The 57,671-nt window shown below is 72.5% G+C and carries 46 protein-coding genes and 1 tRNA gene (1 of these 47 only partly in view); 8 read left to right on the forward strand and 39 right to left on the reverse strand.

Translation table 11 applies throughout. The annotated features are described in order from the left end of the window. Positions 1-112 precede the first annotated feature (112 nt). The 11 genes from ACZ6TV_RS15340 to ACZ6TV_RS15390 all read right to left on the reverse strand — a co-directional run bounded on the left by ACZ6TV_RS15340 (position 113) and on the right by ACZ6TV_RS15390 (position 11,094). Positions 113-796 carry a sporulation protein gene (locus ACZ6TV_RS15340; RefSeq protein ID WP_465297790.1) on the reverse strand — a complete coding sequence of 228 codons (684 nt, stop codon included), beginning with the start codon at positions 794-796 and terminating at the stop codon, positions 113-115. A 332-nt stretch (positions 797-1,128) separates the two neighbouring features. Then, positions 1,129-1,860, reverse strand: coding sequence for a TSUP family transporter (locus tag ACZ6TV_RS15345; protein ID WP_465297791.1), 732 nt, complete (start codon positions 1,858-1,860; stop codon positions 1,129-1,131). An 11-nt stretch (positions 1,861-1,871) separates the two neighbouring features. After that, a complete protein-coding gene (gene tmk, locus ACZ6TV_RS15350) occupies positions 1,872-2,552 on the reverse strand; it encodes a dTMP kinase (RefSeq protein ID WP_465297792.1) in 681 nt (226 codons plus the stop codon). After that, complete coding sequence (locus tag ACZ6TV_RS15355; RefSeq protein ID WP_465297793.1) at positions 2,549-3,784, reverse strand: ATP-grasp domain-containing protein; 1,236 nt, start codon at positions 3,782-3,784, stop codon at positions 2,549-2,551. Before ACZ6TV_RS15355 ends, tmk begins: the two co-directional genes overlap by 4 nt. Before the next feature lie 55 nt (positions 3,785-3,839). Beyond that, positions 3,840-5,663 (reverse strand): sulfotransferase, encoded by a 1,824-nt coding sequence (locus ACZ6TV_RS15360; RefSeq protein ID WP_465297794.1) that lies wholly within the window; start codon positions 5,661-5,663, stop codon positions 3,840-3,842. Positions 5,664-5,733: 70 nt separating this feature from the next. Beyond that, the gene (locus ACZ6TV_RS15365) at positions 5,734-6,906 is read right to left on the reverse strand and encodes a phosphotransferase family protein (protein ID WP_465297795.1); all 1,173 of its coding nucleotides are present in this window, start codon (positions 6,904-6,906) and stop codon (positions 5,734-5,736) included. Positions 6,907-6,920: 14 nt separating this feature from the next. Continuing rightward, positions 6,921-7,940 carry an Ldh family oxidoreductase gene (locus tag ACZ6TV_RS15370; protein WP_465297796.1) on the reverse strand — a complete coding sequence of 340 codons (1,020 nt, stop codon included), beginning with the start codon at positions 7,938-7,940 and terminating at the stop codon, positions 6,921-6,923. Between the two features lie 253 nt (positions 7,941-8,193). Beyond that, positions 8,194-9,684, reverse strand: a complete 1,491-nt coding sequence (locus ACZ6TV_RS15375; protein WP_465297797.1) for an amino acid adenylation domain-containing protein — start codon at positions 9,682-9,684, stop codon at positions 8,194-8,196. Then, entirely contained in the window at positions 9,671-9,967 is a 297-nt protein-coding gene (locus ACZ6TV_RS15380; RefSeq protein ID WP_465297798.1) for a phosphopantetheine-binding protein, read from the reverse strand. The genes ACZ6TV_RS15375 and ACZ6TV_RS15380 overlap by 14 nt, the downstream gene beginning before the upstream one ends. Before the next feature lie 33 nt (positions 9,968-10,000). Further along, on the reverse strand, positions 10,001-10,783 hold the full coding sequence (locus ACZ6TV_RS15385; protein ID WP_465297799.1) for an FkbM family methyltransferase: 783 nt from the start codon (positions 10,781-10,783) through the stop codon (positions 10,001-10,003). Next, the gene (locus ACZ6TV_RS15390) at positions 10,780-11,094 is read right to left on the reverse strand and encodes a PqqD family protein (protein WP_465297800.1); all 315 of its coding nucleotides are present in this window, start codon (positions 11,092-11,094) and stop codon (positions 10,780-10,782) included. The genes ACZ6TV_RS15385 and ACZ6TV_RS15390 overlap by 4 nt, the downstream gene beginning before the upstream one ends. 244 nt (positions 11,095-11,338) lie before the next feature. Here ACZ6TV_RS15390 and ACZ6TV_RS15395 point away from each other — a divergent pair, with 244 nt between their 5' ends. The 4 genes from ACZ6TV_RS15395 (at position 11,339) to ACZ6TV_RS15410 (ending at position 15,938) form a co-directional block, all read left to right on the forward strand. Continuing rightward, positions 11,339-12,178, forward strand: coding sequence for a hypothetical protein (locus ACZ6TV_RS15395; protein WP_465297801.1), 840 nt, complete (start codon positions 11,339-11,341; stop codon positions 12,176-12,178). Positions 12,179-12,317: 139 nt separating this feature from the next. Beyond that, the gene (locus ACZ6TV_RS15400) at positions 12,318-14,717 is read left to right on the forward strand and encodes a beta-ketoacyl synthase N-terminal-like domain-containing protein (protein WP_465297802.1); all 2,400 of its coding nucleotides are present in this window, start codon (positions 12,318-12,320) and stop codon (positions 14,715-14,717) included. After that, complete coding sequence (locus ACZ6TV_RS15405; RefSeq protein ID WP_465297803.1) at positions 14,717-15,688, forward strand: TIGR03560 family F420-dependent LLM class oxidoreductase; 972 nt, start codon at positions 14,717-14,719, stop codon at positions 15,686-15,688. The genes ACZ6TV_RS15400 and ACZ6TV_RS15405 overlap by 1 nt, the downstream gene beginning before the upstream one ends. 37 nt (positions 15,689-15,725) lie before the next feature. Then, positions 15,726-15,938, forward strand: coding sequence for a phosphopantetheine-binding protein (locus ACZ6TV_RS15410; RefSeq protein WP_465297804.1), 213 nt, complete (start codon positions 15,726-15,728; stop codon positions 15,936-15,938). Here ACZ6TV_RS15410 and ACZ6TV_RS15415 read toward each other — a convergent pair. Further along, positions 15,927-16,661, reverse strand: coding sequence for a thioesterase II family protein (locus ACZ6TV_RS15415; protein ID WP_465297805.1), 735 nt, complete (start codon positions 16,659-16,661; stop codon positions 15,927-15,929). The two genes, ACZ6TV_RS15410 and ACZ6TV_RS15415, sit on opposite strands and share 12 nt — an antisense overlap. 97 nt (positions 16,662-16,758) lie before the next feature. On the opposite strand from ACZ6TV_RS15415, the gene ACZ6TV_RS15420 reads away from it, so the two are divergent. Beyond that, positions 16,759-18,060 (forward strand): ATP-binding protein, encoded by a 1,302-nt coding sequence (locus ACZ6TV_RS15420; protein ID WP_465297806.1) that lies wholly within the window; start codon positions 16,759-16,761, stop codon positions 18,058-18,060. Positions 18,061-18,132: 72 nt separating this feature from the next. On the opposite strand, the gene ACZ6TV_RS15425 is transcribed toward ACZ6TV_RS15420, so the two are convergent. The 19 genes from ACZ6TV_RS15425 to ACZ6TV_RS15515 form a co-directional block, all read right to left on the reverse strand. Then, positions 18,133-19,392: an MFS transporter gene (locus tag ACZ6TV_RS15425; RefSeq protein ID WP_465297807.1), complete on the reverse strand. Its 1,260-nt coding sequence runs from the start codon at positions 19,390-19,392 to the stop codon at positions 18,133-18,135. Positions 19,393-19,561: 169 nt separating this feature from the next. Further along, positions 19,562-20,497: a DMT family transporter gene (locus ACZ6TV_RS15430; RefSeq protein ID WP_465297808.1), complete on the reverse strand. Its 936-nt coding sequence runs from the start codon at positions 20,495-20,497 to the stop codon at positions 19,562-19,564. Positions 20,498-20,556: 59 nt separating this feature from the next. Further along, entirely contained in the window at positions 20,557-21,699 is a 1,143-nt protein-coding gene (locus ACZ6TV_RS15435; RefSeq protein ID WP_465297809.1) for a class I SAM-dependent methyltransferase, read from the reverse strand. After that, complete coding sequence (locus ACZ6TV_RS15440) at positions 21,696-22,295, reverse strand: cysteine dioxygenase (RefSeq protein WP_465297810.1); 600 nt, start codon at positions 22,293-22,295, stop codon at positions 21,696-21,698. The genes ACZ6TV_RS15435 and ACZ6TV_RS15440 overlap by 4 nt, the downstream gene beginning before the upstream one ends. A 246-nt stretch (positions 22,296-22,541) precedes the next feature. Next, positions 22,542-23,888 carry a phenylacetate--CoA ligase family protein gene (locus ACZ6TV_RS15445; protein ID WP_465297811.1) on the reverse strand — a complete coding sequence of 449 codons (1,347 nt, stop codon included), beginning with the start codon at positions 23,886-23,888 and terminating at the stop codon, positions 22,542-22,544. Next, a complete protein-coding gene (locus ACZ6TV_RS15450; RefSeq protein ID WP_465297812.1) occupies positions 23,885-25,024 on the reverse strand; it encodes a GNAT family N-acetyltransferase in 1,140 nt (379 codons plus the stop codon). The genes ACZ6TV_RS15445 and ACZ6TV_RS15450 overlap by 4 nt, the downstream gene beginning before the upstream one ends. Before the next feature lie 168 nt (positions 25,025-25,192). Beyond that, positions 25,193-25,921: a TauD/TfdA family dioxygenase gene (locus tag ACZ6TV_RS15455; protein WP_465297813.1), complete on the reverse strand. Its 729-nt coding sequence runs from the start codon at positions 25,919-25,921 to the stop codon at positions 25,193-25,195. 21 nt (positions 25,922-25,942) lie between these two features. Continuing rightward, entirely contained in the window at positions 25,943-26,869 is a 927-nt protein-coding gene (locus ACZ6TV_RS15460) for a DMT family transporter (RefSeq protein ID WP_465297814.1), read from the reverse strand. Further along, positions 26,866-27,843: a PLP-dependent cysteine synthase family protein gene (locus tag ACZ6TV_RS15465; protein ID WP_465297815.1), complete on the reverse strand. Its 978-nt coding sequence runs from the start codon at positions 27,841-27,843 to the stop codon at positions 26,866-26,868. The genes ACZ6TV_RS15460 and ACZ6TV_RS15465 overlap by 4 nt, the downstream gene beginning before the upstream one ends. Before the next feature lie 38 nt (positions 27,844-27,881). Continuing rightward, positions 27,882-29,216, reverse strand: coding sequence for an L-lysine 6-transaminase (lat, locus tag ACZ6TV_RS15470; protein WP_465297816.1), 1,335 nt, complete (start codon positions 29,214-29,216; stop codon positions 27,882-27,884). Positions 29,217-29,509: 293 nt separating this feature from the next. Continuing rightward, on the reverse strand, positions 29,510-30,796 hold the full coding sequence (locus tag ACZ6TV_RS15475; RefSeq protein ID WP_465297817.1) for a YncE family protein: 1,287 nt from the start codon (positions 30,794-30,796) through the stop codon (positions 29,510-29,512). Further along, the gene (locus ACZ6TV_RS15480; protein ID WP_465297818.1) at positions 30,793-32,592 is read right to left on the reverse strand and encodes an anthranilate synthase family protein; all 1,800 of its coding nucleotides are present in this window, start codon (positions 32,590-32,592) and stop codon (positions 30,793-30,795) included. Before ACZ6TV_RS15480 ends, ACZ6TV_RS15475 begins: the two co-directional genes overlap by 4 nt. Continuing rightward, positions 32,589-34,394: a carbamoyltransferase family protein gene (locus ACZ6TV_RS15485; RefSeq protein WP_465297819.1), complete on the reverse strand. Its 1,806-nt coding sequence runs from the start codon at positions 34,392-34,394 to the stop codon at positions 32,589-32,591. Before ACZ6TV_RS15485 ends, ACZ6TV_RS15480 begins: the two co-directional genes overlap by 4 nt. 9 nt (positions 34,395-34,403) lie before the next feature. Then, entirely contained in the window at positions 34,404-35,735 is a 1,332-nt protein-coding gene (locus tag ACZ6TV_RS15490; RefSeq protein ID WP_465297820.1) for a chorismate-binding protein, read from the reverse strand. Next, on the reverse strand, positions 35,732-37,138 hold the full coding sequence (locus ACZ6TV_RS15495; protein ID WP_465297821.1) for a coproporphyrinogen-III oxidase family protein: 1,407 nt from the start codon (positions 37,136-37,138) through the stop codon (positions 35,732-35,734). Before ACZ6TV_RS15495 ends, ACZ6TV_RS15490 begins: the two co-directional genes overlap by 4 nt. After that, positions 37,131-37,739, reverse strand: coding sequence for an anthranilate synthase component II (locus ACZ6TV_RS15500; RefSeq protein WP_465297822.1), 609 nt, complete (start codon positions 37,737-37,739; stop codon positions 37,131-37,133). Before ACZ6TV_RS15500 ends, ACZ6TV_RS15495 begins: the two co-directional genes overlap by 8 nt. Positions 37,740-37,745: 6 nt before the next feature. Further along, entirely contained in the window at positions 37,746-38,864 is a 1,119-nt protein-coding gene (locus ACZ6TV_RS15505) for a hypothetical protein (protein WP_465297823.1), read from the reverse strand. Then, positions 38,861-40,303, reverse strand: coding sequence for an amino acid permease (locus tag ACZ6TV_RS15510; protein ID WP_465297824.1), 1,443 nt, complete (start codon positions 40,301-40,303; stop codon positions 38,861-38,863). The genes ACZ6TV_RS15505 and ACZ6TV_RS15510 overlap by 4 nt, the downstream gene beginning before the upstream one ends. Next, complete coding sequence (locus tag ACZ6TV_RS15515; RefSeq protein ID WP_465297825.1) at positions 40,300-41,820, reverse strand: coproporphyrinogen-III oxidase family protein; 1,521 nt, start codon at positions 41,818-41,820, stop codon at positions 40,300-40,302. Before ACZ6TV_RS15515 ends, ACZ6TV_RS15510 begins: the two co-directional genes overlap by 4 nt. A gap of 449 nt (positions 41,821-42,269) precedes the next feature. Between ACZ6TV_RS15515 and ACZ6TV_RS15520 the strand changes: the two genes are divergently transcribed. Then, complete coding sequence (locus tag ACZ6TV_RS15520; protein ID WP_465297826.1) at positions 42,270-42,758, forward strand: YbaK/EbsC family protein; 489 nt, start codon at positions 42,270-42,272, stop codon at positions 42,756-42,758. On the opposite strand, the gene ACZ6TV_RS15525 is transcribed toward ACZ6TV_RS15520, so the two are convergent. From ACZ6TV_RS15525 to ACZ6TV_RS15550, 6 genes are read right to left on the reverse strand one after another with little or no spacing between them, the layout of a single operon-like run. Further along, complete coding sequence (locus tag ACZ6TV_RS15525) at positions 42,727-43,965, reverse strand: MFS transporter (RefSeq protein ID WP_465297827.1); 1,239 nt, start codon at positions 43,963-43,965, stop codon at positions 42,727-42,729. The two genes, ACZ6TV_RS15520 and ACZ6TV_RS15525, sit on opposite strands and share 32 nt — an antisense overlap. Next, a complete protein-coding gene (locus ACZ6TV_RS15530; RefSeq protein WP_465297828.1) occupies positions 43,962-44,972 on the reverse strand; it encodes a GNAT family N-acetyltransferase in 1,011 nt (336 codons plus the stop codon). Before ACZ6TV_RS15530 ends, ACZ6TV_RS15525 begins: the two co-directional genes overlap by 4 nt. Before the next feature lie 19 nt (positions 44,973-44,991). Continuing rightward, positions 44,992-46,605 (reverse strand): amino acid adenylation domain-containing protein, encoded by a 1,614-nt coding sequence (locus ACZ6TV_RS15535; protein WP_465297829.1) that lies wholly within the window; start codon positions 46,603-46,605, stop codon positions 44,992-44,994. Next, a complete protein-coding gene (locus tag ACZ6TV_RS15540; RefSeq protein WP_465297830.1) occupies positions 46,602-47,378 on the reverse strand; it encodes a hypothetical protein in 777 nt (258 codons plus the stop codon). Before ACZ6TV_RS15540 ends, ACZ6TV_RS15535 begins: the two co-directional genes overlap by 4 nt. Positions 47,379-47,410: 32 nt before the next feature. Further along, positions 47,411-50,413 (reverse strand): type I polyketide synthase, encoded by a 3,003-nt coding sequence (locus ACZ6TV_RS15545; RefSeq protein WP_465297831.1) that lies wholly within the window; start codon positions 50,411-50,413, stop codon positions 47,411-47,413. Beyond that, entirely contained in the window at positions 50,410-54,153 is a 3,744-nt protein-coding gene (locus ACZ6TV_RS15550; protein ID WP_465297832.1) for an amino acid adenylation domain-containing protein, read from the reverse strand. Before ACZ6TV_RS15550 ends, ACZ6TV_RS15545 begins: the two co-directional genes overlap by 4 nt. Positions 54,154-54,246: 93 nt before the next feature. Here ACZ6TV_RS15550 and ACZ6TV_RS15555 point away from each other — a divergent pair, with 93 nt between their 5' ends. Both ACZ6TV_RS15555 and ACZ6TV_RS15560 read left to right on the forward strand, forming a co-directional pair. Then, on the forward strand, positions 54,247-55,530 hold the full coding sequence (locus ACZ6TV_RS15555) for an MFS transporter (protein WP_465297833.1): 1,284 nt from the start codon (positions 54,247-54,249) through the stop codon (positions 55,528-55,530). A gap of 174 nt (positions 55,531-55,704) precedes the next feature. After that, positions 55,705-56,754 carry an alpha/beta fold hydrolase gene (locus ACZ6TV_RS15560; protein WP_465297834.1) on the forward strand — a complete coding sequence of 350 codons (1,050 nt, stop codon included), beginning with the start codon at positions 55,705-55,707 and terminating at the stop codon, positions 56,752-56,754. Between the two features lie 200 nt (positions 56,755-56,954). On the opposite strand, the gene ACZ6TV_RS15565 is transcribed toward ACZ6TV_RS15560, so the two are convergent. Next, positions 56,955-57,028 (reverse strand) — tRNA-Met (locus ACZ6TV_RS15565). 112 nt (positions 57,029-57,140) lie between these two features. Next, on the reverse strand, positions 57,141-57,671 hold the end of the coding sequence (locus ACZ6TV_RS15570; RefSeq protein WP_465297835.1) for a UPF0182 family membrane protein. Its footprint extends 2,460 nt past the window's final position; only the last 531 of its 2,991 coding nucleotides appear in the window; its start codon lies off the right edge, out of view — the gene reads right to left on this strand; its stop codon occupies positions 57,141-57,143.

Here is a 57,671-nt window from a genome sequence, read left to right on the forward strand (position 1 = left end):
CGCGGCCGACAGGCGCGGCCGACAGGCGCGGCCGACAGGCGCGGCCGACAGGCGCGGCCGACAGGCGCGGCCGACAGGCGCGGCCGACAGGCGCGGCCGACAGGCGCGGGCCTCAGCGGGTGGCGGGCAGCGGGCGGAGGAGGTCTTCGAGCAGCGCGGGGACGTCGAGCGTGTCGTCGTCGTGGCGCACCGCGAACCTGTACCGCCCGCCCGGGTCGTCGTCGCCCCCGGCGGCGTCGATCAGGACGTCGGCACCGACCGGGTTGGCGACGAACGTCAGCCGCAGCCGGCCGGCCCCGTGCGGCCCGGCACCGTCGAACCACTGCAGGAACGGGTCGCTCTGGCGGACGCCCGGCACCGTGCCCTGACGCACCTCGCAGCGCGGGAACGTCCAGCCCAGCTGCCGCAGCCCGGCCAGCACCCGCCACTGCCCCGCCGTCGGGTGCACCGTCACCGGGGTCACCCCGACGTCGAGGGGCTCGCCCGCGACGGTGACCGTGGTCCGCAGCCGCACCGCCACGTCGGGCAGCGGCTCGCCCGCGAAGTGCGTGAACGGCGTCTCCCACGGCAGCGGTTGCTCGAACGGGATCGCCCGGCTCCGGCCCGCCGCGAGGGTGAACCCGGCGGACACCTGGCAGCGCAGGAAGTCGACCTCGACGCCGCTGACCACGGTCATGAGCGTCACCGTGACCGCGTCGACGGTGACGGCGTCCCGGGCGCCGCTCAGGTGGACCTGGCCCGCGGCCATCGTCCCCGGCCGCACCCCGCGCTCGTCGAGCATCGCCGATCCGAACATCTGACGCTCCTCGCACGTACCCCGTACCAGGAGCCGACACTAACACGTGACACTGTACGGTCGCCTGTCGTCGCAGCTCACGCCACCCGCACGGCACGGCACGGCCGCCGCCCGCGTCAGGCAGTCGTAACCGGAGTCGCCACCGCACCACTCCCCCAGCACCTGCGACCGCTCGGTCGGCTGAAACCCCGACGGGCCGAAACCACACGCGGCCAGCGCCACGACCACCCACGGCGGCACCCACCGCCGGACGCGCGTCCCCAAGGAACGGACTTCTCCCCGCCGTCGGCCTCCGGAGCCGGATCGAGGGACATGATTTCACGGGCGACCCCTCATCTGGCCGCCTGCCAGATGAGGGAGCCGGCGCAGCAGAACATGTAGGCGGAGAAGTAGAGCTGGTACCGGTTGTCCGACACCCACCGGTAGACCCGCCGGCCGAGCAGCAGGTACGGGACCGCGGCGCCGGCGATGGAGACCAACAGCAGCGGCCAGCTCGGCGGAGGTCCTTCGACGAGGTACAGGACGACGAGCTGCGAGCCGGCGAAGAGCAGGTAGACCGTGGCGACGATGCGATGGATCTCCCGCTTCTCGTCGCTTCGCGTGCCGGCGTACACCGCGAGCAGGCCACCGCCCATGTTGGTGGCCCCGTGCACGACGGCGATCGCGCTGAGCACGGGCCGCCCGCCGGCCTCGCACGCCGAACGCGCCCAGGCCCGCGCCCGCTTGTTGAGCCGGAGCACGCCGCCGACCACGAGCAGCGCCGCCACGGGAAGCCTGATGTTGACGTCGTCGATGAACAGCAGTGACGTCACCGCGCCGGCGGCGATCGCCGGCACCACCCACACGATGTACCCGCCGAACTCATGGCGGCCGGCCCGGTGGTCCAGCAGCAGCTGCAGCAGGCTCAGGGTGATCGACGCGGGAAGCAGCGCGTAGAGCAGGTCCACGTACCCGTGGCCCATCAGCAGCAGCAAAGGGGTGCCGAACAGCAGCAGGCCGACGCCGAAGACGGACTGGACCACCGCCAGGAGACTGATGACGGCCAGCAGAGGGACAAGGTCCATGAGAAGTCCGATCAGGTGAGTGGGGGTGCCGGCTGGACCCGGCGCGGGTCGTACCGGTCGACCAGGGCGGCCACCTGCTCCGTCACCGCTTCCAGCGGCTGCTCACCGTCGACGACCCGGAAGTTCACGCCGTCGTCCCAGAACTGGTCCAGGTAGGTCTGGCGCACCTTGTTCATCCGCTTGAGGTCCAGCTCCTCGCGCTTGTTCGAGCACCTGTCCCGGGCGATGATCCGCCGGATCGCGAGCGCCGGATCGACATCCAGGTAGATGGCGAGGTCGGGCAGCAGGATGTCGCGGTACAGCGTCTGCAGCCAGGGACCGTCCAGGCCGCGCGCCACCATGTAGGCGTAGCCGCTGTAGATGTACCGGTCGGTGACCACCGCCGTGCCCTCGCGCAGCGCCGGCCGGACGACCTCCCGGATGTGGCGGTGGCGGTCGAAGGCCGCCAGCAGTGCCACCTCGGGGAGCATCATCGGGTCGTCGTCGGCCATGTCCTGCACGCACCGCACCACCGGGTCCCGGCGGTAGGCGTCGCTCGGCATGCGGGTGGTGAGCACGGCCCCCCGGGTGGCGAGGTGACTGCCGAGCGCGGCCACCTGCGTGCTCTTGCCGCTGCCGTCGATCCCGCAGATCGCGACGAAGTAGCCCGGTCCGCGGTCGCCGGGTGAAGCCGTGGCACGATCAGCCGTCATGTCCCGGCCCCCTCCTGCTCGTCGGTGGTCTCGATGGTGATCAGCTCGGCGGCCGCGAACGCCGCCTGCTGCGCCTCGGCGACGGTGTCGCCGAAGGAGAGGACGAACCCGGCGCGCTCCCGCGAGCTCTTCATCGCGGCGACCCGGTCGCCCGGCCGGAAGAACACGGTCGCCCGGTCGACGCCGGCGACGGCCCCGGCCTCCTGCACCCCCTTGACTGCGGTGACGACACCGGGGTCGGCCCGGAGGAAGCGGAGGATCACCGCGCTGTGCTTCCCGGACTCGTACAGCGCGGGGAGGTCGACAGGCAGGCCGAGCGAGAGCAGGGCCGCGGCCTTGGACAGGTGGAAGCCGGTGGCGAGCCGCACCAGGCGGGCGTCCTCGCCGCCGCCGAGTCGCGGCATGACCTCGATCACCCGGAACTGCGAGCCGGTGCTCATCACCTGCGCGTAGATCGGCGCGTGCGTGATCCGCAGCGCCTCGCAGGCCTGCTGGAGCACCCGTTGCAGGGAGTCGAGCTCGGCGCGTCCGGTGATCGCCGGGAAGATCTTCTCCATCGCCACCCCGAACGCGCCGCCCCGTTCGCGTTGGGAGTTGCGGTACGAGGTGGTCAGCAGGTGGAACCGCCCGTCGACGACGATGCCGTTGACGCCCAGCTCGGAGCCCTTGACGAACTCCTGCAGCACGACCCTGCCGTTCTTGGTCGCGGCGAACGCGCGGCGGATGCTGTCGAATGCCTCCTCCCGCGAGTTCGCCTTGTCCACGGCGGTCTGCCCGATGCCCTCGTCGGGCTTGACGACCACGGGGAAGCTGAACGTGTCCCAGTCGAGCGTCTCGAAATGCTCCGGCGAGTCGCCGATGGTCGTTCTGGGCACCGGGACCCCCGCCGCGCTCAGCAGATCCCGGACCTCGCCCTTCCGCATCGGCAGCGCCGCGGTCCCGGGCGTGACGTAGAAGGGCAGGCCCAGGCTGACGGCCAGCTGGGAGGCGATGAGCACCGCCTCGTCGCTCCCCCCGGACGCGACGGACCCCGGGCGCCGGTCCAGCGCGAACCGGGTGATGGCCTCGGCGTCGTACCGGTGGATCGGCACCACTTCGACCGGTAGGTCCAGCGCCGGGATGCCCGGCCGGTCGTCGATGACGACCAATGGGCGGTGCAGCTCCAGCAATGCCTCGACGAGGCACAGCTGCGCGTGCCCGCCGCCGATCACCACCACTTCGTCCAGCGACATCGTCGTCCTTCTCCTTGTCATGTGTCGATCGGTGTGGCCGGTAAGGCCCGGGGCGTCATGCCCGGGCGGGCACGGTTTCGTTCAGCGTCCAGGCGCCGCCGTTGCGCGAGCGGCCGGGGTCCCACGGGCACACCAGCCGCTCCCAGACGGGGGCCGGTCGCAGGTCGGAGGAGACGGGGTCGCGACGGGAGATGTGGCACACCACCCCGTTGCCCATGTCGAACTCGCCGGCCCGCAACAGGACGGTGAACTCGTCCGGCGTCAGCCCACGAAGCGCCACCGCGATGCTGATCAGCACCTCACCGTGGAGGGAGACGAAGGCGGCCCGTTTCGGCGGGTCGCTCTCGAGGAGCCCGAGGAACTGCTTCGCCCGTTCGACCAGCTCGGCCATGCTGTTGCCGCCGCCGGGCGGGATCCAGGTGTACGGATCCTCGGCGTCCTTCTGGAGCTGCCGGAGCTGCCGCCGGGTGATGGACGAGCCCAGGGTGCCCCAGAGGCGGTCGTGCAGGAGCTCCGTCTTCTGCCAGAGCGCTCCGGGAACGTCCAGGCCGAACGCCGTCTCATGGGTCCGGGTGTTGCCCGGGATGTCGTCGCACATCCAGAAGGAGCAATCGCTGAAATCGCCGTGCTGCGCGCCGAGGACGCCGGGACATTCCCCGTCCAGCCAGCCGTTGATGGCGAGCACCTGGCTCCTGCCCTGCCCGGTCAGGCCGCGGTCCTCCGGGACGCCGGCGAACAGGGGGAAGTTCTCGACGTGTTCCCCGGCGCGGACCCGGGCCAGCCGTTCGGTGTCCTCGGCCGAGATGATCTCGCCGTGCCGGATCAGGAACAGGTCGAACGGCAGCTGCGCCGCAGCGGCCGCCGCGGGCCGCCGGTGGTCTCGCTGCCGGATGGACTCGATCAGGGTCCGCTGCCGCCCGGTCCGCTCCCAGCGGTCGGACGGAAGTACCGCGAGCGCCGCCTCCTTGCGGTCCCGGTTCTCGGCGGCGAAGGCGGCGATCTGCTCCTCGCTGAACACGATCCGGCTGCCCGTCATCAGGACGTCGCGACGGTAGCCGAGACGGTCCATGGCCGGACCGGCCAGGGACTCGATGATCGCGATGTCGTGACTGCTGAGATTGCCGCTGTACTTCGCCACCGCAGCGGCGGTGATCGGCCGGTCGAGGTTGTTCCAGTGCGTGCCGACCTTGGCGATGTGCTGCGCCTCGGCACTCTTGTGCTGCTCCAGCATCTGCCCGTCGAACGGGAGGTCCAGGAACCGGCAGAGGTCGCGCACCACTCGTTCGGGGTCCGTGACGAGGTCCTCGTAGCGCACGAAGTGGACGGGATCCGGGATGCGGTCGATGCCGGCGAGACAGGCCTGCTGCGTCTGGACCCATTGCAGGGCCTGGAAGTACGGATGCTTCTCGCCGTGGGCGATGTTCGAGAACGAGTAGCAGACGTCCCGCGGGTCCCGGTACAGGTAGACGAAGCGGACGTCCGGCAGCTCGTCCTTCAGCTCCTCGAACCACCTGAGCGCGTCCGCCTCCTTGTTGACCCAGATCCGCGCGCCGTCCGCCTCGGCGCACAGTTCCATCACGGCCGACAGGATCGAGATGAACGAGGTGCCCCGGCAGCGCCGCTCCAGCGCGTCGACCTCGAGCGCGGGGCCGGTCCAGGCGACCGGGCCGGAGGCGATGAGGTCGCACGTGTCGGCGATCATCTGCCGGAAGGCCGGGCGTCCGGCCGGGTCGCCGTAGGCGCCGGCCAGCGGCATCATCCGCCGCAGCACGCCGATCATGTGCGGTGCGCTGATGCCGGGATGCCGCCCGAGCATCAGGCGCAGCAGGTTCGTCCCGCTCCGCCGCTCACCGATGATGAATACCTGTGATGTGGTCATCGAACGTGTCTCCCCCAATGGGCTTCAAGAGTCGACCGGCCGCCGCCGCACCCGGGTCCGGAAACGGCGCTCACCGCGCGGTTCCGGCCCGTTGCGCGCGACCCGCGGTCGCCGTGAGCATCGAGCAGGCCTCGTGGACGTCCAGCGCGGTCCGGCGCGCCGTGAGGGTGGTCAGGAGAGTGGTCAGCAACGCCGCGAACCGTTCGCCGGCGCCCCGGCAGTCCGGCCAGCCGGCGACGGTGACCCGCTGCGTCTCCAGCACGGTCCGCGTGCTGAGGATGTTCAGCACGTCCATGACCATCAACGAGGCCAGCACCTCGTCGCTCCGGGCGGCCGCGGTCAGCAGGCCGGCGGCACCGGCCGCGACGCGGTGCACCTCCGGCCCGCCCGCGGCGATCATGGCCAGGCGCGCGAGGCACCTCGCCAGGTCCGCCGCGGGGTCACCGAGGTGGACGGCCGGGTCGATCAGGACCACCCCGCGGTCCGGCGAGAAGAGGATGTGATCCGGCTTCAGGTCGCCGAACACGACCGCCGGACCCGTCGCCGCGGGCTCCGAGGCACGAAGCAGCCGGGGGGCGAGCCGCAGCATCGCCTTCGCGGCCTCGTCGGGCAGGCCGAGGTAGGCCAGGTAGTCACCGGAGTCCGCACCGGCGAACTTCCGGGCGAAGGTGGGTCGCAGACCACCGGCGGCCATCGCCGGCAGCGCGTCCGGAAACGCCCGGCGCAGCTGCTCCGGCGGGGTCCGCCAGATGTCGCCGAGCACGGCGGCGACCTCGTCGAAGCGCCCCGGCCAGGCAGGATCGCCGCTCCTGACGAGGCCGGCGAGCGACTCCGCCTCCCCCTCGAAGACCGTCACCAGCACGCCGTCCGCGTGCAGCAGGATCCGGGGGACGCCGGACCCGATGCGCCGGCCGAGGAACCGGATGACGGCCGCCTCACGGTCGATCACCGACCCGCCGGCCGCCAGATGGGCGCGTTGTGCCCGTTCGAGCCATGCCGACGGGTCGGCCGTCGCCGCGGCTCTGCGCATCAGCGTCGCCTTCGACAGGCCGAGCAGGCTGAACTTCGCGACGACGAGCTGCCCGTTCAGTGCGCCGCAGTAGACGAAGTTGGTGGGACTGTCGATCGCGCGCAGGTCGGTGACCGGCATCCCGCCGCCGGCGAGGCACGCCTCGACGGCCCGCCGGGCGAACCGCTCGAGCGTGTCCGCGCGCTCCGCGACCGCCGGGTCGGTGGTCCTCATGCCATCAAGCGCCATCAAGATTCGGCCAGCTCCCGGATCTCTGTCCACACGGTGCCCGGCAGCAGCACCACGGAACGGAGGCGGTCGCGCCGGGAGCGCCCCGGCATACGGACCGGCTCGGTGCCTGCCGGCGGGCACGAGAGGACATAGGCCTCCAGGTCGCTGATGGCGCTGAAGATGCCCTGCTCCGAGTCCCCCAGCACGCCCAGCTCGAACGAGATGAACAGGCCGGAGTTGCCCCGGCCCGAGTTCTCGGCGACGACGTGGGCGCCGCCGCCGCCGATGACGCCGGCGAGGATCTCGACGGCGATCGACAGGGCATAGCCCTTGTGCGCGGCCAGACCGCCCAGCGGCGCGAGGAACGCGGTCCTGGGCACCGAGTTCAGCCGCGCGGGGTCGTCGACCGGGCGGCCGGCCGCGTCCACCAGCAGGCCGGCCGGCACGGTCTGCCCGGCGGCCTCCGCCATCCGGATGGAGCCGTCCGAGGCCGCGGTCGTCGCCAGGTCGACGACGATGGGATCCCCCGAGGCCGTGGGGCAGGCGAAGACGATGGGGTTCGTGCCCAGGCGGGCCTCGGCACCACCGAAGGGCACCGCCTTCTGGGCACCCCCGCTGAGGTTCACGAACCCGACGATGGCCCGGCCGCCGGCGGCCACGCGCTGCGCCAGATGGGCCAGCCGCCCCAGATGACCGCTGCGGCGGACGCCCACCAGCACCGGGCCGGCGCCGTCCGGCGCGCTCTGCAGGACCCGGACCACCTCGTCGGCGACGAGCGTGCCGAACGCCAGCCTGCCGTCCACCAGGTGCACCAGGTCGGAGACGCGCTCGGTGCTCGGCGTGGCCGTGGGCGCGAGCTTCCCGAGGCGGATGGCCTTGCGGTACTCCGGGAGACGCATGATGCCGTGCGACGGGTAGCCGGCCAGGTCCGCGGCCACCAGCTCCGCGGCGACCAGCTCCGCGGTCGGCCCGGACGCACCGAGGTTGCGCAGCGCCCGCACCGCCGTTGCGGTGGCCAGCTCCGCCGGAATCTCCATCTGCCTGACCGTCGTGTCCGTGCTCGATCCAAGATCAGCCATATCTCACGACTTCCTTTCGGATTGGCATACTCTTTTCCGACCGCTCGGCACGGGCACGCCGGCGCGAGCTTCGGTCAGCCCCGGTGGTGTCGCGTCAGGCTCGTCGAGGGACGAGCCGGTCCGGAGGCTGAGGCGGCGGCCCGGTCCTGGACGCCGGCATTGCGGCGCCGAGGCCCGATCGCCACGGGTTGCGTCTGCGCGGAGCCGCGGATCACGCGCCCTGAAGGTGCGCGCGATCCACCTTTCCCGTCACGGTGAGCGGGAGCGCCTCACGCAGTCGCAGGATCGTCGGCACCTCGTGCCGTGGCAGCTGCTCCCGCAGGTGCGACAGCACGGACGCGCGCAACCGGGCCTCGGGCACCCCGCGATGCGCGGCGGCCGCGACGACGTAGGCGACCAGCAGGTCGTTCGCGGCCGGTCCGCGTTCCACCCCGCAGGCGGCGTCGGCGATCCACGGATGCCGGCGCAGTGCCGCCTCCACCTCGCCGAGCTCGATCCGGTGCCCGCGCACCTTCACCTGGTCGTCGTTGCGGCCCACGTAGTACAGGTACCCGGCCGGATCCGCGTACGCCTTGTCGCCGGAGCGGTACCAGCGGACCCCGTCCCGTTCGATGAACCGCGTCGCGGTCAGCTCCGGGCGGCGCCAGTACCCGAACGCGAGCGACTCGCCCGAGACCAGGATCTCCCCGACCGAGCACGGCGCCACCGGCCGCAGCTCCTCGTCGACCAGGAGCACCTGGAGGTGCGGCAGCGGCCTGCCGATCGGCGTGGCACCGTCGGGGCGGCCCACCGGGGCACCGAGCGGGGCGAACGTGACGTGGACCGTGGTCTCGGTGATCCCGTACATGTTGACCACCGACGAACGCGGCCCGGCGTCGCCGCGGATCCACCGGTCGACCGCTCCGGCGTTGATCGCCTCGCCACCGAGGATCACGTACCGCAGCAGCGGCAGCCCGGCCCCCGCGCCGATGGCGTGGTCGGCCATGACCCGGAACACGCTCGGCACCAGGTTGAGCACCGTGATGCCCTCCCGCACCAGCAGCGCCACGAAGGCGTCGGGGTCGACGACGGTGTCGGGACGCACGACCACGAGCCGGCCGCCGCTGAGCAGGCAGCCCCAGATCTCCCAGACGCTGAAGTCGAAGCTGCACGAATGGACCAGGGTCCACGCGTCGCGCTCGCCGACGTCGTACCACGAGAAGCACGACCGCAGCAGGGCGAGGACGTGCTCGTGGCCGACGACCACGCCTTTGGGATCGCCGGTCGAACCCGAGGTGTACAGGATGTAGGCGGCGCCGGGTGGTGCCTGGACGGCCGCCGTGGGCGTGAGCCGCCGCACCACCAGGTCGCCGTCCGCCTCCTCGACGCAGGCGGTCGCGGCCGAGTCGTCGAGCATGTACCGCTGCCGCGACGCCGGATACCCCGGATCGACCGGGACGAAGGTCGCGCCGGCCGCGAGGACACCCGCGATCGCCACGATCTGCCGCCAGCCGCGCGGCAGCCGCAGCGCGACGACCGAGCCGCTCGCCACGTCGTGCGCGGCCAGCGTGTGCGCGAAGGACTCGACGGCCTGCCACAGTTCGCCATAGGTCAGCTGCCGGTCGAGGTCCACGACGGCCACCTCGGAGGGTGCCTTCACGGCCCACCCGGCCAGCGCCTCCGTGAGGGTGACGGGGCCGGCGAGGGGGTCACCGCTGCGCATCGGCCACCTTGCCGTGGACCACGGTCACGAGGTCGGTGAAACGGGAGTGCTTGAGGAGGTCGCCGGCGTGCAGCGGGACCTCCACCTTGCGCGCGAGCGACGTCATCACCGCGGCGAGGAGTGAGTCGCCGCCCAGGTCGAAGAAGTCGTCGCTGTCATTGATCTCCGGCACGTCGAGCACGGTCATCCAGATCGACCGCAGCTCGCGCTGAACATGCTCCCTTGACATCTGGTGTATTTCCCCCGTGTGTTCGGTCCGCGCGTTCGGAGAACCCCGGACCATCAGCGATGAATGAGGATCACGTGACCAGGTCCGCTACCGTCCCCGCGCGATGAGGTAGGTCAGCCCGGATCCCTCGTATCCCGGCGCCGCGAACTCGGTCACCTCGAGCTGTTTGGCCTCCAGCGCCGCCCTGACGGCCGGTGGCGATGACCGGCGGCTGTCGACCTCGACCACGGCATGGCCGACGGTGACGTCGCCGAGCCCGCCGAGCACCGACAGTTCGTCGCCCTCCACATCGATCTTCAGGAAGTCGATGTGGGACACCCCGGTCTGCGCGCAGAGCGCCGACAGCGGCAGCATCCGCACCCGCCGGGACTGCGGCTCGAACCGTGGACGCAGCAGGTCGTCGAGGTGGGTCAGGACGTCGGCGTCGACGTCGGGCCCGAGGGCCTGCTGGGCATGGCGCCGGACCAGTGCGAAGTCCTCGACGGGGTCCGCCTGCCTGCCGGACATCATCGAATATTCGGGATAGTAGGCGAAGACGCATTCCTGCTCGGTGGCCCCGGCGGCCACGTCCGGAATGATCACTCCGGGCAGGTGGCCGACATTGCGCCGCAGGACCTCCCGGATGTCGGGAATGGCCTCGATCGCGATGAGGCGCCGGACGGACCAGGCCTGGTGGGCATAGAGCGAGAACAGGCCGATATTTGCCCCGACATCGACGACGGTCGCGTCTCGCGTCCCGAGATCCGGCAACGAGTACACCATGTCGTCGACGATTTCCCGGTACAGGTAATCCGTCTCGCTGCGCGACATCTCCTCGACGGACCAGCCGTTGGGCAGCGTCCGGCGCAGCCGGCCCGGCTGGACCGTCACGTCACGTCTTTCACGAGACCATGCTCGGCGAGCCGCCCGCAGAACGCCGCGACGGCGGGCGTGACCTGCTCGACGTCCTCGCCGGATGCGGCCGCCACCTCGGCGGCGATGTCCCGGACGGTCCGCCGTCCATCGATACGCACCCATACATCACGGCCGTCGCCGTTGAGGACGAACCGGCTCAGCATGGTTTCCAGCAGCACGCTGCGCTGCTCGACCTCGGCGAGCGAGGCGACCTCGCCGGCGAGTCGGGCGGCCACGTCGAGGCTTCGGATGAGGACCCGGTCACCGCCGGTAGAACCGCTGTTCATACCCGCTCCATTCCTTCGACAGATCAGGTTAGGGCAGGAGTGTACAGACGGCGTTCGATCCGCGTGGCCCCTTCTCCGCGACGATCCACATAGGACAATGACGGCCGGACAGTCCGCAATGACATTGAATTCGGTACATAGCAAAAGCGGGGCAGCGGGCCGGGGTCACATGGTTGTAGTGTGCGGGTCCGCGTCGGCTGGCATCGATGCCGCACGCGATCATCACGGGGAAAGGAAGACCTCCATGTTCGCGCCCGCACTCACGGTGCTGACGGCGGCCCCGACCGCCCCACAGCCGCCGGACCTGTCGTACGAGGGCATCCTCAAGCGTTTTCCCGGACTGGAGAACGTCCATGCCTTCGGCTGGACCGGCTCCAGAGCCGAAGGGTGGGGCAACGCGCTCAGCGACCTCGACCTCTACGTCTTCTCGGCCGACCAGCCCGAGCTGCCCGTCGACGAGTCCGCCGAGACCTACTCCGGGCGGGACGCCAAGGGCCTGACGTGGACCGGCTGGAACGGCCGGTACGACGACGTGTGCGTCGACCTCATCGTCTGGCAGCCCGACAGCCTCGAGCGGCTGCTGGAGCCCTACCTCGACGGCAACGAGCCCGAGCTGTGCGGGCTCAGCGACCCGATGCAGGACCTCGTGTACCGCGTCTCCATCGCGGTCCCGCTGTCGAACGAGGCGTTCTTCCTGGAGAAGCAGCAGCTCATCCGCGACTCGACGTACGGACGGGCACTGGCCCGGAAGATCAAGATGGCGGCCGACAACGCGTTGAACGACGTCGCGGGGCAGCTCGCCGCCGGCGACGAGCTGAGCGCCGTGATGTCCGCGGGCTTGGCCGCCGTCAACGCCGCCGACCACTGCCTGCTGCTCGCCGGCCAGTTGTGCCGCGGCCGCAAGTGGCTGCTGCGCCGCATGCAGGCCGCGCCGGGGTGCGGCATCACCCCCGAGGAGTACCTGTCGGTCGTGTACGACAGCGCGTACCCCGGCGAGTCGAACGCCGCCCGCGCGGAGCGGGTCGCCCGGTGGGCGCAGGCCCAGCTGATCCGGGTCGAGGACCTGGCGCTGACGTCGCGCTGACGCCCCGCCGGCCCCACCCCACCTCCGGAGGCGACACACGGAGCGACGTCGCGCGCCTCCGTCGGTCCGGCGTGCCCCGAAGCCGGAGAGACCGCGGTCAAACCCTGTAGTACCAACGGATTCTCGTGGAAGGAACGCCGTGTCAGGACTGCTACGGACACCGTCCATCGCCGTCATCGGGATGGCTGCCAGGTTCCCGGGTGCCGACGACGTCGAGACGTACTGGACCAACCTCGTCGACGGGGTCGAAAGCGTCTCCCGCGGGGACGGCGCCGCGGCCACCGACGGCCGGTTCGTCCCGGCGGTGGCCAAGGTGCGCGATGTCGACCTCTTCGCGGCCGACCACTTCCGGATCCCGCCCGCCGAGGCGGCCATCATGGACCCACAGCACCGGGTGCTGCTCGAGGTCGCGGTGACGGCCCTGGAGGACGCCGGCTACCACGGCGCACACGGCAAGAGCGTCGGCATCTTCGTCGGGTGCGGCGAGAACTACTACCTCCGCGACTTCGTGCTGCCCCACCTGCGGCGCACCGCGACCGAGCCGGAGCCCGGGCGGCCGACGGCCAACGGCACCGAGACCCGCGTGCTCGCCGCCAACGAGAAGGACTTCCTCGCCTCCCGGATCGCCTTCAAGCTCGGGCTGACCGGCCCCAGCATCACCGTGCAGGCGACCTGCGCCACGAGTCTGAGCGCCGTCGCGCTCGCGTGCAACGCGCTGGCCGTGGGCGACTGCGACCTCGCGCTGGCCGGTGGCGTCAGCCTGCTCATGCCGGACATGGACGGGTACGAGTACACGCCGGGCGGGATCTTCTCCGCGGACGGGCACTGCCGGTCGTTCGACGCCGACGCCTCCGGCACCGTCCCGGGCTCCGGCGCGGCGCTCGTGGTGCTCCGCCGGGACGACGACGCCCGCGCCGACCGCGACCATCGCCGTGCCGTCATCCGCGGCTGGGCCGTCAACAACGACGGCGGGTCCCGGGCGGGCTTCACCGCGCCGAGCGCCGCCGGCCAGCAGGCCGTCATCGAGGCGGCGCTGGCGCGGGCCGGTCTGGCGGCCGACGACGTCGGCTACATCGAGGCACACGCCACCGCCACCCCGATCGGCGACCCGGTCGAGTTCGAGGCGTTGCGCCGGGTCTTCGGGACCGGCCCGCGCCGGGGCGGGGCGTGCGTGCTCGGCGCCGTCAAGACCAACATCGGCCACGCCGACGCGGCCGCCGGGGTGGCCGGCCTCATCAAGGCCACGCTGTCCGTCGAGCGCGCCACGCTGCCGGGGACCCTCCACTTCCGGTCGGCCAACCCGGAGATGCCCCTCGCGGACTCGCCGTTCACGGTCCGCCCGCGGACCGGGCCGTGGACGACCGACGGGCCGCGCGTCGCCGGCGTCAGCGCCTTCGGTCTCGGCGGGAACAACGCCCACGTCGTGCTCCAGCAGGCCACCGACGTGCCCGCCGCGGCGACGTCGCGCCCCCGCCAGGTCGTCGTGCTGTCGGCCCGGTCCGAGTCCGAGCTCGCGGACCAGCGCGCGGCACTCGCGGACCGCCTGCGACAGCGGCCCGCGCTGGACGCCGGCGAGCTGGCCGACGTCGCATACACCCTGGCGGTGGGCCGGCCCGCGTACGAGTACCGCTGGGCCGCGGCCGTCCCGGACCTGACGGGGCTGCTCGAGGAGCTCGGCGCCCCGGCCCCGCCGACGCATCCGGCGCTGCGCTGGTCGCTGAGCCTGCACGGCGGCCACGAGCAGTTCGCCGCGATGGGTCGCCGGCTGGCCACGACGGAGCCGCTGTTCCGCGCGGCCCTGGCCGGTCTCGAGGACGCCGCGCCGGCCGGCGCGGCATCGGACCTGCGCACCGCGGCGCTCTCGGCCGCCGCCGTCATGCGCGTGCTCGCCGATCTCGGCATGAGCTTCGGGCGCACCGACGCACCGCGGTGGGCCCGGCCGGTGGTGGCATGGGCCGCCGCCGGCGCGGACCCCGCGACGCTGGCGGCGGCGGTGCACGCCTGCGCACCCGGCGACGACGCCGGGGACGCGCGGACCGGCGCGGGACGGCTGCTGGTCGGTCCCGCGTTCGACCTCGCGGAGGCGGTGGGTGTCGCGTGGGCGCACGGCGTCCGGATCGACTGGCCGGCGTACTTCGGACCCGAGGAGCGCGGCCGGACCCCGCTGCCGGGTTACCCGTTCCGGCGGGACCGGTACTGGCTGCCACGGGCGGCCCCGGAACCTGCTCCCTCGACCGGTGCGGCCACCGAGCCGGCTCCGGCGCCCGCACCGGCACCGAACGGCGTGCGGCACACCGTGGCGTCCGTGTGGCGCGGCGTGCTCGGGATCGACTCCATCCAGGACGAGGCGCACTTCGTCGACGACCTGGGCGGCGACTCCATGTACGCCGTCGAGATCGGCGCACGACTGCGCGAGGTCCTGCACGTCGACGTGCCGCTCGACCTGCCGTACGTCGCGCCCACGATCGCCAGCACGACGCGCTACATCGAGTCGGCGCTCGCCGGCGAGGCGGGCGACGCGGCGAAGGCGGACCGCTGATGCCGGCCCCTGTCACGCGTCTCGGCCTGCAACTGGCCGGGTACTCCTTCCCCGGCGTGGCCGACGCCGACATCTTCACGCGCGTCAGCGAGGTCGCGCGGGCCGCGGAGGAAGCCGGGTTCGACAGCCTCTGGACGATGGACCACTTCCAGCAGATCGACGCGGTGGGCGGCCCGGAGGAGCCGATCCTGGAGGCCTACACCACCCTGGCCGCGCTCGCCGCCGTGACCACGTCGGCGCGTCTCGGTGTGCTCGTGACGGCGTGCGGGTTCCGCAACCCGGCGTTGCTCGCCAAGATGGTGACCACCATCGACATCATCAGCCGCGGTCGCGCCGTCCTCGGCATCGGTGCCGGTTGGCACGAGGAGGAGTTCCGCGCCTACGGGTATCCCTGGTCGCCGGCCGGTGACCGGCTACGGCAGCTGGCCGAGGCCGTGCAGATCTGCCGTGCCATGTTCACGCAGTACGCGCCGAAGTTCGAGGGTGAGCATCACCGGATCGCCGAGCCGCTGAACGTCCCGGGCCCGGTCGACCTGTCCGGGCCGCCGATCCTCATCGGCGGCGGCGGCGAGCGCGTCCTCATCCCGATGGTCGCCGCGTACGGCGACGCGTGCAACTTCTTCGGCGCGCCCGCCACGGTACGCCACAAGATCGACGTGCTGGAGCGCGCGTGCGAGGCCATCGGGCGCGACCCCGCCGAGATCACGAAAACCTGGCTGGGGCACGTCCTCATCGCCGACAACGACCGCGAGCTGCAGACCGCCGTCGACCGGCTCGGCCGGCTCTACCATCTCTCCGCCCGGGCCACGAGCGGCTTCGCCCTGTGCGGGACCGAGTCCGAGGTCCTGGAGCAACTCGCCGGGTACCGGGCGGCCGGCGTCGACGGCGTGATCGTGACCGTGCTGGACCCGGGAGACGTCGCGTACGTGCGGCGCGTCGGCGAGACCTTGAAACGGGGGTTCCATGACTGAACACGGTGCTGCGGCGACCAATGTGGACGGTCCACCGGTGGCCGCGGTGCGAGCGGTGTGGGCGGCCGTGCTGCACGAGGAGTCGCTGGATCCGGACGTCGGCTTCTTCGACCTCGGCGCCTCGTCGGCCGACGTCGTCGCGGCGGTCGCCGTGCTGCGTGAGCGCTGGCCGCAGCTGCGGGTCGTCGACGTCTTCCTCCACTCGACGGTCAACAGCCTCGCGGCCTTCCTGGAAGGGTCAGCGCGCTGACTCCGCACGCAACGCCCGCAGCACCTCGTCAGCGAGGCCGGCCCAGGCGTCGCCGCTGAACAGGTCGTCGGCGTCGTCGACCCGCCGGCACACGAACGGCCCGGTGGTCTCCTCGGCCCAGGTCCGCAGGTCGGCGTCGCTCACGAAGCCGTCCCGGCCACCCCGGACGGCAGTGACCGGCACGTCGAGCGCGGGTCCCGGGCGGTACTCGTACCGCGCGAGCGCCCGCAGGTCGGCCTCCATGACCGGGACGAGCAGCTGCAACATCTCGGCGTCGTCGCGCAGGTGCTCGGGGATGTAGCGCAGCGGGTCGCCCGCGTCCGGCTCGTCCTGCGCGAACAGCCTCGGCGCCACCTGACCCACCACGATCAGGTGGTCCAGCACCGGCCCCGGCAGACCGCGCAGCGCCCGCGCGACCTCGTAGGCGATGACGGCGCCCGAGCAGTGTCCGAACAGGACGATGCGCTCCTCGGGCAGGGCCGCGGCGGCTTCGGCCAGCTCGGCGACGACGGCGTCGACGGTCTGCGGCGGAGGCTCGGTGAGACGCGCCTCCCGACCGGCGAGCCGCGCTCCGTAGAGCCTCGCGTGGTCGCCGATCGCCGGCGCCCACTTGCGGAACCGGGCGGCACCCGCACCCGCCCACGAGATGCACACCAGAGCGGTGGTGGCCCGGGACGACCGGTTCCAGCACACCAGGTTTGCCGGCCGCGCGGCGTCTGTCATCGACTGACCATCCGAACATTTCCATATGGCACTGGCAGTGCTGAAGAATTCTACGGGACCGTCGTCCCGTCGTTTGTCCCACGGGGAGAGATGGATCTTGCGTACATCGACGGCACCGCGCCTGCTCTGCTTCTACGGCTACGGGTCGGCGGGGCCATGGAGCATCAAGCAGAGCCTCGACCCGATCGCCGAGCTGGCCGTCGTGATCAGTCCGGACGACAGCCGTTCGCGGCAGGCCGCCCCGATCTTCGAGACCCTCGACCTGCCGGTGTTCGACACCCCGGAGGACGCGAGGGCCGCCCTCGGCGGCATCGACGGGATCGTCACCTACAGCGAGCTGTGCGTCGTCGCCGCGGCGACCACCGCCGAGCGGTGGGGTCTGCCGGGCATGTCCCGGCAGACGGCGGACACGCTGCGATCGAAGGTGGCGCAACGCGCGCGGCTGGCCGAGTCCCACTGTGACAACGTGCCGTTCCTGCCGGCGGGCACGGCGGAGGAGGTCCACGAGGCGGCGCGGCGGATCGGTCTGCCCGTCCTCGTCAAGCCCGATCGGGGCTGGGGCAGCCGCGACACCCGCCGCGCGTCGACCGAGGCCGAGCTGGCGGACCTCGTCGCGGCCGTCACGCCCGACGAGCCGGGTGGCTACGTGGTGGAGCGGCTCCTGGTCGGCCGCGACGAGTCGCCATGGGGGGACTACGTCTCGGTCGAGGTCGTCATGGCGGCCGGTGAGCCGGTGGTGCTGGCCGTCACCGGGAAGCTGCCGCTGCTGCCACCGTTCCGCGAGCCGGGGCAGTTCTGGCCGGCCCACCTCCCGCCGGCCGAACGGGCGGACATCTGCGAGTTCGTGCTCCGGGCCGTGCGCGCGCTCGGCGTGACCGTCGGCGCCCTGCACGTCGAGGTGAAGCTCTGCGCGGACGGGCCGCACCTGATCGAGGTGAACGGCCGCATCGGCGGCTTCATCCCCGAGCTGCTCGGCGCCGCCGCGGAGATCGACCTGATCGCGCTCGCGGCGCGGGCGGCCCTCGGCGAGCGGCTCCCCACCGTGCTGGACGAGCGGACGGCCGCACCCGGACGCCGCGTCCACTTCCAGCACAGCTGCCTGGCGCCGCTGGACGCGGTCGAGTTCGTGGACGCGCCGACCGCCAGCGCCCTGCGGCGGCGCGACACCGTCGACCTCTACCGCGTCCTGGTCGGGCGCGGAGCCGAGCTGAGCCACGGCGTCGGCAGCCAGGAGCTCGACCTGATCCAGGCTGCCGTCGACGACCACGCGCTGCTGCCCGAGCGGCTCGAGAGCCTGCAACGCGACATCGTCCTCACCCTGCGCTTCGCGGACGGCTCGGTGAAGTCCGTGACGGGCGCGGACATCGAGGCGCTCAACCGCCGGCGCGGGTTCGTCTGAGTCCGATCTCGTCCACAGTGGACCATCATTCGATCCACTGTGGACGACGATCGCCGGTCCGCGCGACGGACCTCAGCCGGCGGGCGCCGGCACCGGCTCGTCCTTGCCCGTCACGACCGGTGCCACGAGGCCACAGGCCGCGAACGCCAGGCCGAGCGCGAGCCAGGCGACCGGCCCGGTGGTCACGACGAACGCGGCCAGCAGCGGACCCCCGACCTGGACGAGGTGGCTGAGCATCTCGAAGCTGGCGAGGTACCTGCCCTGCTGGCCCTGCGGGGCGAGGCCGTAGGACAGTCCCCACGACCCGGCCGAGCTGTACAGCTCGCCGGCCGTCAGCAGGGCGGTGGCGACCACCAGGACCGCGACGGCGACCGCGGCGGAGCGGCCGCTCGCGAGCGGGAACACCAGGCAGGCGCCGAGCAGCGCGATGCCCGCGATGCGGTTGGCGCGGGAGGCCCCGGACACGGTGTCGGAGCCACGGCTGGCGCGCACCTGCAGCGTGACGACGAGAATCGTGTTGATCACCAGCAGGAAGCCGATCACCCACTTCGGCGCGTTCGAGTGCTGCGCGACGTGCAGGGGAAGGGCGATGTCGAGGATGGCGGCGCTGAGGTACAGGAACCCGCAGATCGCGGCGGAGAGGACCAGGCGCGGCTGGCGCAGCGGGTGCTTCCCGACGACCTGCCAGGCCCGTGCGGGCGGCGCGGGCGGCGCCTCGGCGCGCTTGGCGATCCGCAGGCGGCTGAGCAGGATGGCGGAGATCAGGAAGGACAGGGCGTTGCCGAGCAGCATCGCGTTGTAGGCGGCACGGCTGTCGAAGGCGAGCGCGAGGGCCGCGAGCAGGGCACCGACGCTCATACCGACGTTGAGGACCGACCGGTTGTACGCCGCCATGGCCACGCGCGAGCCGGTCCCGACGATGTCGGACAGGAGCACCTTGTGCACCGGCACGGCCGCCGCCTGGGCCAGGGCGACGGCGATCACGATCGCGACGAACGCCACCCGCCCCTGCACCAGCGGGAACAGCGCGAACAGCGTCGCCTGGACCAGGATGATGACGACCAGGGCACGCTTGGTGTCCACGCGGTCGGCGAGGCGTCCGGCGGGCATCGTGGCGAGCAGGCCGACCAGGCCGGCGGTGGTGAGGCTGGCGCCGATGAAGGCGGCGGACAGATCGAGCAGGTGGACGAAGAAGACGACCGCGCCCGTCAGGTAGAGGCCGGTGCCGGTCGAGGAGACCAGCGTCGACAGGGCATACGTCTGCTGCGCCCGGTTCGGCGGGAGCAGCCGGGCGAGGCGGCCCTTCTCAGCCGCGTCCACGGTCGCGGTCACGACCGGCCACCGTCCGGAGCGGGCCGGTCCGGCCAGGCGTCATCGAGCTGTCCTGCCATGATTCCCCCGTTGTTCGCTTGTTCACCCGCCGGTCACCGAGCGATGCCCCGACCATACACGGCCGTCGAAGTCTGGTGGGGCCCTCACCGGAGAGTCCTTTGTGGACGGTTCAGCGGGCGAGGGCGTCCTCGGCGGGCTCCTCGGTCGAGGGCGGCGCGGCCGTCGTCAGCTTCTTGCGGGTGACGATGAAGACCACGGCGGCCACCACCATGCCGGCGCCGAGCCAGTCCTGCCAGTGCAGGGTCTCCTCGCCGAGGGAGACGCCGACGAGGACCGCGACCACCGGGGTCACGAAGGCGTACGCCGAGGCGCGGGTCGGGCCCCACTTGGCCAGCAGGTACGTGTAGGCGGTGAAACCGACCATGGAGCCGATCACGACCAGGTAGAGCCAGGCCCAGGCCGCGTCGGCGCTGGGAACGGGCCCCGCGGCCGCGATGCGGTGCCCTTCGAGCACCAGGGAGACGGGGATGAGCAGCAGGCCGCCGATGAAGTTCTCCATGCCGGACATGAAGGTGGCGGGGTAGCGGCTCAGCAGGTCGCCGCCGTAGACGCCGGCCCAGTCGTAGACCAGTGTGCCGACGATGATGGCGGCGGTGCCGGCCAGGACGCGGCCGTCGGGCTCGTACCGCACCTGGGTGAGCACCAGCAGGGCGACCCCGGCCAGGCCGAGCAGCAGGCCGAGGAGCTGCCGGCGGGCGATGCGCTCGCGCCCGAGCAGCAGCGCGAAGGCGAACAGGCCGATCGGCACGAATCCCTGGACCAGCACGCCCGCGAGGCCGGACTCCACGTACTGCTCGCCCCAGAAGATGAGGCCGAAGCAGATGCTGATCGCCCCGGCGGACATCGCCACCAGGCGCCCCAGGTCGGGCCACGTGATGCGCTTCCAGCCGCCCACGAAGCGGGCCACCACGAGCAGCAGCACGCCGGCCACGGTGAACCGGGTGGCGGCCAGCCAGAGCGGCGGTGCGTCCTGCACACCGATCCGGATGGCCAACCAGGTGCCACCCCAGGCGAGGCAGAGGGCGACGAAGGCGAGGGCCGGCATGAAGCTCCCATCGGGATGAGCGGGCGGTGGCCGGGTCGCCGGCCACCGCCTGGACGTGGTTACGGGCGTCGGGCTAGCAGCACCACGGTGTTGCCGAAGGCCGCCGTGTCGCCGCTGATGTCCTCTTCGACCTCGAGGCCAGCGGCGGCCAGCTCGGCCGCCAGCTCGGCCGCGGTCGCCTCCTTGTACGGGACCAACGGCAGGTCCAGCATCGAGGTCGTGCCGTCCTGCATGCGGATCCGGCGCGGGACGACCCGGCCGGCGACGACCGGGCCGACGGTGTCGTAGTCCGGCACCGAGTAGAAGCCCTGCAGCCACTTCTCCCGGCAGTGGGCCAGGAGGAACAGCCCGCCGGGGCGCAGCAGGTCGCGGACGCCGCGCAGGTGGGCCGCGCGGAGGTCCGGGTCGGGGATCATGTGCAGGCAGCCCATGTTGAGGGCCAGGTCGAACGCGCCGCGCGGCAGGTTGTCCAGCTCGATCACGTCGCGCTCGAGGAACTCGACCTCGACGCCGGCGGCGGCGGCGCGCTCGCGCCCCTTGTCCAAGGCGGCCCGGGCCACGTCGACCGCGGTCACCGTGTATCGCTGGGTGGCCAGGTAGACCGAGTCGCGGCCCTCGCCGCAGCCCAGGTCGATCACCCTGGCCGGGGCCGCCGGCAGCCGGTCGAGGTTGGCCAGCAGCACGTCGTTGGGGTCGGGCGCCTCCCAGGTGGCCCCGCCCGCGGCATACACGGCCGCGTAACGGTCGGCGTAGCCGTAGTAGAAGTCGCGGGCGGGTGGCACCTCCGCCGCCTCGGCGGCCGCCTCGGGCCGCTCGGCCGGGGCGGCGGGTGCGCCGTGGACGAGCAGCACCGCGCTCGGCACGGGGACCGCGACGGCCCGCACCGTGACGTCCTCGCCCGCCGCGAGCCGCACCGACTGGCCCTCGCCGAGCAGCCTGGCGGCGCCGGAACGAACGACCTCGATGCGCCCGGCGGTGACCACGAGCAGGGAGTCGGCGGCGGGCGCCCAGGCCAGGGGCAGGTCGGCGACCGGCCGGTTGACCAGCCAGCGGTCGGCGCCGGCCACCGGGCCGTCCGGCAGGCCGCGCAACGAGTCCAGGTGGACGGGGCGCCCGGCGGCCGCCAGCACGTCCGCGTTGGTCAGTGCCGCGTCACCGAGGTGCGCCGCGTCGATGACGGTGTTCGTCACGGTCCCGGTCATGCCCCCACCTCCGCCGTCGCGGCGGCCAGGTCACGACGCTCCATCTTGATGATCTCGAGCATCTGCCGCTGCTCGGCCGGCCACCAGGCGCCGCAGTCGTCGCTGACCACGCAGACGGCGCACTGCTGCAGGTCGTAGACCTTCATCCGGGTGATCGGCGGCGCGTACACGTGCAGGGTGACGGTGAGCTCGTCGGTCGGGTTGCCCATCGCGTGCACCATTGAGCGGGCCGCGAAATACCGCGACCCGTTCACCTCGGTGCGGGTCAGATAAGGCACCGGGACATCGTACTGGTCCAGCGTGTACAGGGTGTGCTCGACATTGCCGCTCATCACGTTGACCCAGCCGAACGACGAACCGTGGTCGTGCGGCGCGCAGGTCCGGTTCGCGCCCCAGTTCATCGCGATGATCTCGACCTCGTCATTGGCGAAGATCTTTTGCCGGCCGTACGGGTAGACGCCCGGCTCGCTGGCGTATTCCAGCACCTCGGACAGCGTCCCACCCACGGCCGCCCAGGCGGCGGACAGCTCCTGCGGCCCGGGGGCCACAAGTTGCGAAAATTGCGCGACGATGCGATCGTACAAGCTGTTCGACATTGCTACTTCTCCCATCGATTGGATAGTTAATCCAGGGCTTCGAGATAGTTGCTTCCCCCGCGACTCGTATGCCCGACGGGCAGATCGACCAAGTCGTGAGCATGACTGTCGAATGATCTGGAACATAACAATGCCATTCACCGTGGTCAAGTCAGATCCACGCGTTGAACCGGCCATTTCCGGGCACGGAAAAATGGACGACGGTTACCATTCTTTTCACCGTCGCGAATTGATTGTCCGGACGCGTTACGCCGGCATCACCCCGTCCCCGCGCCGCTGCAGCGGCACGACGCGCTTGATCTTGCCGCTGGCCCGGTCGGGCCGCAGCGCGTCGACGGCCTCCACGGTCAGCTCCGGCGCGAAGCCGAGCCGCTCGCTGACCGCCGCCAGCAACGCCTCCTCCAGCGCCGGGCCGCCGGTGGTGGTGGGCTCGTACCGCACGTGCAGGTGACCCGTCCCGACCTGCAGCACCTGGTACTGCCGGACGCCACCGACCCGGATCGACCACAGCGGCAGCTCCGGCACCGACCGGGTGCGCTCGCCGTCCCACAGCCGCAGCACCGCCGCGTCGCGGCCGAGCGGGAAGCTGATGCTGGTGAGGTCCGGATCGGTCCAGGCGGCCACGTCACCGATGCGGTAGCGGACCAGCGGCAGGACAGTGCGGTACAGCGTGGTGACGACGATCCGGCCCGGCACCCCCGGCCGCGTGACCGGCCGGTCCTCGGCGTCGAGCAGTTCCACCAGGTGCAGGTCGTCGTAGATCCGCAGCGACTCGACGGCCGGGTCCGGCTGGTAGCCCAGCGGGCCGGTCTCCACGGTCGAGTAGCTGTTGTGCGGCGGATGCGGCCACGCCGACTCGATGCAGGTGCGCTGCTCGGGCTGCAGCCCCTCGCCCACGCTCAGCAGGTGGGCCGGGGGCAGCGGCACGCCCCGCGCGAGGGCCTCCTCGGCGATCCCGACCAGCACGTGCGGCCGGGTGAGCACGACCTCGGGGCGGTGCTCCAGCACGACGTCGAGCAGCTCCCCGGGGCTGGCGAAGACGTCGGCGAGCCAGACGTCGAACGCGCCGCCCAGGTGGTACATCCACGCGTTGCCGCCGTTGTGCCGGTCCAGCAGGCCGATGTACAGCAGGGTCCGGGCGGCCGGCCGGGCGCCGTACACCGCCCGGCTGGCGAACGCCTCCAGGCTCTGGGCGAAGTCGCGCAGGCTGTACAGCACCGGCAGCGGCGCGCCGGTCGAACCCGACGAGGAGAAGAGCAGGTGCTCGTCGTCGCAGCGGCTCCCCAGCCGGAACGGCAACGCCAGGAAGCGCTCCACGACGGCACGGTCGACGCCGGTGCCCGCCGCGAACGCGTCGAAGTCCTCCACCAGGTGCTGCTTGTGCAGTACCGGCACACCCTCGACACCCTGGTAGAGCTTGCGGTATCCGGGGTTGGCCGCCCGCAGCGCGGCCGCCAGCGCCCGCATCTCCGCCTCCGCCCGCCCCCTGCGCTCGGCCGGTGGGACGGCGGCCAGCGCCGCCCGCCGCCGCCGCTGGCGGTCGAAGCCCTCCGCGACGAGCGGGTCCTGCAGTGCCGCGCCGTGCAAGGTCATGCCGCCTCCTGCAGGGGGTCGGTCGGGTGGGCCGGCGGCGGCTGCGGCAGGCGCGCCTCGGCCAGCTCCGCGCGGGCGTGCCGGTCGATCTCGGCGAGCCAGCTCCGGACCGCGCCGTCCAGGGCCGGCGGCGGCGCCATGGCCGCGTAGACCGGGCGCCGCCGGCAGCCGTACTTCCGCTTGATGTAGTACGTGCTGCGGCCGAAGTTCACGACGCGCCGGCGTTGCTCGATCGCGTAGCGGATGACGCTCGCGTAGAGGTAGTTGTAGTGCCCGAACTCGGTGAGGCCCGCGTAGTCGAACCCGATGCACCACGGCGCCACCTCGACGCCGTCGTCCAGCGCCACGCAGGCCAGCAGCGGCCGGCCGTGGGCGGAGACCAGGAAGACGACGGCCGACTCGCCGAGCCGGTCGAGCACCGCGCCCAGGAAACGCTCGGTGAAGAACTCCGGGCTGCCGTGGTGGGCCGCGGTACGCCGGACCAGCTCCGCGACGAGGGCCACGTCGGCGTCGCCGCGCCGGACCTCGACGGTCACGCCGGCGCGTTCGCTGCGGCGCATGCCGGACACGATGTTGTGGCGCTTGTTGCTGGGCATCCCGGCGAGGTACGCCTCGAAGCTGTCCCACTCCACGTCGAGCAGGTTGGTGCAGGACAGCAGCGCCAGCCGGTAGCCCCGACCGGCGAGCAGCGGCAGCAGCGGCGAACCGGCCGGGACCAGCGGGAACGCCAGGATCAGGTCGGGCCCTTCGGCCCGGCGCACCGCCTCGACGGTGTCGAGCAGCGCGGCGCGGGTGACGTCGTCGCCGGCGAGGATCTCGCTCGACTGGGCGTACATGCTGTGCGCGACGAACATCGGCGCGTCGGGCAGGCCCGCCTCGACGTAGTGCCGCTGGAACATCCGCAGCTTCGGACATCGGCCCGTCAGGTACAGCGGCGCCACCGCGGTGACCCCGGCGCCGCCGGACGCCACCACGTGACGCGCCTCCGCCTCCACCAGCCCTCCCGACTCGAGGGCCCCGAGCCAGGAGTGCCGGTGGTACACGGAGCCGCCGTGCGCGACGACGGCACCGTCCCAGGCCGCGGCCGAGATCTCGTCGATGCCCCGCAAAACACGGACATCGGCCATACCGGTCATGGCGCCACCTCCGCTGCGCTCCGGCGTCGCCCTGACCTGAACCTGTCACATGATGACCGGCCCGAGCCGCTGCGCTGGCCGGTCATGACGCCACCCCCGCTGCGCTCCGGCGTCGCCCTGACCTGAACCTGTCACATGATGACCGGCCCGAGCCGCTTCGCTGGCCGGTCATGCCTCGGCGAGCCAGACCCGGCGCAGGTGCCGCCGGGTGTCGGTGTACGCGGTCCGCGAGTGCACCAGACGGTGGTTGTTCCAGATCAGGATCGAGTTCGGCGTGAAGTCGATCGACACGTGCGCCTCGTCGAAGTACGCCAGCACCCGCTCCCGGACGTCCAGGACGAACGGGTCGTCGTCGGTGACCACGCAGTTGTAGCTGAAGCGCAGCACGGGCGACAGGCCCTCGCGCACCTCCCGCAGCGGGTGCACGGCCGTGCGGCCGAGCTCCATGTCCTGCACCCCGGCGCTGGAGACGAACCGGTACTCCTGCGAGGACAGGGCGGTGCGCTCCTGCTCGGTGAACCCGTCGTACAGCGGCCGGAGGTCCGCCAGCGTCGTCTGCCCGCCGCCGTCGGAGGCCGGGACCAGGCACCACAGCGCGAGGTACTTCGGCGGCAGGCCCTCGTACTCGTAGCACTCGGTGTGCGGGCGCAGGGCCTTCGTGTTGAGCGAGTGGTACAGGTTCTCGAACCGTTCCTGGGACTTGATCGACCAGATCAGCTCGCCGTCGTACTGCGGCATGAGCGGGCCGAACTGTTCGAGGTAGGCGACGTGGTCGAAGCCGTCGGGGACGTTGTCGATGTAGACGTAGCCCATCTCGTCGAGCTGGGCGGCGACGGTCTTCTGGTCGGTGTCCGGCAGGCTGAGGCGGCTGAGCGGGCTGGTGGTGCCGGCGGTCATGTCACTACCTCCTGTGCTGGGCTACTCCTTGACGAGATCCGCCGCCGGTTCGCCGGCCGCGGCGCTGCGGTCGGCGGGGGCGGGGCGGAACTTCCGGGTGAGGGTCGGCCCGACCACGACGATCGCCAGGCCGACGAGGATGACGAGCACGCCGGTGGTCTGCCGGCCGGTGAGCGCCTGGTCCAGCACCATCCAGCCGGCCACGACGCCGACGACGGGGACCAGCAGCGAGAACGGGGCGACCTTCGAGGCGCCCTCGTCCTGGATCAGCCGGTACCACAGGAAGTTGCCGAGACCGGTGGCGAGCAGCGCGATGTAGAGCACGGCGCCGACGGTGTCGATCGGCATGTGCCGCACCGTGCCGACCTGGCCGTGCTCGAAGACGGCCGACAGCAGCAGCATCGGCGGGATCACGGCGACCGACTGCCAGACCGTCATGGTCCAGGCGGAGATCTTCCCGGCCTTGCGCAGCACGATGTTGGAGCAGGCCCAGCCGGCCGCGCCGATGAGCACGCAGACGACCCCGAGGATCGGCGCGTTCTCCCCGCCGGACAGCGACAGCAGGACCAGGCCGGCGCCGCTGAGCGCGAGCCCCATCCACTGCAGGACGCCGAACGGCTCGCGGAGGAAGAACCACGCCAGCACGATCGTGATGAGTGCCTGGCTCTGGATCACCGTGGCCGCCACGCCGGCGCTGACCCCGAGCTTGAGGCCGAGGAACAGCCCCGAGAACTGCACGACGCCGTAGAGCAGGCCGACCGCCGTGATGTACTTCCACGGCAGCCCGTCGCGGCGGGTGAAGGGCATGAAGAGCACCGCCACCGCCAGGTAGCGCAGGGCGACGAGCAGGAACGGCGGCACGTCGGCGACCGCCTCGTCGGCGACCACGAAGTTGAAGCCCCAGATCACCGCGACGAGGACGCCGAGCAGGACATTGGTGAACTTCATGCGGCGCCGGCCTCGCGCGGGAAGAGGTCGGTCGAGATGTATTTGAGGCCGCTGTCGACGGCCGGCGTGACAATCGTGATGCCGCCGCCGCGCTCCCTGGCGAGGCGCAGCGCGGCCGCCACGTTCATCCCGGTGGACGTGCCGGCGAAGATGCCCTCCTCGCGGGCCAGCCGCAGGGCGGTCTCCCGCGCCTCGGCCTCCTCGACGACCATGACCTCGTCGTAGAGCTCGGGGCGCAGCAGCGGCGGCACGAAGCCCAGCGCGATGCCCTCGACCCGGTGCGTGCCCGGCGCGCCGCCGGAGATGACGGCCGACGTGCTCGGCTCGACGATGTGCACGGTGACGGCCGGGTCGTGCGCCTTCAGTACGTGCGCGACACCCATCGCGCAGCCGGCGGTGCCGACGCTGGCCACGAACGCGTCGACGCGCCCTTCGGTCTGGGCCAGGATCTCCCGGCCCAGGGTGCGCTGGCCGACGGCGTTGTCCGGGTTGTTGAACTGGTCGGTCCAGTAGGTGACGCCCTCCTGGGCCAGCTCGCGGGTCCGGTCGATGATGCGCGGCATCAGGTCCGGCGTGATCGCGCCGCCGACGCTCGGCACGATCACCACCTCGGCGCCCAGCGACGAGATGGTGCGGATCTTCTCCTCGCTGAACGCGTCCGAGGTGACGATCTTCAGCGGGTAGCCCTTGACTGCACACACGAAGGCCAGCGAGGAGCCGGTGCTGCCGCCGGTGTACTCGACGATGGTGGTGCGCTCCGGCGAGATCTGGCCGCGGCGCTCCGCCTCCTCGATCATGGCCAGCGCCATGCGGTCCTTGTAGCTGCCGGTCGGGTTGAAGTACTCGAGCTTGACCAGCACGCGGGCGTCGAGCCCGGCGGTCAGCCGGCGTAGTGGGACCAGCGGCGTGTTGCCGATGGACTGCAGCGCGCTGGGCAGCGCCGGGCGGACCGGCAGATCGTCGAGGACACTCATGTGCGCCTGTTTCCTCCGTCGTGGTGGGTTCAGGTGGTTCAGGTCCCGCTCTTGTTCAGGCAGGCGTCCAGTGCCGCGAGCGCGCGGTCGAGGTGCTCCTCGGTGACCGTCATCGGCGGGCGGAACCGCAGACCCCGATCGCCGCAGGGCAGGACGATGACGGACTCGTCGGTGTACATCCGCGCCACCACGTCGTCGCGCACGGCCCGGTCGGCCAGGTCGACCGCGCACATGAGCCCGCGGCCGCGGGGGTTGTCCAGCAGGCCGGGCCGGGCGCGGGCGAGCTCCCGCAGACCGAGGAGCAGATACCGGCCGCGGTCGGCCGCGGTCGCGAACAGGCCGTCGCGCTCGATGACCTCGAAGATGCGGGTGGCCCGGATCATGTCGGCGAGGTTGCCGCCCCACGTGGAGCTGATCCGCGACGAGACGCGGAAGACGTTGGCCGGCACCTCGTCGATGCGCCCGCCGCCCATCACGCCGCAGACCTGCGTGCGCTTGCCGAACGCCACCAGGTCGGGAGCGAGGCCGAGCTGCTGGTAGGCCCACGGCGTGCCGGTGATGCCGCCGCCGGTCTGCACCTCGTCGAGCACGAACAGCGCGTCGTGCTCGCGGCAGACCTCCTGCATGGCGCCGAGGAACGCGGCGCTGAGGTGGTTGTCGCCGCCCTCGCCCTGGATCGGCTCGGCGATGAAGCAGGCGATGCGGCCCTCGGCCGCCGCGAACGCGGCCCGGGCCTCCCGCAGCGCGTGCCGCTCCGCGGCGGCGTTGTCCGCCTCGTGCGCCTCGACGGGGAACCTGAGCGCCGGCGCCGGGATCCGGGGCCAGCGGAACTTCGGGAACCCGGCGGTCTTGGCCGGGTCGGTGTTGGTGAGCGACAGCGTGTAGCCGCTGCGGCCGTGGAAGGCCCGTTCCAGGTGCAGCACCGAGAGCTCGTCCTCGAGCCCGGGCCGGTCCGCCCCGGCGGCCCGCAGCCGCTGCAGCTTCCAGTCGAAGGCCGCCTTCAGCGCGTTCTCCACCGCGAGGGCGCCACCGTCGACGAAGAACAGGTACGGCAGCGCCGGATCACCGAAGACCCGGGCGAAGGTGATCACGAACCGCGCGTACTCGGCGGTGTAGACGTCCGGGTTGGACGGCTTGTTGACCGCGCCCGCGGCCAGCCTCGCCATGAAGTCCGGGTCGCCGGTCAAGGCCCGCGGATTCACGCCCAGTGCCGCCGAGGAGAAGAATGTGAACATGTCGAGGAAACGGCGGCCGGTGGCCGCGTCGTGCAGCCATCCGGCTGCGCTGGAGCGCAGATCGAGGACGAAGTCGTAGCCGTCGACGAGCACATGGTCGGCCATGACCGAATGCAGCTCGGCGGGGTCGATTTCCATCGATGAAGATTGCGGGCGGGACGGACTGATACGCGCCTGTTCCTGAGTCAATGCTCATCCCCGTGTATATCAGAGCACGAATTTCAAGGACCCGAAAGAGTGTCACCCTCCGGCGGTCGACAGTGAACGACGCTATCAGCAGCCGTCTATAGGGGCAATCCAATTCACACCGGTCCGAGTAGCGCCATCTGCACGATCGGACGAGGGTTTGTTTCCGATGTGTGAATCATTGTTTCAGGCCGAATACCGGCCGGCCGAAATATCGGCCGGCCGGCCTCGTGACAGGTGTGTCGCTATGCCCGGCGGACGATCCCGATGTGTGCGGTCGCCGCGAGCGAACCCGGCGCGCAGAACGGCACCCGGTCGACGACCGCGCCGCGGTCCAGGTCGACGACGTACAGCGTCGTCGAGCCGGTCAGGTAGACGTACCGCCCCGACTCCGACACGGCGAGGTAGAGCGGGGCCGGCGTGTTCTTGTCGCACGCGAAGGGCGGCTCGAGCCGGTCGTGGTCGAACAGCTCGATGCCGGCGACCAGGCTCATGTCCGCCGGATCGATGACGAACAGGCGGTTCGGATAGCCGGTGACGGCCAGGTAGCTGCGCCCGTCCCGGCGGAACGGCTCCTGCGAGGTGATCCGCAGGAAGTCCGGCGCGGTGTAGGTGCCCTCCCGCACCACCTCGCCGTCGTGGTACCGGAAGCGGTCGACCGCACCGGGACCGTGCACGACCACCTGGTTCTGCCACTTCGAGATGTTGTTGCACGAGATGTAGAAGACCTCGGGGTCGTCGAGGTCGAAGTCGACGTGCGCGGAGCAGCTCTCGGTGGTGCCGACGACGACGGTCCGGCCGGTCCGCGGGTCGGCGAGCACGAACCGCCCGCGCGGGAACGGGTTCTTGGCATACCGCTCGACGTCGAGGTCACCGTCGACGCCGTCGACCCTGCCGTCCGGCCCTGCCTCGACCGACAGGTTCATGTCCACGCCGACCACGAACCCCAGCGGCGAGACGTTGACCTCGTGCATCGTGTCCAGGACGAAGTCCGGCAGCTCGGCCACCCCGGTGTCCGTCCCGGTCCGCAGGTCCACCCGCCGGATGGAGCTGCGCACCGGCTGGCGGCCGTCGACGTACCGGCGCAACCGGTCGGCGCCGTCGGTCACCCCGAACGTGATCACGCCCGGCTCGGCCTCGCACTTCGTCGAGCTCTGCATCGTGGTGAAGTCCAGCTCGTCGGCGGGCGGCCACAGCGGGGTCTCGCCCGTCGGCAGCAGGCGCCGCAGATACGGCGCCTGCTTGAACGACACGATGATCTCGCCGTCGGCGCTCTGCACGAAGCTGTGCGGGTGCAGGAAGTACGGCAGCAGCTGCTCGTGGCTGCCCAGCCCGTAGGGGACGACCTCGCCGAGCCGCTCGGCCAGCACGGCGTGCTGACGCGAGCGCAGCTCGGCGATGTCGATCGTCGTCTCGCGCAGCGTCCGCCGGGCGAGATCGAGGAACAGGTAGCGCTCGTGCGTGCCGTCGCCGGACAGCCCGCTGATGAGGATCGTGTCCTCGCTGTAGCTGTCCCGGAGCGGCAATGTCATCGCATCAGCCAAAGGAGCACCTCCCGCAGAATCGTGACGCTGTTGGTCGTCAGCACGGACTCGACGTGGAACTGGAAGCTGCCGAACCGCGGCGCGCGCAGGGCGATCACCCGGCCGTCCGGCTCCGCCGCGATCTCGACCCCCTCCGGGGCGACGGCCGGCGCCTGGGCGAAGAACGTGTTGTAGAACCCGACCGGCTCCCGCCGGCCGAACAGGTCGACGCTCTGCTGCACGCCCTGCATCGGCGGGTCGACCGGGTGGACCGTCATGCCGAGCGTGCGGCAGAGGACCTGGTGGCCGAGGCAGACCGCCAGGAACGGCAGCTCGGCGTCGAGCAGCTGCCGGGTGATCTCGTGCAGCCGGGCGATCTTCGGGCTGTCGAGGTTGTTCGGGTCGCCCGGCCCGGGGCCGACGAGCACCAGGTCCGCGCCGTCGAACGAGATGGTCTCGTCGCGGTACCCGCACATGCTGACCTTCATCCCGAGGTGCTCCAGGATGTGCTTGAGCATCTCGGTGAACTGGTCCTCGTTGTCGATGATCAGCACCGAGCGGCCGATCAGCTGCGGCGCGGCGTGCCGGTCGTCGGTCTGCCGGTCGATCCAGAACCGCGACAGGTACTTGTTGCGGCTGTTCAGCACGTCGGTGACCAGCTGGTCGACGTGCTGGTCGAGGAACGGGCCCGGGGCCTCGGCGGTGGTGATGGCGCGCAGCAGGCCCTCGGCCTTGGCCCGCACCTCGCGGCACTCCTTCTCCGGCACGGAGTCGCGCACGATGCTCGCGCCGGCGCGGATGACCGCGTGGCCGGTGGCCTCGACCTCCATCGTCCGGATGGTGATGGCGCTGTCGAGGTACGGCTCGCCGTCCTCCTCCAGGCCGGTGACCAGCAGCGCGGAGGAGTAGTACCGCCGCGACTCGGTCTCGTGCCGGTGGATCACCCGGGCGGCGTTCTCCAGCGGGCTGCCGATCATCGTCGCGGCGTACATCGACTCGCGGAAGGCGTCGATGTGGTCGATCGTCGCCGTGCCCTCCAGGACGTACTCGGTGTGCACCAGCGCGCTCATCTCCTTGAGGAACGGCCCGCTCACCACGCCGCCCTCACCGCAGATCCGCGACATCATCTTGAGCTCCTCGTCGACCACCTGGAAGAGCTCGTTGATCTCCTTCGGGTCGGACAGGAACTCCACCAGGTCGGCCCGCTTGCTCAGCGCCGCCCGCGGCAGCGTGCCGCAGATCGGGTTCATGGTGACCGTGCCGCGCCGGTACGTGAGGTGCCGCTCCGGCGACGAGCCGATGAAGTACCGCTCGCCGTCGAAGAAGCAGAAGGTCAGGTACGCCCCGATCTCGTTGCGGGCCAGCCGGGCGAAGATCGTGTGCGCCACGTCGGGTCCGAAGTTCATGATCGGGACGTCGCAGCGGCGCGACAGCAGGAAGTTGGAGCCCTCGCCGCGCTGGATCTCCTCGCTGATCACCTGCGCGATCTGGGCGGCGAACTCCTCGTCCGAAGGGGTGAACGTCGGCGTGCCGCTGACCTCGACCGACACCCCGTCCGGCGCGACCGCCGCCAGGTCGATCCGCTCGAACCGCGACGGCACGAGCGAGATGATCGGCTCGTTGCCGTCGTGGCACACGTAACCGCGCTCGCGCAGCTGCGTGTACGGCACCATGCTGATGACGGGATGCCCGGTGCTCTTGGGCACATCGGCGAGTCGCCACGAACGAACGACTTCCCCGGCACCAATGGTGGCCTCGCCCTCGGAATACATCAGGCAGTACGGGTTGGTGAAGTCAATCGTCATGGCTCGACCACCTTGCTTAGCAGGAATCGGTGCAGCACCAGAGCGTCGATTTCGGTGCTCAAAAAGCACTCTAGGGCATCCTGCGGCGACGAGACGATGGGCTGGCCCGCCACGTTGAACGATGTATTGATGAGGCACGGCACGCCGGTGGCCTCGGCAAAGGCGTCCAGCAGCGCGGCCAGACGAGGATTGGCGGCGGGGGTGACGGTTTGCGCCCGGGCGGTGCCGTCGACATGGCAGGCGCCCGGCATGATTTCCCGATATTCGGGACGCACGGAAAAGACGAACGTCATGTAGGGCGACGAAACTTTCTTGCCCATCTCCAGCACCCGCTCGGCGGCCGACTCCAGCATCACCGGCGCGAAAGGGCGGAACGGCTCACGCCGCTTGACCCGGAGGTTGATCACGTCCTGGATGTCGGCGAACTGCGGGTTGGCCAGGATGCTGCGGTTGCCCAGCGCCCGCGGGCCGTACTCGGTGCGGCCCTGGAACCAGCCGAGCACCACCGGCTCGGTCAGCAGCTTCACGACGGCCGCCAGCAGGCTCTGCTCCTCGGTGTACTCCTGCCAGGTGACCTTGCCGGCGTACCCGGCCAGCAGTTCGCGGATGTCGTCGTCGGTGTACTCGGGTCCGAGGTAGGGGTCGGGGTCGGGCCGCACCGGCGCGCCGAGCCGCTGTGCGGCGTACACGGCCGCGCCGAGCGCCACGCCCGGGTCGCTCGCGCCGAAGCTGACCGCGGCGTCGGTGAAGCGCGAGCCCTCCAGCAGCTTGGTGTTGTTGACGCAGTTCAGCGCCAGACCGCCCTCGATCAGCAGGCGCGGGAGGTCCGATCGCCGCTGCAGGGCGTCGATCTGGTGGCGGGTGACCACCTCGACGGTCTCCTGCACCGCGGCCGCCACCCGGCAGCGGAAGTCCCAGTCGTCGTTCGGGACGGTGCGCTCGAAGATCTCGTCGAACAGCCCGGCGTAGGCCTGGGTGTCCAGCAGCGGGTGGTCGATGCCGAGGGAGTAGCCGCCGCCGTCGTGCAGCCGCACGACGTGGTTCAGCAGCGGGTTGCGCCCGCCCGGCGGCTCGCCGAAGGCACTGAGCCCCATCACCTTGTACTCGTCGTTGTTGGGCACGAAGCCGAGGTACCGGGTCACCTTGCTGTAGAGCAGGGCCAGCGAGTTGGCGATGTCGACGGTCGCGTCGTCGAAGATGGTGACCTCGCCGTCCCGGACCTCGCCCATGATCGACGAGTACCGCTCCGCCCGCCCGTCGCTGACCAGGAAGGCCGCGTCCGGCCAGCCGGCGATGTGGTAGCCGCACATGAGGTGGGCGAGGTGGTGCGGCACGAGCATGAGCCGGCCGTCGGGGATCTCGAACCCGGTGCGGGCGGCGAAGTCGGCCCGGACGGCCTCGGGCGACACCAGCGTGGTGCGCAGCTCGTCGAGGCGGCGGACGCGGGCGAACTTCTCCTCGACGCCGGCCGCGCCGCCGGCCTCGCCGCCCACGGCACGGGCGAGCTCCGCGTCCCACACCTCGGGCGTGAAGTCCCACGGGAAGGCGAAGCAGTCGACGTCGGGCAGGGCGACCCCGGCCTTGTCCAGGGCCCAGCGCAGGGCTCCGACCGGCAGGTCCGAGGTCTTCTTGACGCGGCTGATCCGCTCCTCCTCCACCGCCGCGACGACCTCGCCGTCCACCGCGACGACGACCGCCGCGTCGTGCCCCAGGACGCGATATTTGTCGATCCCTTTGCGCCCGTACAGGCGGCCGAACAGCTCGGCCGATCCGGTGAAGCCGTTGAACCCGACGATGATCATGTCCCCCGCCTATCTGAGGTAGCGCAGTTTCAGGTCGAGCTCGCGCAGCTCCTGCTCGACCTCCGAGTCGGCGACCACGCCGCCGCCGCAGCGCAGCGTCAGCTCGTCGTCGCCGTCCTGCTCGGCGCAGGTGACGATGGTGTTGGAGCGCAGGGTGCCCGCGCCCGCGTCGTAGCCGCCGAGCAGCCCGGCGAAGAAGCCGCGCCGCTCGTCCTCGACGGCCGCGAGCACCTCCTGCGCCCGGATCTTCGGCGCGCCGACCACGACGCCGCGCGGGAAGTTGCCCAGCAGCATCGCGCCGAAGGGCAGCCCCGGCCCGCAGGTGCCGGAGACGGTCGAGGCGAGGTACGTGGTCGGGCCGATGACCAGCGGCTCGCACAGCCGGTCGACGGTCACCGACACCGGGCGGCAGAAGCTGCTCAGGTCGTTGCGCTCCAGGTCGACCAGCATCACGTGTTCGGCGTAGTACTTGGGGTCCTGCCGCAGCAGGCTGCCGAGCCGGTCCCGCTCGGCGTCGTCCGCCGCGGCCGGCTGGGTGCCGGCGAAGACCCGGGTGCCGACCCGGTCGCCGTCCCCCGTCAGATGCGGCAGCGAGCAGTTGCCGAACACCCGGGTGCCGTCCAGCTGGAAGTAGTAGCTGTACTCCGCGTCCGCGTAGCGGCCGGCCACGTCGGCGAAGTAGCGGTGCACCGTGCCGGCCGGGCGGGCCCGCACCGCGACCGAGACGACGACCTGGTAGGCGTCGCCGCGGTGCAGATGCTCACGCACCACGTCGAGCTGGCGGCGGTACCGCCCGGCGTCGATCTCCTCGATCGTCGCCGTCAGGCGGGCACCGGCGTCGGCGGGCCGGCCGCGCGGCGGCAGCGCGGCGCAGAGCCGCTCCACTGCCTCCCGGTCCTGCGGCGCGCACCGCAGCACGCCGCCGGCCGGGTCGTGGACGACCGCCTGCCCCACCGGGGCCACGAAGCCGAGCAGCCCCGGTCCCGGCGCGGCGGCCGGCGGCGCGGTCCCCGGCACCCCACGTTCCCGCCGCAGCAGCCACGTCGCCTCGTAGGACAGCGCGAAGAGCAGGTCGCAGCCCGTCCAGCCGGGCGGCGCCGCGGACACCTGACCGTGAACCTGGTCGAGGAGCGCGGCGATGCCGCCGTCGAACCGGACGCCGTCCCGCACGGCCCCGTCCGCCCGGATCCGCCACGCGTCGCGCAGCGACGCGAACAGCAGCCGCCGGTCGGCCAGCCGGTAGCACACCAGCGAGCCGAACCATGCTTCCAGCGGGCCGACGAGGTCGTACGGGTCACCGTCGAAGGGCACCTCGACGTACGGAGGCACGACGCTGCTCAAAGGGTGAAGTTGAAGGCGTTGCCGGCCGCGCCGGCGAGCTGCCCGACGCCGCGGTTGATGCCGTCGTTGACGAGGTCGGAGTAGAACAGCCGGGTGAAGCGGTCGCTGACGTCGGCGTAGTGGTCGGTGTAGCGGATCCGCTGGTCGTCGATGGTGATGACGCCGAGCGCGCTGAGCGCCTCGAAGACCGTCTCGAAGCGGCGCAGCGGCTCGCTGCCGGCCGGGTAGTAGGAGTTGAACCGGGGGATGTCCAGCTCCGTGTGCTTCATCGCCAGCACCAGGTGCCGGCGCAGCGACTCGTCCTCGCTCAGCGGGAACACCTTGTCGACGGCGGGCAGCCCGGCCTCGATCCGGCGCATGTACTCGCGGAAGTTGAACGCGTTGTTGTACGTGTACCCGTGCGAGTGGCTGTAGCCGCTGGCGCCGAGGGCGAGCGTGTATCCGTTGTGCCCCCAGTGGTTGTCCTGGTAGTGGAAGATCCAGTCCTCGCGCGGGAACAGGTTGCGCGAGAACTGCCAGTAGCCCATGTCGGTCATGCGCCGCTTGGAGTAGCGGTACAGGGCGAGGCTCCGGCGGAACAGCCGGGCGTTGTCCTCCTGGCCGAGCGTCACGTTGTTGATGGCGCCCTTGCGCACGGACAGCGTGAACAGCGTGATCTGCGTCGGGGTCGGGTCGAGGGCCGCGACGGCGTCCATGGTGCGCTCGAGGTTGCCGAACGCCTCCTTCTCGATGCCGGCGATGAGGTCGATGTTCACGTTGGGCACGCCGCTGTCGACCATGTTGTAGTACGTGCGCACCACGCTGGACGGCGTGTCCGACCGGCGCGACTTGCGCAGGATCTCCGGGTCCAGCGACTGGACGCCCATCGACAGCCGGTTGGTGCCGTTGGCCGCCATCGCGGCGATGCGGTCCTGCACCGCCGAGTCGGGCGAGCACTCGTAGGTGATCTCGCGGCACTCGGACAGGTCGAACCGGCGGATCACCCGCTCGAAGAGGAAGTCGATCTGCTCGGGGTTGAGCCGGCTCGGCGTCCCGCCGCCGACGAACACCGTCTCGATCTTCTTGCCCCGCATCATCGGCAGGTACTGCAGCGCCTCGCGCTCCAGGCACCGCAGGTAGCTCCAGATCACCTCGGTGTCGTCCTGCACCACGGCCACGCTGTAGTAGCAGAAGCTGCACTTCTGCTTGCAGAACGGGATGTGGATGTAGAGGTTGTGCGAGAACGTGTCGCTGCCGGCCCACAGCGTGTCCACGTCGACGACCGACGGGTCGCGCGGCTCCCACAGCGAGATCGGCGGGTAGGTGAAGACCAGACCCGGAATGTGGTCGTCCGCCTCGATGAGCTGATCGACGATGTCGGACTTGCTCGCATCGGCCAGCTTGAAGATGTACTCCTCAGCCATGGTCTCTCCTCGGCGGAATCTCAGAAAGAAAGTTCGCGATGATCCGGAGTCCGTCGGCGGTGCCGATCGACTCGGGGTGGAACTGCACGCCGAACACCGGCAGGTCGGTGTGCTCGACCGCCATGACGCTGCCGTCGTCCTCGGCCACCGCTGTGACGCGCAGGGTGTCCGGCAACGACGTCTCCTCCAGCACGAGGCTGTGGTACCGCATGACCCGGAACCCGTCCGGCAGCCCGGCCAGCAGCCGGGACGGGGCGCGCAGGCGCACCCCGGAGACGTGCCCGTGGCGTACCCGGTCCAGCTGGGTGACCTTGGCCCCGAGGTGCCGGCCGATCGCCTGATGCCCGAGGCAGACGCCGAGCACCGGCACCAGCGGGGCGAAGTGGGCGAGCGCCGCCAGACTGACGCCGTAGGACGACGGGTCCTCGACCGTCCCGGGCCCCGGCGACAGGACCAGGTGCGTCGGTCCGGGCGCGATCACCTCGTCCAGCGTCGCGGTGTTGCGCACCACCTCGGTGCGCGCCCCGCACAGCTCGAACGACTGCACGAGGTTGTACGTGAAGGAGTCGAAGTTGTCGATGAGCACCACCGAGGCGTCCACGGCGGCTCACCCGCCGCCCTCAGTACGACGCACCGCGCGGCCCTCGATCTCGAACCGCAGCTCGGGCCGGCACACGTCCACCTGGTTCACCAGGGCCGGCACCGGCCGTCCGGTGCGCCGCCACCAGTGCCGCCACGCCGCCTCGGCCTGCTCGTCCTTGCAGTACACGTAGCAGCTGACCAGGTCCTCGACCGACATGCCGGCGTTGCGCAGCAGGTCGGTGAAGCTCTCGCAGGCGAAGTCGACCGCGGCCTGCGCGTCGGCCTGCGGCAGTGACACGCCGTCGCGGTCGATGCTGGAGACCCCGGAGACGTTGACGACGTCGCATCCGTTGCGGCGCGACCGGTTCGCCCGCACGAACCGCGGTCCGTAGTCGGCGGGCGGGCGCTGCAGCGCGGTCTCCACCTGCGCCGCGGCGGGCGCGCCCGCGACCGCGGTCGCCTCGACGGCCATCGCGACGAAGCCCCCGCCGGGCAGGCTCGCGCCGATGCCGGTGCTGGCCGGGAACGTCGTGAGCCCCCACCGGTCGAACGCCGCGTCGCGCGCCTTGTTGAGCTCCACGTAGTTGCGCTCGATGTCGGACAGGAAGTACCAGGTCCGGTCCACGTGCTCGGGTGCCAGGCCGCAGGCGGCCAGGGCCGCCTCGGCGCCGCGCAGCCCTTCGCTCGCCTGGTCCAGCGTGGACGACCCGGCCGGCGCGCCGGCCACGTGGATCATCCGGCGGACCTCGCGCCCGTCCTCCTGCGTGACGATGAGCGTGGTGTCCGGACCGGGCGACTCGATCCGCACGCCGGCGCCGGCGTGCGGCACGACCGCGGCTACCTCGACCGACCAGCGTTGCTCGGCGCGGGGGTACTGGTGGGCCGCCCACAGCCGGCGCGGGAGCGGTGCGGGTGGCGCGACGAAGTCGCCGAAGACCGTCACGCGCAGGATCTGGGCGTCGTACCGCCGCCGCACCTCGCGGACGATCTCCTCGACCTCGGCGGGCGTGACCGCGCGGCCCGCGCCGCTCGCCTCCACGTGCGTCTCGTCGTAGTGCGAACCCCGGACCCGGCTGGTGCGCACCGCCACCCCTCCCGACTGCTCGAGCTGCGCCGGCCGCGACCTGCCGGCGGCCGTCGTCATCGCCGCACCACCGGTTCCGCCGCGGCCTGTCCAGAGGACTCGCCGGGTTCCGGCGTCCCGGCCCGCCTGCGGCGCAGGACCTGCACGGCGCCCGCCACCGCCACGAGCAGCAGCAGGGGCGCGCCGAGCAGCACCGGCGTGCTGAAGGCGTCCGACACCGCCATCGTGACCAGCACGCCGGCGAGCAGCGCGACCGACAGGACGGCGGCCACCCCGGCGATCCGGTCGCCGAGGCGCGGTGCCGCGCCGTCGCGTGGTGCCGCGTCGGCGGACCGCCGGAACGCCAGGTAGGTGACGAGGATCGAGATCCAGGTGAGCAGGGCCCCGGACAGCGACACGCCGACCAGCGCCAGGAACGCGCGCTCCGGCGCCCACAGGGCGAGCACGGCGGCCAGCAGCAGCCCGGCGGCGCAGACCAGCAGGGCGGGCAGCGGCACCCCGCGCCGGCTGATGGCCCGGAACGTCCTGGGGGCCTGGCCGCTCATCGCCGCCTGGTACAGCGTGCGGCTGGTGACGTAGATGTTGGTGTTCATCGCGGACAGGGCGGCCACGAGCACCACGGCGTTCATCACGTGGACCGCGGCCGGCAGCCCGACGACGTCGAGCAGGTGCACGAACGGGCTCGCGGCGACCCCGCTGCCGGCGGTCTCGGTCCAGGACACCACCGACACGATGACGGCCGTGCCGAGGACGTAGAAGAGCAGCAGGCGCAGCGCCACGCCGCGGGTCGCCGCGACGATGTCGCGCCCCGGGTCCCGCGACTCGCCCGCCGCGACCGCGAGCGCCTCGGTGCCCATGTAGCTGAACATCACCAGGACCATCGCCTGCCACAGGCCCGACAGTCCGTTGGGCGCGAACCCGTGGTCGGTCCAGTGCGACAGGCCCGGCGCGGGCAGGTCGGGCAGCCCGACGGTGATCGCGACGACGCCCAGGCCGATGAACGCGACGATGGCGATCACCTTGATCATCGCGAACCAGTACTCGAACTCGCCGAAGACCCCGACGGCCAGCGCGTTGACCCCGAGCAGCAGCACGGCGACGATGACCACCGGCACCCACAGCGGGAGTCCGGGCCACCACAGCCGCAGGTACAGGCCGACCGCGGTGGCCTCGCTGCCGAGGTTGACCACCTGCGCGATCCAGTACCACCAGCGCTGCGCGAAGGCGGGCCCCGGGCCGAGGAAGCGCTCGGTCAGGCCGCCGAACCCCTGTACCCGCGGCACCGCCTGGATCATCCGGGACAGCGCGTACGCCAGCGTCACGGCGACGGCGCCGCCGAGCACGAAGGCCAGCACGATCGCCGGGCCGGCCGTGGCGATCGCCGAACGGGAGCCGAGGAACAGGCCGGTGCCGATCGCCCCGCCGATGCCGAGCATCAGCAGCTGCCGGCGGGACAGGTCGCGGCGCAGCCCGGACCCCGCCGCGGGTTCGGCGCTCACTGCGCCGGCTCCGCCACGGACAGCGGCAGCGACGGCCGGCCGCCCGGGGTCACGGTCGCGGCCACCGGCCCGCGCTCCAGCGGCGAGAAGTCGTAGCGGTCGATCGGGTCGCGCTTGAGGTCGCGGATCCCGGCGTTCGCGCGCCGGACCAGGTCCAGCACCTCGTCGCTGACCAGCCGCAGGGCGATGCTGTCGGCCATCGGCACGCCGGCGTCCGTCAGCTCGATCGCGTGCTCGCCGATGTGGATGAGGCCGTACTCCACGAAGGGCGCCAGCTCCGCCGCGAAGTGCTCGGCGGGGTCGACGCCGTACCGGGTCTGGAAGTCCGCCCGGCCGACGCCGCGGGAGCGCAGGTTGAACATGACCGCACGGCGCATCCGCTCCGCCTCGCTCAGGTGGGCGGCCCGCCACACGGGCAGCTCGCCGCGCTCCACCCGGCCCAGGTAGCCGTCCATCCCGCAGTCGTTGTAGTACTGCGTGTCCCCGACGTAGCCGAACCCGGAGACCCCGAACGGCAGCAGGTTGATGTCCTCGATCGAGTCGTACTTGGCTTCCTGCTGACGCGAGTGCGTGTCGGCCTTCGCGTAGTAGAACAGCGGCCCGCGGCGGAAACCCAGCTCGGCGGTGACGATCTCGGTCATGTGGTGCATGAGCAGTCGCTGCCGCACGTCGGGGAAGATCTCGGGCTGGCTGCGGTAGTGCGCGGAGATCGGGTCCGCCTGCTTGAACATCAGCGGGAAGATGTTGAACTTCTCCACGCCGTAGCGCAGCAGCGAGGCCAGCGTGGTGTACCAGTTCTCCGGCGTCTGGTAGGGCAGGCCGAAGATCAGGTCCACCGAGTGGTTGTCGAGGTTCCGCTCGTGCAGCAGGTCCAGCATCCGGTACACGTGCGTGGCGTCGTGCCCGCGGTTGAGCTTGCGCAGCACGCGGTCGTCCATCGACTGCACGCCGAACACCCACCGGTTCACCCCGCTCGCGGCCAGCGCGTCGAGCCGGTCGAGGTAGTCGGGGGCGTCGATCACGCTGGGGTGCAGCTCGAAGGTGACCTCCGTGCGGTCGCCGATGTCGACGTGCTTGCGCAGGTGCGCGAACAGCGCGGTGATCTGGTCGGCGGACAGGTAGGACGGCGTGCCGCCGCCGAAGTACACCGTCTGCGCCCGCACCGGCTTGCCGACCGCGGCCGTGACCATCTCGATCTCGCGGTGCAGCGCGCCCAGGTACCGCTCGACCCGCTGGTCGTGGGGCAGGATCTCCTTGGCGAAGTGGCAGAAGGTGCACCGCTGCTCGCAGAACGGGATGTGCAGGTAGACGCTCGCCTCGTCGGTCAGCCCGGTCAGCACCTGGTCGGCCGGAAGCTCGGTCATCGCCTTCAACGGCGGGTAGGTGCCTACCAGGTAGTAGTTTTCGATCGGCTGCAGGATGCCCAGCCCGGACAGTTCCTCGATCGGCGTCGCGGCAACCCTGCGCTCCGCCTCTTCATAGACGGATGTGAATGCCGGAATTTGCACTGCGGACATGCAGGAACTCCTTGCGAACATGATTCCCCGTATCGGCACGACATTGTGCCGCCGAACTACGCACTGATCCCGCCAGGGACCGGCCAGGCTGCGGCGCACGCTGCGGCGCGCATCGACGCATGCCAGGAGGCGCCGCGGACCCAAGGCAGGGCGCGGCAAAGTGAGCAATCAACAACTCGGCCGGGTCAAGGACCGGCAGGTCGGACGCGTTGGCTCAAACCGGAACGGCGCGCGTGATCTTTCCCCCGTCGTCTCATCGCGCCGCAATAAATTGACCTTGATGAGAACCGATATCATTCAACACAGCACGAGTTGCCCGTGTCAAGGCCCCATCCAATGTCGTCCATGATTGCGTTGCGTCGCCACGGGCGGCTGACCGGGCAGTACTGTCCTGCGTGGCGCCGCGCGGAAGCCGAAGACGCACGACGATCCGCCGTTAGAATTCCCACATGACGGAAGATTCCGCGATCCCGACGCCGATCGGCGTGCTGCAGCGCGCCGGGGTGCCGTTCCGCGTGGTCGAGCACGCGCCCATCCGCACCGCCCGCGACATCGAGGAGCACCTGGACCTGCCGGTCGAGCGTTCGGTGAAGACGCTGGTGTTCCAGACCGACGCCGGCCGGGTCGTGCTCGCCGTCATCCCCGGGCCGAGCCGGCTCAACTACCGGGAGCTGGCCAGGGCCGCGTCCGTGTCGCGGGCCCAGCTGCGCCCCGCCGACGAGGCCGTGCTCGGCTCGCTCGGCATGGCACCGGGCGGCGCCAGCCCGGTCTGCGCGCGCGCCGACGTCCTCACGGTCTTCGACACCGCGGCCGCCACGATGGGCCTCGTCTACTGCGGCAGCGGCCGCAACGACCGCACCCTGGAGCTGGACACCGCCGACCTCGTCCGGCTGGCCGGCGACGCGGTCACGGCGCCGGTCGCGACTCCCGCGGGCTGACCGCGGCCGGCCCGGTGGACGCGGTCCGCCGCCGCACGGCGGGGCCGAGCCCGGCGGCACCGAGCGCGGCCAGGGCGCCCGCGCCGGCGCACACCGCCCAGAGCAGGCCGGCACCGCGGTCCAGCAGCGCCGTGCCGAACAGCGGGCCGACGAGGCTCGACGCGCCGTACGCGGTGCCGAAGAACCCGCTGTAGCGGCCCTGGGCGCCTTCCGGGGCGATCTCGGTGACCAGGGTCGGCCCGACGGTCGCCACGCCGATCTCGCCGACCGTCCACACGACGACGGCGGCGGCGTAGGCGAGGATCGAGCCGGCGAGCGCAGTGGCGCCGAACCCGAGCCCGGTCAGCAGCAGCGACCCGGCGAAGACCTGCGGCCGCGGCCACGTCGCGAGCCGGCGGGCCAGCAGCGGCTGCAGCACCAGGATCACCACCGGGTTGACGGCGATCACGAGGCCGTAGACCGCCGCGGGGAACCCGTTGTCGCGCATGACGAGCGGCAGCGTCACGTTCGCCTGGACCAGCAGCACGGCGAAGACGCCGAACGCCGCGGTGATCTGCCACAGCAGCGGGTCGCTCCACGCGCGGCCGCCACCGCCGCCCCGGGCCGGGCCGGCGACCGGCCGGTCCGCCGGCACGAACAGCGCCACCACGCCGGCGAACGCCGCGTTGCCGGCCGCGTTCACCACGAACAGCAGCCAGTACCCCTGCCCGGCGAGCACCCCGCCGGCCACGCTCGCGATCGCGCTGCCCAGGTTGACGGCCCAGAAGATCAGGCCGAACGCCCTGGCCCGGTCGGCGGCCGGCACGATGTCCACGACGAGCACGTTGAGCGCCGGCCGGTACAGGTCCACGACGATGCCGTACAGCACGACGAGCGCGATCATCGTCGGCACGGTGCGGCCGAAGGGCACGGCGCACACGGTGACCGCGCCGGCGACCGCGCCCGCGAGCAGGGTCCGGCGGGCCCCGAAGCGGTCGGCCAGCACGCCGCCCAACGGCTGCGACACGATCGCGCCGGCACCGAACGCGGCCAGGATGAACCCCGCGGTGCGCGCGTCCAGGCCGCCCTGCCCGGTCAGGTACAGCGCCAGGAACGGCTGCACCATGAACCCGAGCCGGTTGACCAGGCTGCCGCACCACAGCACCCGGAACGCGACCGGCAGGGGCCGGTCCACCGCGTGCCGCGCCGCGTAGACCCACCGGTTCATCGCCGGACGTCGACGAACTCGCCGCCGGCGGCCGACAGCCGGGCCACGACGGCGTCGAACGCCGCCGTCAGCCTGTCCCGCAGTGGGTGGAACACCGCCGGGTCGCCGTCGCCGACCGCGCCGATGTGGTTGGCGAGCAGGTGGAACGTGTTCGCGCCGAGGTCGAGCTTCTTGACCTCGTTGCCGCGCCCGAGGCTGAAGGTGTGCACGCCGTGCTCCGCGCCCCACCGGTACAGCTGGTAGAAGGCCGCCCGGTAGTGGCTCACGCCGGGCTGCGCGGCCTCGGGGTCGATCCCCTGCGCGAGCAGGGTCATGGACCGGCCCGTGCCGTCCAGGACGCACAGCATCGCCTGGACCCACGCGTCGTCGCCGAGCGACCGGCGCAGCAGCAGCCGCAGGCGTTCCCGCAGCGGCGAGTCCAGCGCGATCGACATGGCGGTGGCGTCCAGATGGTTGTAGCGGTGCCCGTACTTGGCGAGGTTCAGCGCGTGCAGGCCGACGAACGCCTTGAGCGCCTCCGGGTTCGCGGCGAGGTCGTCGCCGGTGAGCACCTCGTACGCGCTGACCTCCTCGCTGCGGCGCACCATGCGGCGCAGGTCGCGGTAGCGTCCGTTGCCCAGCTGGGCGCGCAGGTCCTCGTCGACGCCCGCCCGCACGTGGAACTGCGTCTCGATGAACCAGGGCAGCGCGACGAACCCCGCCGCCGGCAACGGCCCGCTCGGCTCGGCGGTGCGCAGCTGCGGGTAGAGCAGCCAGTCGGCGCCGTCCTGCGCGGCCCGATCGAGGTCCCGGCGCAGCCGCGGCTCGTCGGGCGCCGGGCTGTGCATCTCGTAGAAGAATCCGACGGGCACGTGGGCGCGCGTCTGGTTGAACGCCGCCGCCTCCAGGCCCACCTCCGTCACCGGCGCCCGCCAGTGGATGTTCTCGCCCAGCACGACGGTCGGGCTCGACAGCCCGTACATGGCCGTGAACATCTCCCGGTACGCGTCCGCTACCGAACTCGGCATGTGTCCCTCACTCCCGTCGTCATCGCGGGCGCCGCGCGCCCTTGTCCCGGCGCGGTGGCGGCGGCAGCGCGGCCCGGTCGAGCTTGCCGTTGGCCGTGAGCGGCAGCGCGGGCAGCACCACGATCCGGGCCGGCACCAGGCCGGCCGGCAGCACCTCCGCCAGCGTCCGCCGCAGCCGGCGCTCGTCCGGCGGGTCCGTGTCGCGCGTCGTCACGTAGCCGACGAGCAGCGGCCCGGCGCCGTCGTCGCGCGCCAGTACCACCGCAGCGGTGACCGCCGGGTCGCGGCACAGCGCCGCCTCGATCTCGCCCGGTTCGATGCGCTGGCCGCGCAGCTTGATCTGGTGGTCCAGCCGGCCGAGGTACTCCAGGACGCCGTCGTCGCGCCAGCGCACGAGGTCGCCGGTGCGGTACATGCGGGACCGCGGCGACGTGCCGGACGGGTCGGGCACGAACCGCTCCACCGTCAGGTCGGGCCGGCCCAGGTACCCGCTCGCGAGCGCCGTGTCGCCACCGATGAACAGCTCGCCGGGCACCCCCGGCGGGCACGGCACCCCCTGCGGGTCGAGCACCCGCAGCACCACGTTGCTGATCGGCCGCCCGATCGGCACCGTCGCGCCGGTCTCGGCCGGCTCGCACGGCCACCAGGTCACGTCGACGGACGCTTCCGTCGGGCCGTACAGGTTGTCCAGCCGCGCCGGGTTCAGCTCACGGAAGCGGTTCACGACGGCCGGCGCCAGCACCTCCCCGCTGCAGATCACCAGGCGCAGGCCGGCGCAGCGGCGGAACTCCGGCTCCTCGAGCACCGCGCTCAGCATGCTCGGCACGAAATGCACGACCGTGACGCGTTCGCGTTCCACCAGCCGGGACAGGTACTCGGGATCCCGGTGCCCGCCGGGCTGCGCCATGACCAGGCGCGCGCCGGCGATCAGCGGCCAGAAGAGCTCCCACACCGAGACGTCGAACGTGTACGGCGTCTTGTGCAGCACCGTGTCATCCGGCGTCAGCTCGTACGTCTCCTGCATCCACAGCAGCCGATTGACGATGCCGCGGTTGGGCACCCCCACGGCCTTCGGCGTGCCGGTGGAGCCGGAGGTGTGGATGACGTACGCCAAATCCGGCCCGCTCGCCGGACCGGCGCCGGGGGTGCCGTGCGCCGGCAGCGGATCAGCACGGCGGTACACGGCGGGTCCGGACAGCTGCGCCGTCCCGGCCGCGTCCATGCGCGTGCGGACCTCGGCGGCGTTCGCCTCGTCGGCGAGGACCAGCGCCGCGCCCGACTGCGTGAGCATGGTGACCAGCCGGGCGCCCGGCTCGCCCGGATCGAGCGGCAGGTACGCGCCGCCGGCCCGCAGGATGCCGACCAGCAGCACGGACAGCTCCACGGACCGGTCCGCCGCGACGCCGACCACCGTGCCGGGGCCCACGCCGGCGGCCCGCAGCCGCGCCGCGAGCTCGTCCGCCTGTTCGAGCAGCCGGCCGTACGTCAGCGTGGCCCGCTCGTCGAGCACCGCCACGGCGTCGGGTGTGCGCCGCGCCTGCCCGGCGATCAGATCGGCCAGCGGCGACCCGTCGCGGTGGACGACCGCGCCCCGGCCGAGGTCGGCGGGCGCGACACCGAGGCCGGCGGTCACCGCTGCACCACCGCCGCCCGCTGGAGCAGCTCGCGCAGCGCGGCGCGGGACCGCGGATCGGTGAGCAACTGGTCCTCGCCGGCCGCCAGGCGGACGAGCTCGGCCGGCTCGATGCGCAGCGGCCCGGCGTGGTCCGCGCTGGTCACGACGACCGCGGCCGGATGGGTCGGCGACTGGGCCGGCGGCTGGGCCGCCGAGGCGAGCAGCAGCGCCAGCCACGCCACGTAGCGGGCGACGAGCTGCTCGCGCAGGTCCTCGACATCCTCGGCGTCCAGCCCTTCGGCGGCGGCCATGACGTCGAGGTCGGCGTGCAGCGTCGCGGCCATCGCGGCCAGCACCGCCGCGGGGTCGTCGCCCGCCGGCGGCACCGCCTCGGCCTCGGGCGCCCCGGACAGCAGGGCCTGGCGGAAGCCGAGGAAGTCGGCGCGCGCCGTGTCCGGTGCCGGCCAGGTCGGCTCCACCAGGACCAGGTCCGCGCCGATCCGGTCGGCCAGCAGGGTGGCGGTCGCCGCGGCGCTGCAGTAGCCGGCGATGCGCGGTGCGCTCAGCCCCGCCTCGGCGATGCTCCGCGTGTACCCGTCGGCCAGCAGCTCGACGCTGCGGTAGCCGCCCGCGGCCACGAGCCGGTCGATCGGGTCGATGCGGTACACCGGACCGGCGCCCGCCTCGCCGGCGAACAGCTCGCTCAGGCCGGTGCCGCTGCCGATCCGGATGAAGTCGACGATGACCAGCGGCCGGCCCACGCCGTCCGCGATCCGCTCGAAGTCGGACATGTACGTGCCTCTCCCCCGTGATGTCGGTTCGTTCAGCTCGGTCCGGCGCCCCCGGCGGCGTCCACGGTCCGGGTGCTCACCGCGTCCTCGGTCAGGGTGCTGATCGCGGACCTGGTCAGTGCGTGCACGGTCGGTGTCGCGGCGAACGCCCGCACCGAGATGCGGACCCCGAGCGTGCGGCGCAGCCGCGACAGCATCCGCACCGCCACGAGCGACTCGCCGCCGAGCTCGAAGAAGTTGGAGGCGCTCGTGATGTCGGCGACGCCGAGGGCGTCCCGCCAGGCCTGCACGATCTCTCGCTCGACCCGGTGCTCGACGGGCTCCCCGCCGTCCGCGACCGCCTCCGCCGTCGCATCGGGTGCGGCCGGCACCTCGGGTGCGGCCGGCGGGGCGGGTGCGACCGGCACTGCGGCGGGCCGGATCTCGACAGGGTCGATCCAGTGCCGGGTGCGCTGGAAGGGGTACGGCGGCAGGGCGACCCGCCGGGCCGGTCCGACGAGCCCGCCGGCCGGCCACCGCACGTCCACACCCGCGGTCCACAGCCGGCCCAGCCCACGCAGCAGCGCGCCGATGTCGTCGCCGCCCGGGCCCGCGCCGAGCGTCGGGATCACCGTCGCCGGCCGGTCCCCCGCGACCGCCCGCAGCAGCGCCGTCAGCGCCCGGCCGGGCCCGACCTCGAGCACGACCGGCCCGCGGACGGCCAGCGCGTGCTCGGCCGCGGCCCGGAACCGGACCGGCGCCCGCAGCTGGCGGGCCCAGCCGTCGCCGTCGCGGACGTGGCCGGCGGCGAGCAGGTCGCCGGTGACGGTGTCGGCCATCGGCAGGCGCAGCGGCCGGTGCTCGACGCCCCGCGCGAACGCGCGGAACCCGGCCACCGCGCCGTCGAGCAGGCTCGAGTGGAACGCCCGGTCGGCCGGCACCGCCCGGGTGCCGATGCCGCGATCGGCGAAGCGGCGCACCGCCTCGGCGACCGCGTCCGGGGCGCCGGACACGAGGGTGACCGCGGGGGCGTTGTCGGCGGCGATCTCGGCACCCGGCGGCAGCAGCGGCCGGACCGTCTCCGCGTCGGCGAGCACCGCCACCATCGCCCCGGGCGGGGTGGCGTCGACGAGCCGGCCGCGCTCGGCGAGCAGCCGCAGCGCGTCCCGCGGCTCGAAGGCGCCGGCGACACAGGCCGCGGCGTACTCGCCGACGCTGTGGCCGAGCACCAGGCCGGGACGCTGCCCCCAGGCGGCCAGCTGCTGGGCCAGCGCCCACTCGAAGATGAACAGTGCGGGCTGGGCGTACCGCGACCGGCGCGTCAGCGCCTCGGCGTCCGCGCCGCGCTCCAGCAGCACGGCGCGGACCGGCCCGCGCAGCGGCTCCGCCAGTTCGGCGAGGCATTCCTCGATCGACTCCCGGACGGCCGGCAGCAGGTCGTACACCGCCCGCGCCATCCCGGCGTGCTGGCTGCCCTGGCCGGGAAAGGCGAAGACCACCGTCGGGCGGCGGGACCCGCTCACCGCGGTGGTGCGCCGGCGCAGCGCCGTGACGAGCTCGTCGCGGTCGGCGGCGACCAGGGCGGTGCGGTGCGCCCAGGCGGTCCGCCCGACGCGGGTGGTGTGCGCGACGTCGGCGAGCGGCAGCTCCGGATGGCGCTCCAGGTGATCGGCCAGGCGCCCGGCGGCGTCGGCGGCGGCCTGCGCGGTCCGCCCGGACAGCAGCACCAGGTCGGGCCCCGCCGGTGCCGGCGGCGCGGCGACGGGCGGCGGCTCCTGCAGCACGAGGTGCGCGTTGGTGCCGCCGATGCCGAACGAGCTGACCGCGACGCGCCGCGGTCCCGGGCCGTCGGGCCACGCGCTGGCCGTGGTGTTCACCCTCAGGCGGGCCCGCGCGAACGGGGCGTCGGGGTGCGGGCCGCTGTGGTTGATGACGGGCGGCACCACGCCGTGGCGCAGCATCAGCAGCGCCTTGCACAGCCCGGCGATGCCGGCCGCGGCGTCGAGGTGGCCGATGTTCGGCTTCAGCGAGCCGAGCAGCCGGTCGGTGTCGCGGCCGGCATCGCCGAGCGCCTCGACGAGCGCCGCGACCTCGATGGCGTCGCCCATCTCGGTGCCGGTGCCGTGCGCCTCGACCACGTCGATCGTCGCCGGGTCGACGCCGGCCCGCCGATGGGCGCGGGTCAGGACGTCGACCTGGCCGTCGAGGCCGGGCGCGGTGTATCCGACCTTCGCCGAACCGTCGTTGTTGACAGCCGAGCCGAGGATCACCGCGAGGATCGGGTCGCCGTCCGCCACCGCGTCCGCCAGGCGGCGCAGCACCACGACGCCGGCGCCGTTACCCGGCACCGTCCCGGCGGCGTCGGCGGCGAACACCCGGCAGTGCCCGTCGGGCGCGCCGATGCCGTGCGGGTCGTAGGTGTAGCCGCGCTGCTGCGGCACCGACACCGCGGCGGCACCCGCCAGCGCCACGTCGGCGTCGTCGACCTGGAGACTCACGCAGGCGAGATGGACCGCGACCAGGCCCGTCGAGCACGCGGTCTGCACGCCGACCGCCGGACCGCGCAGGCCGAGGCGGTAGGCGATCCTGGTCGCCGCGTGGTCCTTCTCGTTGCCCAGCGCGACGCTCAGCCAGCCGGCGTCGCCCAGCACGTCCGCGCGCGGCTGCAGATGCCGGCTCAGGTACGTGTTGATGCCCGTGCCGGCGAAGACCGCGACCCGGCCGGTCTCCTGACCCGGCGGGCGGCCGGCGGACTCCAGCGCCTCCCAGGCGCACTCCAGCAGCAGGCGGTGCTGGGGGTCGGTGATCTCGGCCTCCCGCGGCGACATCGCGAAGAAGCCGGCGTCGAAGTCCTCCACGCCGTCGAGCACGCCACGCACCGGCACGTAGTCCCCGGCCTCGTGCTCCGGGTCCGCCCGGGCGAGCTCGGCGGCGCTGAACCGCGACACCGACTCCCGCCCGGCCAGCAGCCCGGCCCAGAACTCGTCGAGGTCGCGCGCGCCGGGGAACCGGGCCGCGACGCCGACGACCGCGATCGGCCCGGCCACCCCGGTCACCGCCCGCCCGCCTTGCTCCGCAGCTGCTCGGCGAGGGCGCGCACGGTCGGCCACCGGTACAGCTCCACCAGGGTCACCTCGACGCCCGGCAGCCGCTCGCGCAGCCCACGATGGACCTTGGACAGCCGCAGCGAGTCGCCGCCGACGTCGAAGAACGCCTCGTCGAGGTCGAAGTCGTCGGTGCCGAGGGCACCCTCCCACAGGTCGGCGACCAGCTCCTCGAGGTCGTGCAGCGGCGGCGGTACGGGCACCGCCGGCGCGACGGTCGTGGCGGTCGTGGCGGTCGCGGCGGCGGCCACGGCCCGGCCGTCGACCTTGCCGTTGGCGGTCAGCGGCAGCTCTGCCAGCACCGTCAGCCGCGACGGCACCGCGTAGGCGGGCAGGGCCTGTTCGGCGCCGCGGCGGATCTCGTCCAGCTCACCGGCGTCCGGGCCGACCACCGCGGCGACGAGCCGGCGACCGGTGTCCGGCGTGCCCTCGACCACGACGACGGCGTCGCGGACCGACGGGTGGGTCATCAGCTGCGCGGTGACCTCGGCGAGGTCGATCCGGTGCCCGGCCACCTTGACCTGCTGGTCGCGGCGGCCGAGGAAGTGCAGCCGGCCGTCGCCGTCCCACCGGGCGAGGTCACCGGTGCGGTACAGCCGCTCGCCGGTGTCCGGTGCCGGCCGGCCGAACGCGGCGCGCGTGCGCTCTGGGTCGTCCAGGTAGTCGACCGCCAGCCCGAGGCCGCCGGTGCACAGTTCGCCGATCCCGCCGGGCGGCACCAGGCCACCGCGGCTGTCGAGCACCAGCACGCTCGTCCCGGCGACCGGCCGGCCGATCGGCAGCGCGGCGGGGACCTGACCGGGGTCGGACACGTGGTGCACGGTGGTGAACGTCGTGTTCTCCGTCGGGCCGTAGCCGTTGGTGAGGCGCAGTCCCGGGCAGCGTTCCAGCACGGTCCGGGCCTGGCCGGTGGGCACGACGTCACCGCCGGTCAGCAACTGGCTCAGCCCGGCGAACGCGTCCGGCCGGTGGTCGGCCATGACCCGGAACAGCCCGGCCGTCAGCCACGCCACCTCGACCCGGCGCTCGAGCAGGAACCCGGCCAGCGCGTCGACGTCCGGTACGGCCGGCGGGAAGATCTCCAGCCGGCCGCCGGTGAGCAGCGGCACGAACAGCTCCAGCGTGGAGGCGTCGAACGCGAGCGGCGCCAGGCGCAGGAACCGCACGCCGGGGCCACGATGGATCGCGTCGGCGTCGTCGACCAGCCGCAGGACGCCGGCGTGGGTGATCCGTGCGGCCTTCGGCGTGCCGGTGGAGCCGGAGGTGAAGGCGAGGTACGCGACCGTCTCAGGCCCGCCGGCCGCCGCGGGTGTTTGTGGTGCTGGTTCGGCGCCTTGTGCCGGGTCGGCGCTTTCCGCCGCGTCTGCTTCGGCTGTTTGTTGTGCTGGTTCGGCGCCTTGTGCCGGGTCGGTGCTTTCCGCCGGGTCGGCTTCGGCTGTTTGTTGTGCTGGTTCGGTGCTTTCCGCCGGGTCGACCGTGGCGCAGCCGCTCGGGGCCAGCGCGGCGATGCGCGCGGCGGCCGCTCCCGTGCCGATGACCGCGCGCGGCCGGGCCCCGGCGAGCTGCGCGGCGAGCACGGCGTCCGGCGCGTCGCCGTCGACACCGACGTAGGTCGCGGCCAGCCGCAACGTCGCCAGGACCGCGACGACCTCGGCGGCGGAGCCCCGCACGGCGATGACGACCCGGTCGGCGGGCCGGACGCCGGACGCCGCCAGCCGGGCCGACAGCCGCTCGGCCGCGGCGCGCAGGGCGGCGTAGGACACCGTCGAACCGTCGGCGTCACCGACGGCCACCGCGTCCGGGGTCGCCGCCGCCTGCGCCGCGAACCGTTGCCACAGGCCGGCGTCCGCGGGGCTCCCGGTGCCGACGGCCGGTCCGTGCCGCCGGCGGCGCAGTTCGTCGCGCTGACGGCCGGACATCCCGCGGACCACGCCCAGCGGCGACGCGGCGGCGACCGCGGCGGCCAGATCCACCAGCGTCGCCTCGAACGCCTCGGCGAGCGCCGCCGCGCCCGCGACGTCCACGGCCACGGTGCGGTACTCCAGCGCGCACTCGGGCCGGGAACCCCAGCGCCGGACGTAGAGCATGGCGTCGAACACCGAACCGCCGCCGTGCCCCTCGTGGACGGTCACCGGCCCGCGCGGGCTCGGCAGGACCGCCGGGATCAGCTCGTCATGGGCGGCGAACCCGATCTGCGTGAGCGGGTTGCGGTCCGGGTCGCCGGCCAGCCCGCACCGCAGCACCAGCTCCTCGAACGGCACCGCCGAGGCCGCGACCGCGTCCGCGAGCGCGGTGGCCACGCCCGCCAGGTAGGCGGCGGCGGTCGCGTCGTCGTCGAGGCGGCAGCGCACCGGCACGACGCGCGTGGCGAGGCCCAGCACGGTGGCCAGCTCCGCCGTCGGGCGACCCGACACGGGCACGCCGACGAGCAGGTCGTCGGTGTCGCACCGCCTGGCCACGCACAGCGCCCAGGCGGCGAGCAGCACCGGGGTGCGGGTCACGCCGGCGGCACCGACCAGCGCGGCGACGGCCGCGACGGCGTCCGGGGACAGCTCGAACGGCAGGCGCACGCCGGTCGCGTCGCCCGGCGACCGTCCCGCCTGGCGTCCGCCGGGCAGGGCGACCACGTGCGGCGCGTCGGCGAGCGCGGCGGCCCGCGCCCGGGCGAGCTCGTCGACGGCGCCGTCCCGCCGGGCCGCGTCGACCGCCCGCGCGATCGCCAGCGGCGAGGTCGGCCCGGCGCCGGCACCCGGCCGTCCGGCTTCCGCCGGCGCCGCGTCCTCGCCCAGGTAGGCGGTGGTGAGCTCGCGCAGCAGCAGGCCGATGCTCCAGCCGTCGAGCAGCGTGTGGTGGGCGAGCACCGTGACCAGGTGCTCCGCCTGGCCGGGGAGTCCAGGGAGCCCAGGGGACCCGGGGAGTTCGGTGAGCGCGGCGAGCACGGCCGGCTCCCGCTCCGGCGCGAGCGGCTCGGCGGCGGCCAGCTGGGCATGCACCACGGACACCGGGTCGCCGGGCAGGGCGAGCCGCCCGAGGTCGAGCAGGGTCGGGCGGTGCCCCGGGACGACGCGCTGCGCCGGCTCGTCGCCGGGGTGCCCGAAGACGGTCCGCAAGGTCTCGTGCCGGTCGGCGAGCGCGTCGAGCGCGGCCCGCAGCCGGGTCCGGTCGGCGGCGCCCGGCACGCGCAGCGTGAACAGCAACCGGTACGCGGCGCCGCCGCCCTGCTCCTCCGCGACGAGCATCGCGTGCTGCGCCGGCAGCAGCGGGCGCCACGCACGGTCCGCGGTGCCCGGCGGGCCGGTCTCGGGCGGGCTCGCCGGGCCGGTCCCGGGCACCGTTTCGGCGGGCCCGACCGGGGCGCCGAGCCGCAGCGCCGAGTGCAGGGATCGGGGCCGCAGGACTTCGCCGAGATCGAGGCGCCAGCCGGCTTCCGGGCCGGCCCGGGCCACCAGTTCCACCGCTAGCAAAGACGTTCCGCCGAGCGCGGCGAATGACAACGTATTGTCGTCGAAAAGTGCGTCCACTGGTCGTTGCAGCACTTCGGAACACAGCCGCAACAAAGCAGACGGCAGCGCATCTGACACTGTGATGGGTCCCCCGACTACCTCCGGAATCCCGCCGGAGCAGCACTGCGGCGACGAGTCCGGGCCCCGTAAATGACGATCAAGCTCGATGCAACCGTAGTTAATGGACATCACTATCTATATCGTCGATCACCAGATTACAATACCCGAGGTGCCTGTCAAGGCATTGAAGCCAAGCAGTCCATGACACGGGGGAGATGTCACGTGACCGCAGCTGAATCGTCCACTGTGGACGATCAAAAGACCCCTGGCCGGTCACGGCTCGGCGCATTGCTGCCGGACAAGGGCGCCCCGCGCATCCTCGCCGGGGCCCAGCTCGCCGGCAGCGTCGGCGCGGGCCTCTACCTCGCCAGCGCACCGGTCTACTTCCTGCACGCGGCCGACCTGCGGCCCGGCCAGGTCGGCCTGGGCCTGTCGGTGGCCGGGTTGGCCGGCCTCGTCGTCGGGGTGGTCGCGGGCCGGCTGGCCGACCGGTACGGCGCCCGGCGGATGGCGGTGCTGTTCGTGCTGTCCCAGGCGGCCCTCGTGGTCTGCCTCGCGGCGATCGACTCGTTCTGGTTGTTCGCGCCGCTGGTGGCCCTGGTGAGCGCGGCCGAGCAGGCGTGGGACGTCAGCCGCGACGGCATGATCGCCGCGGTGATGACCGGTCGCGACAGGGTGCGGGTCTCGGCGTATCTCCGCAGCGTCTTCAACGCCGGTTTCACCTTCGGTGTGCTGCTGGCGGGTCTGGTACTGGCGGCCGCGAGCACAGCGGCGTACATGGCGATGCTCGCCACCGTGGCGGGGTGCGCGGTCACCGTCGCCGTGCTGTACCTGCTGCTGCCGCCGTGGCCACGCCCCGCGCAACCACCCGCGGCCGCCGGCCGGCGGCGCGCCCTGGCCGACCTGCCCTACCTGCTGGTGGCCCAGGTCAGCTGCCTGACCCGGCTCGGCGAGACCATCCTGCTCATCGGCATCCCGCTGTGGATCGTCTCGAGCACCGACGTGCCCCGGCCGCTCGCCGCCTGGATCACCGGCATCAACACCGTCCTCGTGGTCGCGCTGCAGGTGCGGGTCTCCCGCGCCGGCAACGACGTGCCGTCCGCGGCCCGCCTGCAGCGGTTCGCCTTCATCCTGCTCGCCGTCGCGTGCCCGATCGTGGCGCTCAGCGGGCGGCTGCCGGTCGTGCCGGCGACGGCCGTCCTCGTCCTCGCGGCGGTCGTGCTCACTCTCGCGGAGCTGACCGGCGAGACCGCCCGGTGGACCCTGCAGTTCGGTCTCGCACCGGACCACGCCCAGGGCTCGTACGCCGGCGCGTTCCGGCTCGGCCAGGCACTGCCGACCGTGGCGGGCCCCGCCGTCGTCACCGCGCTCTCCGGCGACCTGGGCACCGTCGGCTGGCTGATCCTCAGCGCCGTCATGATCGTGGCGATGGCCGCGAGCGGCCCCGCGGTGGCCTGGGCGCAGCGCACCCGCCCGGCCGCCGTGCCCGCGGAGGTGGCGGCATGAGCGGCCCGGAGCGCAGCGCAGGAGCCGCGAATCAGCATTGCAGCTTCGGCTCAGGCCGACGCCGGAGCGCAGCGGAGGTGGCGGCATGAGCGGCCCGGAGCGCAGCGCAGGAGCCGCGAATCAGCATTGCAGGTCTGGCTCAGGCCGACGCCGGAGCGCAGCGGAGGTGGCGGCATGAGCGGGGTGTCCACCGCGCCGCGGGATCGGACGGAGCTGGTGCTGCTCGACATCTGGCGCCGGCAGCTGAGCCGGCCGCAGCTGGGCCTGCACGACGACTACTTCGCCGCCGGCGGTACCTCGCTGGGTGCCGTCCGGCTGCTCACCGAGGTCCGGCGGCGCACCGGGGTGCGGCTGCCGTTGAAGGCCATCGTCACGACCAACACGGTCGCCGCCATGGCGGCCAGGCTGCGCGACGGCGCCGAGGAGCGGCCGGGCGCCCCGGTGCAGGTCAGAGCGGGCGATCGGCGGCCTGTGATCGCCTGCGTGCATCCGATCGGTGGCAGCGTGCTGTGGTACCGCCACCTCGCCGACGCGCTGCCGGCCGGCTTCCCGTGCGTGGGTCTGGAGGCCCGGGCGCTCGATCCGCGCCTGTCCCCCGACCCGGACATCCCCGCGATGGCCCGCAACTACCTGGCCGAGCTGACCGTCGACCACCGCCCCGGGGACATCGTGCTCGTCGGCTACTCCTTCGGCGGCCTGGTCGCCTTCGAGATGGCCCACCGGCTCGCCGCCGCCGGGTCACCGCCGGCGGCCGTCGTCCTGCTCGACACGGCGGTGACCCGGCGCGAGCAGCCGCCCTCGTCCCGGGCCCGGCTGCTGTGGTCGCTGGTGAACCACAACTTCGGCCTGGACCTCTCGGCCGACGAGCTGGCCGCCCTGCCGCCGGAGGAGCTTCCGGAGCGCATCATGGCGGAGGCGGTGCGCCGGGGTGTGCTCCCGGCCGGGTTCGGCCTGGACCGCCTGCGCCGCATCATCGAGATCTACCCGACCAACGCCGAGGCCGAGCGCCGGTACCGCCTGCCGGTCTACCCGGGTCCCGTCGACATCGTGCGGCCGCGGGAGGCCAGGGTCGACGGGGAGAGTCTGGAGCTCTGGGGTGAGCACGCCGCGTCGGTGCGGGTGCACGACGTGCCCGGCAGTCATCTGGACCTGCTCGCGCCGGGCAACGTCGCCGGCACCGCAGCCGTGATCGCCGACTGGTTGCGCACCCACGGCCACGCGTGAGGTCGTGCCGCGCCGACGGGTTGCGACACCGCGCCGGCCCAACGCGGTTGGCTGGATCACACCGGGCGCGAGCCGATGGGCCGTCCCGGTCGCCCGGGAACGACCACCGTGCCCGGGTCATGACGGGGCCGCGCCCGGAAGGAGATCGAAAAACGCGGCCCCCGAATCCGGGAACCGCGTCCTGACCTGCACGTTCTTTGTAGCGGGGACAGGATTTGAACCTGCGACCTCTGGGTTATGAGCCCAGCGAGCTACCGAGCTGCTCCACCCCGCGTCGGTTTCTAAAGGTTAGCGCATGCCGGTCATGTCTTCCAAATCGCTTACGGGTGACCGTGTCCGGCATCACGGAGGGCCGCCGCACCGGGGTGCGGCGGCCCTTTCCGCCGTCAGCCTGAGGGTGCCGGGGTGACCGTCACCGTCGCCGACGGATTGGTGCTCGCCGACGCGCTCGGGCCGGCGCTCGGTGAGGCGCCAGCGGACGGCGTCGCCGCCTTCACCGCCGCCTCGTAGCGCCCGATCGCGTCCTGGAGGGCCTTGAGCGCCCGGCCGTACCCCTCGAAGTCCCCGGCGACCTGCGCCGCCTTCAGGTCCGCGATCGCCTTGTTCATGTCGGCGATCGCCGCCTGCACCGCCGGCGATCCGGGCTGGCCGCTGGTGTTCGGCACGGTCGGCTCGGAGTTGTCGCCGGTGCTCGGCACGGGCGCCTGGCCGGTCGCCTGTTTCACCAGCTCACCCAGCCCGTCGGCGAGGTTGTTGGCGTAGGCCTTGTAGTTCGGCCCGTAGGCGACCAGGACCTTCTGCAGCGTCGGGAACGTCTTGTCGCTCTTCGTCCGCAGATAGATCGGCTCCACGTACAGCATGCCCTCGGCGACCGGCAGCGTGAGCAGGTTGCCGTAGATCACCTCGGAGTTGTTGGA

This window comes from Dactylosporangium sp. NPDC051087, from assembly GCF_055586325.1.

Coding starts and splice junctions, on each gene's coding strand:
- ACZ6TV_RS15515 (WP_465297825.1), bottom strand. CDS start 41,820: ATGTCCGCAGTGCAAATTCCGGCATTCACATCCGTCTATGAAGAGGCG.
- ACZ6TV_RS15455 (WP_465297813.1), bottom strand. CDS start 25,921: ATGACCGCCGGCACCACCAGCCCGCTCAGCCGCCTCAGCCTGCCGGAC.
- ACZ6TV_RS15550 (WP_465297832.1), bottom strand. CDS start 54,153: ATGTCCATTAACTACGGTTGCATCGAGCTTGATCGTCATTTACGGGGC.
- tmk (WP_465297792.1), bottom strand. CDS start 2,552: ATGACGGCTGATCGTGCCACGGCTTCACCCGGCGACCGCGGACCGGGC.
- ACZ6TV_RS15380 (WP_465297798.1), bottom strand. CDS start 9,967: ATGGTCCGGGGTTCTCCGAACGCGCGGACCGAACACACGGGGGAAATA.
- ACZ6TV_RS15415 (WP_465297805.1), bottom strand. CDS start 16,661: ATGACAGACGCCGCGCGGCCGGCAAACCTGGTGTGCTGGAACCGGTCG.
- ACZ6TV_RS15445 (WP_465297811.1), bottom strand. CDS start 23,888: ATGACCTTGCACGGCGCGGCACTGCAGGACCCGCTCGTCGCGGAGGGC.
- ACZ6TV_RS15525 (WP_465297827.1), bottom strand. CDS start 43,965: ATGAACCGGTGGGTCTACGCGGCGCGGCACGCGGTGGACCGGCCCCTG.
- ACZ6TV_RS15390 (WP_465297800.1), bottom strand. CDS start 11,094: ATGAACAGCGGTTCTACCGGCGGTGACCGGGTCCTCATCCGAAGCCTC.
- ACZ6TV_RS15460 (WP_465297814.1), bottom strand. CDS start 26,869: ATGAAGTTCACCAATGTCCTGCTCGGCGTCCTCGTCGCGGTGATCTGG.
- ACZ6TV_RS15370 (WP_465297796.1), bottom strand. CDS start 7,940: ATGGAGATTCCGGCGGAGCTGGCCACCGCAACGGCGGTGCGGGCGCTG.
- ACZ6TV_RS15560 (WP_465297834.1), top strand. CDS start 55,705: ATGAGCGGGGTGTCCACCGCGCCGCGGGATCGGACGGAGCTGGTGCTG.
- ACZ6TV_RS15375 (WP_465297797.1), bottom strand. CDS start 9,684: ATGCGCAGCGGTGACCCCCTCGCCGGCCCCGTCACCCTCACGGAGGCG.
- ACZ6TV_RS15530 (WP_465297828.1), bottom strand. CDS start 44,972: ATGCCGAGTTCGGTAGCGGACGCGTACCGGGAGATGTTCACGGCCATG.
- ACZ6TV_RS15405 (WP_465297803.1), top strand. CDS start 14,717: ATGCCGGCCCCTGTCACGCGTCTCGGCCTGCAACTGGCCGGGTACTCC.
- ACZ6TV_RS15495 (WP_465297821.1), bottom strand. CDS start 37,138: ATGGCTGAGGAGTACATCTTCAAGCTGGCCGATGCGAGCAAGTCCGAC.
- ACZ6TV_RS15395 (WP_465297801.1), top strand. CDS start 11,339: ATGTTCGCGCCCGCACTCACGGTGCTGACGGCGGCCCCGACCGCCCCA.
- ACZ6TV_RS15355 (WP_465297793.1), bottom strand. CDS start 3,784: ATGTCGCTGGACGAAGTGGTGGTGATCGGCGGCGGGCACGCGCAGCTG.
- ACZ6TV_RS15540 (WP_465297830.1), bottom strand. CDS start 47,378: ATGTCCGACTTCGAGCGGATCGCGGACGGCGTGGGCCGGCCGCTGGTC.
- ACZ6TV_RS15440 (WP_465297810.1), bottom strand. CDS start 22,295: ATGTCGAACAGCTTGTACGATCGCATCGTCGCGCAATTTTCGCAACTT.
- ACZ6TV_RS15340 (WP_465297790.1), bottom strand. CDS start 796: ATGTTCGGATCGGCGATGCTCGACGAGCGCGGGGTGCGGCCGGGGACG.
- ACZ6TV_RS15505 (WP_465297823.1), bottom strand. CDS start 38,864: ATGACGACGGCCGCCGGCAGGTCGCGGCCGGCGCAGCTCGAGCAGTCG.
- ACZ6TV_RS15345 (WP_465297791.1), bottom strand. CDS start 1,860: ATGGACCTTGTCCCTCTGCTGGCCGTCATCAGTCTCCTGGCGGTGGTC.
- lat (WP_465297816.1), bottom strand. CDS start 29,216: ATGGAAATCGACCCCGCCGAGCTGCATTCGGTCATGGCCGACCATGTG.
- ACZ6TV_RS15450 (WP_465297812.1), bottom strand. CDS start 25,024: ATGACCGGTATGGCCGATGTCCGTGTTTTGCGGGGCATCGACGAGATC.
- ACZ6TV_RS15430 (WP_465297808.1), bottom strand. CDS start 20,497: ATGCCGGCCCTCGCCTTCGTCGCCCTCTGCCTCGCCTGGGGTGGCACC.
- ACZ6TV_RS15435 (WP_465297809.1), bottom strand. CDS start 21,699: ATGACCGGGACCGTGACGAACACCGTCATCGACGCGGCGCACCTCGGT.
- ACZ6TV_RS15480 (WP_465297818.1), bottom strand. CDS start 32,592: ATGACGATTGACTTCACCAACCCGTACTGCCTGATGTATTCCGAGGGC.
- ACZ6TV_RS15475 (WP_465297817.1), bottom strand. CDS start 30,796: ATGACATTGCCGCTCCGGGACAGCTACAGCGAGGACACGATCCTCATC.
- ACZ6TV_RS15360 (WP_465297794.1), bottom strand. CDS start 5,663: ATGACCACATCACAGGTATTCATCATCGGTGAGCGGCGGAGCGGGACG.
- ACZ6TV_RS15520 (WP_465297826.1), top strand. CDS start 42,270: ATGACGGAAGATTCCGCGATCCCGACGCCGATCGGCGTGCTGCAGCGC.
- ACZ6TV_RS15485 (WP_465297819.1), bottom strand. CDS start 34,394: ATGATCATCGTCGGGTTCAACGGCTTCACCGGATCGGCCGAGCTGTTC.
- ACZ6TV_RS15365 (WP_465297795.1), bottom strand. CDS start 6,906: ATGAGGACCACCGACCCGGCGGTCGCGGAGCGCGCGGACACGCTCGAG.
- ACZ6TV_RS15465 (WP_465297815.1), bottom strand. CDS start 27,843: ATGAGTGTCCTCGACGATCTGCCGGTCCGCCCGGCGCTGCCCAGCGCG.